This window comes from Streptomyces sp. NPDC050528 (assembly GCF_044457795.1).
In the GTDB taxonomy this organism is placed as follows: domain Bacteria; phylum Actinomycetota; class Actinomycetes; order Streptomycetales; family Streptomycetaceae; genus Streptomyces.
Window position 1 is genome coordinate 258926 of the sequence record NZ_JBITHH010000012.1, and the last position, 56292, is coordinate 315217.

52 protein-coding genes, 1 pseudogene and 2 riboswitches (2 of these 55 only partly in view) are annotated in these 56292 nt (G+C 69.7%); of the genes and pseudogenes, 28 read left to right on the forward strand and 25 right to left on the reverse strand.

The genetic code is table 11. From position 1 onward, the window contains the following. The 11 genes from ACIBK4_RS36430 to ACIBK4_RS36480 form a co-directional block, all read left to right on the forward strand. Positions 1 to 124 carry the 3' end of a hypothetical protein gene (locus ACIBK4_RS36430; protein ID WP_399001869.1) on the forward strand. Its footprint begins 908 nt before the window's first position, so only the last 124 of its 1032 coding nucleotides appear in the window; its start codon lies off the left edge, out of view; the stop codon is at positions 122 to 124. 54 nt (positions 125 to 178) lie between these two features. Next, positions 179 to 1447, forward strand: a complete 1269-nt coding sequence (locus tag ACIBK4_RS36435; RefSeq protein ID WP_399001871.1) for an FAD-dependent oxidoreductase — start codon at positions 179 to 181, stop codon at positions 1445 to 1447. Positions 1448 to 1579: 132 nt separating this feature from the next. Next, entirely contained in the window at positions 1580 to 2977 is a 1398-nt protein-coding gene (locus tag ACIBK4_RS36440; RefSeq protein WP_399001873.1) for an MFS transporter, read from the forward strand. Between the two features lie 41 nt (positions 2978 to 3018). Next, complete coding sequence (locus ACIBK4_RS36445) at positions 3019 to 3867, forward strand: FAD binding domain-containing protein (protein WP_399001875.1); 849 nt, start codon at positions 3019 to 3021, stop codon at positions 3865 to 3867. Beyond that, positions 3864 to 6266 carry a xanthine dehydrogenase family protein molybdopterin-binding subunit gene (locus tag ACIBK4_RS36450; RefSeq protein ID WP_399001877.1) on the forward strand — a complete coding sequence of 801 codons (2403 nt, stop codon included), beginning with the start codon at positions 3864 to 3866 and terminating at the stop codon, positions 6264 to 6266. Before ACIBK4_RS36445 ends, ACIBK4_RS36450 begins: the two co-directional genes overlap by 4 nt. Next, entirely contained in the window at positions 6263 to 6838 is a 576-nt protein-coding gene (locus ACIBK4_RS36455) for a (2Fe-2S)-binding protein (RefSeq protein ID WP_399001879.1), read from the forward strand. The genes ACIBK4_RS36450 and ACIBK4_RS36455 overlap by 4 nt, the downstream gene beginning before the upstream one ends. Before the next feature lie 4 nt (positions 6839 to 6842). Further along, on the forward strand, positions 6843 to 7535 hold the full coding sequence (locus tag ACIBK4_RS36460; protein ID WP_399001881.1) for an SRPBCC family protein: 693 nt from the start codon (positions 6843 to 6845) through the stop codon (positions 7533 to 7535). Then, on the forward strand, positions 7532 to 8194 hold the full coding sequence (locus ACIBK4_RS36465) for an isochorismatase family protein (protein WP_399001883.1): 663 nt from the start codon (positions 7532 to 7534) through the stop codon (positions 8192 to 8194). The genes ACIBK4_RS36460 and ACIBK4_RS36465 overlap by 4 nt, the downstream gene beginning before the upstream one ends. A gap of 39 nt (positions 8195 to 8233) precedes the next feature. After that, positions 8234 to 9088: an alpha/beta fold hydrolase gene (locus ACIBK4_RS36470; RefSeq protein ID WP_399001884.1), complete on the forward strand. Its 855-nt coding sequence runs from the start codon at positions 8234 to 8236 to the stop codon at positions 9086 to 9088. A 74-nt stretch (positions 9089 to 9162) separates the two neighbouring features. Further along, positions 9163 to 9642, forward strand: coding sequence for a MarR family transcriptional regulator (locus tag ACIBK4_RS36475; RefSeq protein ID WP_366431905.1), 480 nt, complete (start codon positions 9163 to 9165; stop codon positions 9640 to 9642). A gap of 55 nt (positions 9643 to 9697) precedes the next feature. Further along, on the forward strand, positions 9698 to 10510 hold the full coding sequence (locus ACIBK4_RS36480) for an Asp/Glu racemase (RefSeq protein ID WP_399001887.1): 813 nt from the start codon (positions 9698 to 9700) through the stop codon (positions 10508 to 10510). Here ACIBK4_RS36480 and ACIBK4_RS36485 read toward each other — a convergent pair. From ACIBK4_RS36485 to ACIBK4_RS36495, 3 genes are all read right to left on the reverse strand, one after another. Further along, positions 10434 to 16331 (reverse strand): amino acid adenylation domain-containing protein, encoded by a 5898-nt coding sequence (locus ACIBK4_RS36485; protein ID WP_399001889.1) that lies wholly within the window; start codon positions 16329 to 16331, stop codon positions 10434 to 10436. The two genes, ACIBK4_RS36480 and ACIBK4_RS36485, sit on opposite strands and share 77 nt — an antisense overlap. An 88-nt stretch (positions 16332 to 16419) precedes the next feature. Then, a complete protein-coding gene (locus tag ACIBK4_RS36490; protein WP_399001891.1) occupies positions 16420 to 16977 on the reverse strand; it encodes a hypothetical protein in 558 nt (185 codons plus the stop codon). Between the two features lie 70 nt (positions 16978 to 17047). Beyond that, the gene (locus ACIBK4_RS36495) at positions 17048 to 17608 is read right to left on the reverse strand and encodes a hypothetical protein (protein WP_399001893.1); all 561 of its coding nucleotides are present in this window, start codon (positions 17606 to 17608) and stop codon (positions 17048 to 17050) included. Positions 17609 to 17745: 137 nt separating this feature from the next. Between ACIBK4_RS36495 and ACIBK4_RS36500 the strand changes: the two genes are divergently transcribed. Next, positions 17746 to 18999 carry an acyltransferase family protein gene (locus tag ACIBK4_RS36500; protein ID WP_399001895.1) on the forward strand — a complete coding sequence of 418 codons (1254 nt, stop codon included), beginning with the start codon at positions 17746 to 17748 and terminating at the stop codon, positions 18997 to 18999. 36 nt (positions 19000 to 19035) lie between these two features. Here ACIBK4_RS36500 and ACIBK4_RS36505 read toward each other — a convergent pair whose 3' ends face one another. Then, on the reverse strand, positions 19036 to 20298 hold the full coding sequence (locus ACIBK4_RS36505) for an MFS transporter (RefSeq protein WP_399001897.1): 1263 nt from the start codon (positions 20296 to 20298) through the stop codon (positions 19036 to 19038). Between the two features lie 151 nt (positions 20299 to 20449). Beyond that, positions 20450 to 23086 (reverse strand): alpha-L-rhamnosidase C-terminal domain-containing protein, encoded by a 2637-nt coding sequence (locus tag ACIBK4_RS36510; RefSeq protein ID WP_399001899.1) that lies wholly within the window; start codon positions 23084 to 23086, stop codon positions 20450 to 20452. A gap of 224 nt (positions 23087 to 23310) precedes the next feature. On the opposite strand from ACIBK4_RS36510, the gene ACIBK4_RS36515 reads away from it, so the two are divergent. The 3 genes from ACIBK4_RS36515 (at position 23311) to ACIBK4_RS36525 (ending at position 26435) form a co-directional block, all read left to right on the forward strand. Next, on the forward strand, positions 23311 to 23853 hold the full coding sequence (locus tag ACIBK4_RS36515; RefSeq protein ID WP_399001901.1) for a hypothetical protein: 543 nt from the start codon (positions 23311 to 23313) through the stop codon (positions 23851 to 23853). A gap of 134 nt (positions 23854 to 23987) precedes the next feature. Continuing rightward, positions 23988 to 25733 (forward strand): sensor histidine kinase, encoded by a 1746-nt coding sequence (locus ACIBK4_RS36520; protein ID WP_399002198.1) that lies wholly within the window; start codon positions 23988 to 23990, stop codon positions 25731 to 25733. Positions 25734 to 25778: 45 nt separating this feature from the next. Beyond that, positions 25779 to 26435: a response regulator gene (locus ACIBK4_RS36525; protein ID WP_399001903.1), complete on the forward strand. Its 657-nt coding sequence runs from the start codon at positions 25779 to 25781 to the stop codon at positions 26433 to 26435. A 12-nt stretch (positions 26436 to 26447) separates the two neighbouring features. Here ACIBK4_RS36525 and ACIBK4_RS36530 read toward each other — a convergent pair. Then, positions 26448 to 26741, reverse strand: a pseudogene (locus ACIBK4_RS36530) (ester cyclase); the annotation flags it as partial. 111 nt (positions 26742 to 26852) lie between these two features. Here ACIBK4_RS36530 and ACIBK4_RS36535 point away from each other — a divergent pair. The 3 genes from ACIBK4_RS36535 to ACIBK4_RS36545 all read left to right on the forward strand — a co-directional run bounded on the left by ACIBK4_RS36535 (position 26853) and on the right by ACIBK4_RS36545 (position 29696). After that, positions 26853 to 27461, forward strand: a complete 609-nt coding sequence (locus ACIBK4_RS36535; protein ID WP_399001905.1) for a TetR/AcrR family transcriptional regulator — start codon at positions 26853 to 26855, stop codon at positions 27459 to 27461. Continuing rightward, complete coding sequence (locus ACIBK4_RS36540; RefSeq protein ID WP_399001907.1) at positions 27458 to 29080, forward strand: CocE/NonD family hydrolase; 1623 nt, start codon at positions 27458 to 27460, stop codon at positions 29078 to 29080. Before ACIBK4_RS36535 ends, ACIBK4_RS36540 begins: the two co-directional genes overlap by 4 nt. Positions 29081 to 29204: 124 nt before the next feature. Next, positions 29205 to 29696: a GNAT family N-acetyltransferase gene (locus ACIBK4_RS36545; RefSeq protein ID WP_399001909.1), complete on the forward strand. Its 492-nt coding sequence runs from the start codon at positions 29205 to 29207 to the stop codon at positions 29694 to 29696. Between the two features lie 106 nt (positions 29697 to 29802). Here the strand turns inward: ACIBK4_RS36545 and gap are convergent, their stop codons facing one another. From gap to ACIBK4_RS36565, 4 genes are all read right to left on the reverse strand, one after another. After that, on the reverse strand, positions 29803 to 30801 hold the full coding sequence (gap, locus tag ACIBK4_RS36550; RefSeq protein ID WP_399001911.1) for a type I glyceraldehyde-3-phosphate dehydrogenase: 999 nt from the start codon (positions 30799 to 30801) through the stop codon (positions 29803 to 29805). A 114-nt stretch (positions 30802 to 30915) separates the two neighbouring features. Then, positions 30916 to 31872, reverse strand: a complete 957-nt coding sequence (locus ACIBK4_RS36555) for a GlxA family transcriptional regulator (protein WP_399001913.1) — start codon at positions 31870 to 31872, stop codon at positions 30916 to 30918. Positions 31873 to 31920: 48 nt separating this feature from the next. After that, complete coding sequence (locus ACIBK4_RS36560; protein WP_033281017.1) at positions 31921 to 32298, reverse strand: hypothetical protein; 378 nt, start codon at positions 32296 to 32298, stop codon at positions 31921 to 31923. Further along, positions 32298 to 32534: a hypothetical protein gene (locus ACIBK4_RS36565; RefSeq protein ID WP_033281016.1), complete on the reverse strand. Its 237-nt coding sequence runs from the start codon at positions 32532 to 32534 to the stop codon at positions 32298 to 32300. The genes ACIBK4_RS36560 and ACIBK4_RS36565 overlap by 1 nt, the downstream gene beginning before the upstream one ends. Positions 32535 to 32674: 140 nt before the next feature. Between ACIBK4_RS36565 and ACIBK4_RS36570 the strand changes: the two genes are divergently transcribed. Together ACIBK4_RS36570 and ACIBK4_RS36575 are read left to right on the forward strand one after the other, a co-directional pair. Beyond that, complete coding sequence (locus ACIBK4_RS36570; protein ID WP_399001916.1) at positions 32675 to 33454, forward strand: SDR family NAD(P)-dependent oxidoreductase; 780 nt, start codon at positions 32675 to 32677, stop codon at positions 33452 to 33454. Positions 33455 to 33516: 62 nt separating this feature from the next. Beyond that, a protein-coding gene (locus ACIBK4_RS36575; protein ID WP_399001918.1) for an IS5 family transposase occupies positions 33517 to 34460 on the forward strand; the annotation gives its coding sequence in 2 pieces (ribosomal slippage) (positions 33517 to 33945 and positions 33948 to 34460; 942 coding nt in all). A gap of 39 nt (positions 34461 to 34499) precedes the next feature. On the opposite strand, the gene ACIBK4_RS36580 is transcribed toward ACIBK4_RS36575, so the two are convergent. From ACIBK4_RS36580 to ACIBK4_RS36590, 3 genes are read right to left on the reverse strand one after another with little or no spacing between them, the layout of a single operon-like run. Beyond that, complete coding sequence (locus ACIBK4_RS36580; protein ID WP_399001920.1) at positions 34500 to 35294, reverse strand: ABC transporter ATP-binding protein; 795 nt, start codon at positions 35292 to 35294, stop codon at positions 34500 to 34502. Then, complete coding sequence (locus tag ACIBK4_RS36585) at positions 35291 to 36304, reverse strand: FecCD family ABC transporter permease (RefSeq protein ID WP_399001922.1); 1014 nt, start codon at positions 36302 to 36304, stop codon at positions 35291 to 35293. The genes ACIBK4_RS36580 and ACIBK4_RS36585 overlap by 4 nt, the downstream gene beginning before the upstream one ends. Next, positions 36301 to 37362, reverse strand: coding sequence for an ABC transporter substrate-binding protein (locus tag ACIBK4_RS36590; protein WP_399001924.1), 1062 nt, complete (start codon positions 37360 to 37362; stop codon positions 36301 to 36303). The genes ACIBK4_RS36585 and ACIBK4_RS36590 overlap by 4 nt, the downstream gene beginning before the upstream one ends. Positions 37363 to 37415: 53 nt before the next feature. Continuing rightward, positions 37416 to 37629: riboswitch (cobalamin riboswitch) on the reverse strand. A gap of 172 nt (positions 37630 to 37801) precedes the next feature. Between ACIBK4_RS36590 and ACIBK4_RS36595 the strand changes: the two genes are divergently transcribed. Both ACIBK4_RS36595 and ACIBK4_RS36600 read left to right on the forward strand, forming a co-directional pair. Continuing rightward, positions 37802 to 38638, forward strand: coding sequence for a universal stress protein (locus ACIBK4_RS36595; RefSeq protein WP_399001926.1), 837 nt, complete (start codon positions 37802 to 37804; stop codon positions 38636 to 38638). A gap of 76 nt (positions 38639 to 38714) precedes the next feature. Further along, positions 38715 to 39518, forward strand: a complete 804-nt coding sequence (locus ACIBK4_RS36600) for an SAM-dependent methyltransferase (RefSeq protein ID WP_399001928.1) — start codon at positions 38715 to 38717, stop codon at positions 39516 to 39518. A 73-nt stretch (positions 39519 to 39591) separates the two neighbouring features. On the opposite strand, the gene ACIBK4_RS36605 is transcribed toward ACIBK4_RS36600, so the two are convergent. From ACIBK4_RS36605 to ACIBK4_RS36620, 4 genes are all read right to left on the reverse strand, one after another. Continuing rightward, entirely contained in the window at positions 39592 to 40458 is an 867-nt protein-coding gene (locus ACIBK4_RS36605) for a CbtA family protein (RefSeq protein WP_399001930.1), read from the reverse strand. Positions 40459 to 40494: 36 nt separating this feature from the next. Continuing rightward, a complete protein-coding gene (locus ACIBK4_RS36610) occupies positions 40495 to 40713 on the reverse strand; it encodes a CbtB domain-containing protein (protein ID WP_399001932.1) in 219 nt (72 codons plus the stop codon). Positions 40714 to 40770: 57 nt separating this feature from the next. Further along, positions 40771 to 40844: riboswitch (cobalamin riboswitch) on the reverse strand. 124 nt (positions 40845 to 40968) lie between these two features. Further along, entirely contained in the window at positions 40969 to 41313 is a 345-nt protein-coding gene (locus ACIBK4_RS36615) for a hypothetical protein (protein WP_399001934.1), read from the reverse strand. A 47-nt stretch (positions 41314 to 41360) separates the two neighbouring features. Further along, the gene (locus tag ACIBK4_RS36620) at positions 41361 to 41687 is read right to left on the reverse strand and encodes a plasmid stabilization protein (protein ID WP_399001936.1); all 327 of its coding nucleotides are present in this window, start codon (positions 41685 to 41687) and stop codon (positions 41361 to 41363) included. Between the two features lie 362 nt (positions 41688 to 42049). Here ACIBK4_RS36620 and ACIBK4_RS36625 point away from each other — a divergent pair, with 362 nt between their 5' ends. Further along, entirely contained in the window at positions 42050 to 43210 is a 1161-nt protein-coding gene (locus ACIBK4_RS36625) for a hypothetical protein (RefSeq protein WP_399001938.1), read from the forward strand. Positions 43211 to 43222: 12 nt separating this feature from the next. On the opposite strand, the gene ACIBK4_RS36630 is transcribed toward ACIBK4_RS36625, so the two are convergent. Together ACIBK4_RS36630 and ACIBK4_RS36635 are read right to left on the reverse strand one after the other, a co-directional pair. Further along, on the reverse strand, positions 43223 to 44050 hold the full coding sequence (locus tag ACIBK4_RS36630; RefSeq protein WP_399001940.1) for a hypothetical protein: 828 nt from the start codon (positions 44048 to 44050) through the stop codon (positions 43223 to 43225). A gap of 133 nt (positions 44051 to 44183) precedes the next feature. After that, on the reverse strand, positions 44184 to 45008 hold the full coding sequence (locus ACIBK4_RS36635) for a DUF427 domain-containing protein (RefSeq protein ID WP_399001942.1): 825 nt from the start codon (positions 45006 to 45008) through the stop codon (positions 44184 to 44186). Between the two features lie 611 nt (positions 45009 to 45619). Here ACIBK4_RS36635 and ACIBK4_RS36640 point away from each other — a divergent pair. Together ACIBK4_RS36640 and ACIBK4_RS36645 are read left to right on the forward strand one after the other, a co-directional pair. Further along, on the forward strand, positions 45620 to 46111 hold the full coding sequence (locus ACIBK4_RS36640) for a sigma factor-like helix-turn-helix DNA-binding protein (protein WP_399001944.1): 492 nt from the start codon (positions 45620 to 45622) through the stop codon (positions 46109 to 46111). 164 nt (positions 46112 to 46275) lie between these two features. Then, complete coding sequence (locus ACIBK4_RS36645; RefSeq protein ID WP_399001946.1) at positions 46276 to 47082, forward strand: SAM-dependent methyltransferase; 807 nt, start codon at positions 46276 to 46278, stop codon at positions 47080 to 47082. 69 nt (positions 47083 to 47151) lie between these two features. On the opposite strand, the gene ACIBK4_RS36650 is transcribed toward ACIBK4_RS36645, so the two are convergent. Beyond that, the gene (locus ACIBK4_RS36650; protein ID WP_399001948.1) at positions 47152 to 48123 is read right to left on the reverse strand and encodes a helix-turn-helix domain-containing protein; all 972 of its coding nucleotides are present in this window, start codon (positions 48121 to 48123) and stop codon (positions 47152 to 47154) included. Between the two features lie 83 nt (positions 48124 to 48206). Then, positions 48207 to 48554 (reverse strand): DUF397 domain-containing protein, encoded by a 348-nt coding sequence (locus ACIBK4_RS36655; protein WP_399001950.1) that lies wholly within the window; start codon positions 48552 to 48554, stop codon positions 48207 to 48209. A gap of 236 nt (positions 48555 to 48790) precedes the next feature. Between ACIBK4_RS36655 and ACIBK4_RS36660 the strand changes: the two genes are divergently transcribed. Continuing rightward, positions 48791 to 49618, forward strand: coding sequence for a DUF1684 domain-containing protein (locus ACIBK4_RS36660; protein ID WP_399001952.1), 828 nt, complete (start codon positions 48791 to 48793; stop codon positions 49616 to 49618). 207 nt (positions 49619 to 49825) lie between these two features. Continuing rightward, positions 49826 to 50806: an ArsR/SmtB family transcription factor gene (locus ACIBK4_RS36665; RefSeq protein ID WP_399001954.1), complete on the forward strand. Its 981-nt coding sequence runs from the start codon at positions 49826 to 49828 to the stop codon at positions 50804 to 50806. Positions 50807 to 50984: 178 nt separating this feature from the next. Here ACIBK4_RS36665 and ACIBK4_RS36670 read toward each other — a convergent pair whose 3' ends face one another. Together ACIBK4_RS36670 and ACIBK4_RS36675 are read right to left on the reverse strand one after the other, a co-directional pair. Next, complete coding sequence (locus tag ACIBK4_RS36670; RefSeq protein ID WP_399001956.1) at positions 50985 to 52370, reverse strand: NtaA/DmoA family FMN-dependent monooxygenase; 1386 nt, start codon at positions 52368 to 52370, stop codon at positions 50985 to 50987. Next, positions 52367 to 53467: an LLM class flavin-dependent oxidoreductase gene (locus tag ACIBK4_RS36675; protein WP_399001958.1), complete on the reverse strand. Its 1101-nt coding sequence runs from the start codon at positions 53465 to 53467 to the stop codon at positions 52367 to 52369. Before ACIBK4_RS36675 ends, ACIBK4_RS36670 begins: the two co-directional genes overlap by 4 nt. Before the next feature lie 457 nt (positions 53468 to 53924). On the opposite strand from ACIBK4_RS36675, the gene ACIBK4_RS36680 reads away from it, so the two are divergent. Further along, positions 53925 to 54704 (forward strand): alpha/beta hydrolase, encoded by a 780-nt coding sequence (locus ACIBK4_RS36680; RefSeq protein ID WP_399001960.1) that lies wholly within the window; start codon positions 53925 to 53927, stop codon positions 54702 to 54704. Here the strand turns inward: ACIBK4_RS36680 and ACIBK4_RS36685 are convergent. Both ACIBK4_RS36685 and ACIBK4_RS36690 read right to left on the reverse strand, forming a co-directional pair. Then, complete coding sequence (locus ACIBK4_RS36685; protein ID WP_399001962.1) at positions 54694 to 55944, reverse strand: 4-hydroxybenzoate 3-monooxygenase; 1251 nt, start codon at positions 55942 to 55944, stop codon at positions 54694 to 54696. The genes ACIBK4_RS36680 and ACIBK4_RS36685 overlap by 11 nt on opposite strands. 46 nt (positions 55945 to 55990) lie before the next feature. After that, positions 55991 to 56292: the 3' portion of a hypothetical protein gene (locus ACIBK4_RS36690; protein WP_399001964.1), read on the reverse strand. Its footprint extends 121 nt past the window's final position; 302 of the gene's 423 nt are visible here — the last part of the coding sequence; its start codon lies beyond the right edge, outside the window — the gene reads right to left on this strand; the stop codon is at positions 55991 to 55993.

Sequence of the window (56292 nt, forward strand, 5' to 3'; positions counted from 1 at the left end):
GACGGGCCCGCACCCGGTCCTCGGCCGGGAGTCCTACGCCCACCTCGACATCGCGATGCGCGGCTGCACGGTCACGGTCGACGACGTCGAGGTCGTCACCGCCGGACAGCTCACCGACGGCTGACCGCGTCACCCCTCTCCCCGAACCACCCGTAACCGCACGCGAGTTGGAGGAAGTGTGGCGCCCAGCCAGTCGTACGAAGTCACCGTCGTCGGAGGAGGTCTCGGCGGGCTCACCACCGCGTTGGCACTGCGGCAGCGCGGTCTGCGGGTCACCGTCCTGGAGCAGGCGTCCGAGCTCGGCGAGGCCGGCGCGGGCATCCAGACGGCGCCCAACGCGAGCCGCGTCCTGATGGGGCTCGGGCTGCGCCCGCAGATGGAGGCCATCCACACCGAACCGCTCGACCAGGTGCGGCGGCGGTGGAAGGACGGCCGGATCGTCGGGCTGACCTCGCTGGGGCAGCGCTGCAAGGACCAGTTCAACGCCCCGTACTGGCACTACCACCGGGCCGATCTCCACCGCATCCTGCTGGACGCGTGCGTCGACCCCACCGGCCCCGGCCCCGTCGTGGACGTACACACCGCGAGCAAGGTCGTCGAACTGGACCGCACCGACCCCGACCGTCCCGTCGCCGTCACCGACGACGGTCGCCGCTACGCCGGTGACGTCCTCGTCGGCGCCGACGGCATCCGCTCGCGGACCCGCGATCTGATGGGCGCTCCCGACACCCTGCAGTTCTCCGGCGAGATGGCCTACCGGGCTTTGATCCCAGGGGAGTTGATCGCCGCCGACCCGGCGACGCGCTGGCTCGTGGACCGCTTCCAGAGCACCATCTGGTACGGCCCCGACCGGCACCTCGTGCACTACATGATCCGCGGCGGCGAGTACCTCAACATCGTGGCCTGCGTGCCCTGTACGGACGAGGTCGCCGAGAAGTGGAGCGTGTCCGCGACCGCGCAGGACCTCGTGGACGCCTTCCCCGGCTGGGACGACCGCGTACCGGCCATGCTGTCCAAGGCGAAGGAGGACGTCTCCGCCTTCGCCCTCCACCACCGGCGCCGCGACCCGGTGTGGACGGACGGCCGGGTCGCCCTCCTCGGCGACGCCTGCCACGCGATGCTCCCCTACCAGGCACAGGGCGCCTCGCAGGCCATGGAGGACGCGGCCGTACTGGCCGAGGAACTCGGCGCGGTCACCTCCGCCGGCGTCGAGGGGGCGCTGCGCCGCTACGTCGACCGGCGCGCCAAGCACGCCGGCATGGTCCAGGACGCGTCCCTGCGCAACAAGACCTTTTACCACCTGCCCGACGGCCCCCAACAGCGGGCCAGGGACGAGAAGTTGAAGAACTTCGACGGCGAGTCCGACCTCTCCTACGACTGGCTCTGGTCGGGCACACCGCTCAACGACCCGGATCTCGGCGCGTTCTCGTACCAGTTCGCGCGCTGAGCCCCCGCCCTTCTGAGCCGAGCCCCCTCCCTTCTGAAGAGTGCCCCATCCGGTCCGCACGCCGGAGCCCCGCGAAAAAGCGCGCCCGCAATCGTGCGGCACGTACCAGACACGAAACACCGTGGAGCGAACGTGAAAACAGGCGATCAGATAGTTCAGGAACTCCCCTGGAAATGGCCCGTCCAGGGAAAGATCTTCATCATCGGCGGCCTCGGCTACCTCTTCGACGCCTACGACATCGCCCTCAACGGCTTCCTGATGCCGCTGGTGGGCGCGCACTTCGACCTCTCCCTGAGCGATCGCGGCTACGTCGCCACCGCCAACCTCGTCGGCATGGCCGTGGGCGCCATCGTCTGGGGCTCGGTCGCGGACCGCATCGGCCGCAAGAAGGCCTTCAGCGTCACCCTGCTGATCTTCGCCCTGTTCTCCGTCCTCGGCGCGCTCTCGCCCACGTACCCCGTCTTCCTCGCGCTGCGCTTCCTCGCGGGCATCGGCCTCGGCGGCTGCATCCCCGTGGACTACGCGCTGGTCAGCGAGTTCTCGCCGCGCAAGTACCGGGGGCGGGTGCTGACCGGGCTCGACGTGTGGTGGCCGGTGGGCGTCACGCTGTGCGGGTTCGTGTCGACGGCCCTGCTGTCGGTCGACGGCAACTGGCGGTGGATGCTGACCACGATGGTCCTGCCCGCGCTGCTCCTGTTCTGGGCCCGACGAGGTATCCCGGAGTCGCCGATCTACCTGGCGAAGAAGGGCCGCGAGGCGGAGGCGAGGCAGGTCATCGACGACCTGGTCGCCCGCACCGGAGCGCCCACCGTGCTGTACACGATCCCGGAACCCGTCGCCGAGACCGGCCCGCGCGGAGTGGCGGCAGCGGCCGAACAGCTGCGCCGTGTATGGCAGTTCAGCCCGCGCATCACCTCGGCCGCGTGGCTCCTCTTCGCCACGATCATGCTGGTCTACTACGCGGCCCTGAGCTGGATGCCGACCATCCTCAAGGACGAGGGCCTCGGCGACACCGCGGCCTTCATGAAGACCACGTTGATGAGCGGGGTCGGCATCGTCGGTGTGCTGGCGTCCACGGCCCTCGTCGACATCGTCGGCCGCAAGTGGCTCATCGGGATCTCGGCACCGGTCGCCTCCGCCGCGCTCGTCGTGTTCGCGCTGGTGATGAAGATGCCGACGGGGTCCGTCGTAGCGATCGCCGTCTTCGGCTTCCTGATCCAGCTCACGATCCCCGCCCTCTACGCGTACGCCTCCGAGTTGTACCCCACCGAGTTGCGGGCCAGCGGCTTCGGCTGGGCCTCGTCGGTCAGCCGGGCGCTCACCGGTTTCGCCCCGATGCTGTTCGGCTCGCTGATGTGGCCCGCGTTGGGACTGGCAACGACCTTCGCAGTACTGGGAGTTGCGGTCCTGCTGGCCGTCGTGTGGATGGCGTTCGCCGCACCGGAGACGAAGGGCCGGGTCCTGGACGCCGACGAGGAGGAGCCGTCGGCCCTCCCCCGGCTGAGCGTCGCCGAACAGCCGGCGCTCTGAAGCACACCCCTCCCGGGCCGCCCGACAACTTACGGAGGATCATGAAGCCCGCCCCTTTCCAGTACCACCGGGCCCGCGATGTCGACGGCGCAGCAGGGCTGTTGGCCGAACTCGGCGACGACGCCAAGGTCATCGCCGGCGGCCAGAGCCTAGTGGCGATGATGAACTACCGGCTGGCCCGGCCGCGCCACCTCGTCGACATAGGCGGCCTGCGCGAACTGGACCGGATGCACCGGGACGCCGACGGCGGACTGCGCATCGGGGCGCTCACCACCCATCACACGGTGGAGGCGGACCCGGCCGGAGTGCTGGGGGCGGGCTTCGAGGTCCTGCGGAAGGCCATGACCTGGATCGGGCACCTCCCGATCCGCACCCGTGGCACGGTCGGCGGCAGCATGGCGCACGGCGACGCCACCGCCGAGTGGTGCCTGCTCGCGGTGACACTCGGCGCGGAGTTCGTGGCGCGCGGTCCGCAGGGTGAACGCACCATCCCGGCAAGGGACTTCTTCCACGGCTACTACACAACCGCCCTCGACCCGGACGAGATCCTCGTCGAGATCGTGTTCCCCCGTCCCGCACCGCACGCCGCACTCACCGAATTCGCCGAGCGTCGCGGGGACTTCGCCCTCGTGGCCGCCGCCGTCGACCTCGATGTGAAGAACGGCGAGGTACGCGGGGGCCGGGTGGCACTCGGCGGGGTGGCGTCGGCAGCCGTCCAAGTGCCGCAGGCCGAGGCCGTGTTGGCGGACGGCGGCTCCTTCGAGGCCTGCGCATCGGCTGCTGCGGAGGCCGTGGAGCCACCCGCCGACGCGTCCGGCAGCACGCATTACCGCAAGCAACTCGTACGGACCCTGGTCCGGCGCGCGTGCGAGGAGGCGGTGTCCCGATGAGCGGTTCCCTGACGCGCGAAGTCCCCTTGAACCAGAACAAGTTGGTGGGCAAGGCGGTTCGCCGTCGCGAGGATCCGCGCCTGCTCGCCGGGCGCGGCCGGTTCGTCGACGACATCGCGCTGCCCGGCATGCTGCACGCCCAGTTCGTACGCAGCACGGTCGCCCACGCCGAGCTGGCCTCGGTGGACGTGTCGACGGTGCGCGAAATCCCGGGCGTCGTCGCGGTGTTCACGGCCGAGGACCTGGAGCTCGGCGACATCGTCGCCCAACTGGGCCGCCCGCTCTCGGAGTTCGTCCCGACCGCGATGCCGGTACTGGCCCGCGACAAGGTCCGCTACGTCGGCGAACCGATCGCGATCGTCGTGGCCCGCGACGCCTACGCGGCGGAGGACGGCCTGGAGGCGGCGAAGGTCACGTACGCCACGCTGCCCCCGGTCATGTCCGAGGAGGCGGCGTTCGCGGCCGACGCCCCGCTCGTGCACGCCGAGGCCGCGGCCAACACCCTGGTGGACGTCTCCCTGTTCGCGACGGAGGGCATCGACGGGATCTTCGCGTCCGCGCCCTGTGTCGTCGAGGTCGACACCAAGACCGGACGGCAGAACGCGCTCCCCCTGGAGACCCGGGGCGCCGTGGCGCACTGGGACGACCGCGAGGAACAGCTCGTCGTGCACACCTGCACCCAAATCCCGCACCAGGTAAGGACGGTGGCCTCCCGCTGCCTCCGTCTCGACGAACGTGCCGTGCGGGTCGTGGTCCCCGACATGGGCGGCGGCTTCGGCCAGAAGTGCGTCGTCGGCCGCGAGGAGATCGCCGCAGCGGCGGCCGCCCTACGACTCCGCCGCCCGGTGAAGTGGATCGAGGACCGCAAGGACGCCCTGACCGCGTCGTTCCTCGCCCGCGAACAGCACTACCGGGCACGCGCGGCCTTCGACGCCGAGGGCAGGATCCTCGCGCTCGACACGGACGTGGTCTGCGACATGGGCGCGTACTCCTGCTACCCGTTCACGGCGGGCATCGAGCCGCTGATGGCGTCCGCCGAGATGCCCGGCGTCTACCAGCTCCCCGCATACCGGGTGCGGGGCCGGGCGGTCACCACCAACAAGGCGCCCACCGGGCCGTATCGCGGGGTGAGCCGGCCGCAGTACGTCATGGTCATGGAGCGGCTCTTCGAGCGTGCCGCACGCCAACTCGCCCTGGATCCGGTCGAGATCCGCCGCCGCAATGTCATCACCGACTTCCCCTACAAGGGCGTCAACAACATCACCTACGACCCGGGCTCCTACCTGGAGTCGCTCAACCTCTGCGAGCGGCTCGTCCGAGAAGAGGGCTGGTACGAGACGCAGGCAGCGGCGACGGCCGAGGGCCGGCACATCGGCATCGGCTACTCCTGTTTCAGCGAGCGCACCGGCTACGGCTCGGCGGCCTTCGCGCAGCGCAAGATGAAGGTGGTGCCCGGCTTCGACATCTCCGAGGTGCGGATGGACACCAGCGGCACGGTCACCTTCACCACCGGCACCATGAACCACGGCCAGAGCCACGAGACGACGATGGCCCAGATCGTCGCCGACGAACTCGGCCTGGACATCGCCAAGGTGAGGCTCCATCAGGGCGACACCGACCGCATCACCTACGGCTTCGGCACCTTCGCCAGCCGCTCCATCACCATCGGCGGCAGCGCGGTACGCCTGGCCGCCGCGAAGCTCGGCGACAAGCTGCGGGCAATCGCCGCGTCCCGTTGGGGAGTTACTCCCGACGAGGTGGAGCTGTCGGACGGCGCCGCCCGCCACCGTAACTCCAACGGTGCCCAAGACACCCTCACCTACGAGGAGATCGCCGACATCGCCTACCTCCAGGCCCACTTGCTGCCGAAGGACATCGAGCCGGGGCTGTCGGTCACCGCCACCTTCGACGTGTTCAACGACGGCACCTTCTCCAACGCCACCCATGCCTGCGTCGTCGAACTGCACGCCGGTACAGGGCAGGTGGAGATCCTGCGGTACGTGTGCGTCGAGGACTGCGGGGTCGCCATCAATCCGCAGGTCGTGGAGGGGCAGTGCCGGGGCGGTATCGCGCAGGGCATCGCGGGCGCGCTGTTCGAGCAGGTGACGTACGACGCCCAGGGGGAACCGTCGGCGACCGGCTTCATGGACTACAAGGTGCCGACCGCGCACGAGATCCCGGACGTGCTGATCCACCATCTGGAGACGCCCTGCGCGTTCACGGAGACCGGTGCGAAGGGTGCCGGCGAGGGCGGAACGATAGGGGCGCCCGCCGCCGTACTCAACGCCGTGAACGACGCCCTGCGCCCGACCGGTGTCGAACTCGACGACACACCGATCACCCCCGAGACCGTGCACCGCGCGCTGAACGGCGCCCCGAGCCTGGAGTTGTCCTCATGAACACCGACCCCGTGGCGACCCGTCCGGACCTCCAGCTCATCGCCCTCGATGTCAACGGCGAGCGGTACGACGTGATCACCGAGCCCCGCCGCACCCTCGTCGACGTACTGCGCCACGAACTGCGCCTGACCGGGACGCACGTCGGATGCGAGCACGGGATCTGCGGCGCCTGCACGGTCCTGGTCGACGAACGCCCCGTCCGCGCCTGCCTGATGTTCGCGGCGCAGGCCGAGGGGGCGCGGATCCGCACGGTCGAGTCATTGTCAGAGGACGGAGATGGCGGTGGCGGTGGCGGTGGCGGTGGCGGTGAACTCAGCGATCTGCAAAGGGCGTTCAGCGAACACCACGCGCTGCAGTGCGGCTTCTGCACACCCGGTTTCCTGATGCTTGCCGAAGGGTTCCTCGCCGAGCGGCCGGACGCGACGAAGGAGGAGATCCGCGAAGTGGTCGCCTCGAACCTGTGCCGGTGCACCGGCTACCAGACCATCGTCGAGGCGATCGACGCCTGCGCGACGACCCGGCGCCAGGCCTGCGCCAACACCTGCGACAGCCCCGCCGGCAAGGAGCACTGACCGCATGCAGCTCACCAACACCGTGCCGATCAAGGCCTCCCCCGACGACGTCTTCGCCCTGATGAACGACGTCGAACGCGTCGCCTCCTGCATGCCGGGCGCCGCGCTCGACGGGCAGGACGGCGACAGCTGGCGGGGCCGGGTGAAGATCCGGGTGGGTCCCATCAGCGCCTCGTACGCGGGTACCGTCCGTTTCCTGGAGATCGACGCCGAGCACCGGCGACTGCGGGTGCACGCGCGCGGTACGGACACCCACGGCAGCGGGGACGCGGAGGCCGAGGTCTCTCTCGACATCCTCGCGGCGCCCGAGGGTGCGCTGCTCCAGCTCTCCACGGACCTGGTGATCCGGGGCAAGATCGTCCAGTTCGGCAAGGGCGCGATCGTCACGGTGTCGGACCGGATCCTCCAGCAGTTCGCGCGGAACCTGGGGAGCCTGCTGGACCAGGACCGGGCCGTAGGAACCACTTCCGCGGTGACCCCGATCGCTCCTATGGCAGCCCCGACCACTCCCGTCGTGACGCAACCGGTCATCGCGCAGGACTCCGATCTCGACGGCCTGGCCCTGCTGTTGGGCCCGCGAGCCGCCAAGTACGGCCTGGTGGCAGGGGCGTTCGCCGTCGGTGTGCTGGAGGGCTGGCTGCTCGGCCGACTCGGCGCGCAGGCACGGGAGTTGCGCGCCCTTCGGAGGACGTCATGAGCGACGCTCAGTACGGGCAGGCGACGGAACAGACGTATCAGCGGGCCGGGTTCGGCGCGCCCGTGCGCCGTGGCATCCGTCCCGCGATCGTCGTGGTCGACCTCACGCGCGGCTTCACCGAACCGGACTTCCCTTCAGGGGCCGACCTCACCGAAGTCGTCGCGGCCACCGGCCAGTTGATCGCGGCGGCGCGTCCGGCCGACGTGCCGGTGGTGTTCACGGCGATCTCCTACACCCCGGCCGAGGCGGCGGGCGATGCCGTCACCTGGCTGCAGAAGGCACAGGGCATGCGGAGCCTGGTCGAGGGCGGCGAGGAGGTCGCGCTCGACCCTCGGCTGCCGCGCTCGCCGCAGGACCATCTGATCGTGAAGAAGGGCGCGTCGGCGTTCTTCGGTACCTCCCTCGCCGCCCTGCTGACCGGACTCGGCCGCGACACGGTCCTGGTGTGCGGCGCGACGACCAGCGGTTGCGTACGGGCCACCGCCGTGGACGCCGTGCAGTCCGGTTTCCCGGTGCTGGTGCCGAGGGAGTGCGTCGGCGACCGCGCGCAGGGTCCGCACGAGGCGAACCTCTTCGACATCCAGGCCAAGTACGGCGACGTGATCGACCTCAAGGACGCCGTCGGCTATCTCGACACACTGCCCAGGACCGCCCCGTAACCCCAACTGCCCGGCACGCTCGGCACCTTGGAGAACCCCATGCCCCCACCCCCACCCACCCGCCTGCTGCCACAGTCCGCGCTGGCCGATCTCGCGGACGTCCCCGCCACCAGCCGCTGGGTCCGCTCGGGCGGCACCCGCCTGCACGTCCTGGACTACGGCGGTGACGGCGTCCCGCTGCTCGTGCTGCCGGGCATCACCAGCCCGGCCGTGGCGATGGACTTCGTGGCGCGTGAACTGACGCCTCTCGTCCGGCCGTTGGTGGTCGACGTCCGTGGGCGTGGGCTGTCGGACGGCGGCGGATCGTACGGGCTGGAGGAGTACGCCGAGGACACCGAGGCCGTCGTCGAGGGGCTCGGCCTGCACCGGCCGGTCCTCCTCGGGCACTCGATGGGCGCGCGGATCGCGGCCGTGACCGCCGTACGGGCCAAGGTGGCACTGCGGGGCACCGTGCTGGGCGACCCGCCGATGAGCGGCCCGGGACGCGGGCCGTATCCCACGCCCCTGGACGCCTTCCTCGACCAACTGGCCCAGGCGCGGCGCGGTACCGACGCGGACGAGGTGTCCCGGTCCTGGCCGCGCTGGCCGCGCCGCGAACAGGAGCTGCGGGCCCGGTGGTTGGCGAGTTGCGACACGGAGGCCGTCACCGCCACGCACCGCGGTTTCGAGAGCGAGGACTTCTTCGACTGGTGGCCGTCCGTTCCCGGGCCCACGGCACTCCTGTACGGCGCCGACAGTCCCGTCGTCACCGCGGAGGGCGCGGCGGAGGCGGCCCGGCTGCTCCCGTCGGCCGTGCTGGCCGAGATCCCGGACGCCGGCCACATGCTGTTCTGGGACAACCCGTCCGCCGCGCTCGTGGCCCTGCGCCGGGTCCTGCGCCCAATGCTGGTGTGACGCCGCCGCGCGAGTCGCCGGAGATCACCGGTCCGGCTGACGACTCGATCAAGTGCCGTGCTTAAGTGGGCTCCATGGGTGACGAAACCGCAACCCCGACGTCCACGCCCGGCCCGCCTCCGGCGCTCACCGCCGCGCCCGGCTACCAGGTCCGCCGCCTGTACCAGGCGTATCTCGCGGTCTGGATCCGTGCCGTGGACCCGACACTCACGGGCCCGCAGTTCGCGGTGCTCCAGGCCGTGGAGGCGGCGCCGGGCAGCGACCAACGCTCGATGGCGTCCGCGGTCTCGCTGGACACGTCGACGATGGCGGACGTGGCCCGGCGGCTGGAGAACCGGGGTCTGATCGTGCGCAGGACCGCCGCGGACGACGGCCGCCGCAAGCTCCTCCACCTCACGGAGGAGGGTGAGCGGACCCTCCACGAGGCGAACCTCCGCGCCCGTCGGCTCGACGAGCGCCTTCTCGCGCCGTTCGGACCCGAGCGGCGCGAGGACATCATGCATCTGTTCACGTCCCTCGCCGATCATTGGGAGGGACTGGCCGAGGACTCCTGACCGCCGAGGCGGCGGTCGGCGGATCCCCGGTCACCGACCACACCCGGAGGATCCCGTGCCCGATCACCGCATCGGCATGATCGTGCCCAGCTCGAACCTGACCATGGAGACGGAGCTGCCGCGCATGATGCGGCAGCGCGAGTCCCTGATCCCGGAGGACCGGTTCGTCTTCCACAGCAGCCGTATGCGCATGCAGCATGTGACACCCGAGCAGTTGCGGGCCATGAACGCGCAGACGGGGCGCGCGGCGCTGGAGCTCGCCGACGCCCGGCCCGACGTGGTCGTCACAGCCTGCCTCGTGGCGATCATGGCGCAGGGGCCGGGACATCACTGCACCGCAGAGGACGAGATCACTGGTGTGCTGCGCGCCGAGGGCTCCCAGGCCCCGGTGGCGTCGAGCGCGGGCGCCCTCCTCGACGGCATCGCGGCCCTGGGCGCCCGCCGGGTCGCGATCGTCACGCCGTACCTGAAGCCGCTCACCCAGTTGGTCGCGGACTATATCGAGGACGCGGGCGTCGAGGTGGTGGACGCGCTGAGCCTGGAGGTGCCGGACAACCTGGCCGTCGCCCACCTCGACCCCGCCGACCTGCGCGACCACTGGCGGCGCCTGGACCTGTCCCGGGCCGACGCGCTCGTCCTGTCCGCGTGTGTCCAGATGCCCTCACTGCCGTCGATCCAGCCGGTGGAGGATGCGTGCGGGCTGCCGGTGCTCTCGGCGGCGACCGCCACGGCGTACCGCATCCTCGTCGAGCTGGGGCTGCCCACGGTCGTTCCCGGCGCCGGCAGGCTGCTCAGTGGTGAGGTGGGGGCCGATGGGCGGCGAGGGGAAGACCCGGAGCCGCCGCGACGGACGACAGGACGTCGGTGAACTGTTCGCACATCTCACGGACTTCAGCCTCACGGAGTTGCTTCGGCTGATAGCGCACCACCATCGTGTAAGGCGATCCCGGATAGATCATGGGATTCAAGGAGACGCCCTCCCCCATGCTCCTGAAGTCGATTCCTGACACTCGGATTACCGGACGGTCACTGAATTTTTCGCGATCCAGCGGATAGTTCTGATTCAGGAACATGACATCCGGCAGCCTTTCCATGCCGCTGATCTCCAGGACGTCCCTCAACGGCAGGTGCCGATGTGCCAGCAGATCGGCCTGCTGGTCCCGAAGACGTTTCAGCTCGTCGATGAAGGGCTTGTCGCCGTCGAGTCGGATCCGCAGAAGGGTGGAGTTCGCCAGCGCGCCGACCATGCGTTCCACGCCCGCGATCTCGGGAGGACGTCCCCCTGTGGAGCTGAGGAGGACGAGATCGCTCTCTCCCGTCAGTCGGCCGAGCACCGCGGCCCAGGCTCCTTGGAAGACTGTTCCCAGGGTCATGCGGTGACGGCCGGCGATTTCGGCCAGCGCCGTTGTCAGTTCTAGGGGCAGTTCCAGCGTGATTTCCTCAAGGGGCGCGCGAGCACCGACGAGGGGCCTGGCGAGGACGGTCGGATGTGCGTGGGCAAGGGCTGTCGCCCAAGCGTTCCTGGCCGCTTCCTCGTCCTGTGCGGTGAGCCATTCGACATAGCTTCGGTACGACGGAACGGGCGCGAGGAATTCATCGTTTCCGTCGGTCTCGTACAACTCCAGAAGCTCTTCGAGCAGCACGGGGAAGGACCAGCCGTCCAGCACGCGGTGGTCGTTCGTCATGACGAGGCGGTGCTCGGCCTGTCCGAGCCGGACGAGGGTGAACCGGAACAGCGGAGGACGGGCCAGGTCGAACGGCTGCTGCCAGTCCTCTTCGCGCACTTTCAGGATCTGTGTGTCCCGGTCGATCGGCCCGAGGGCGGAGAGGTCCGTGAACCGCCATGCCGGAGACGCGTCGGCGACGACGAAGTGCACGAAGCCGTTCTCTCCCCTGCCCCACATCCCGCCCCGCAGCGCGCCGTGCCGACGGGTGAGCGAGGCGATCGCCGTCCGCAGCCTCTCCGGCTCAAGCGGTCCCGCAAGATGAACGACCCACTGAACGGGACGTGGCAGCGGCTCGGTTCCCTTGAATCCGGCCGTCTGGTCCGGGGACGGCGGGAAGACGTCCTCAAGCGAGGGATGGGCCTCTTCCAGAACCTCGATCTCCGTCTGACTCAGAGCCACCAGCGGCAGATCGGTCGGCGTCCTGCCTCCGGTGCCGGGATGGCTCATGTGGCCGACGATGCCGCGGACGGCGGTCTCCCAGAGATCGGCGAGCAGGCGGACCTCGCTCTCGTCCAACTGGCCCGGCGACCACAGCCAGTTGGCGGTCAGTCGCGGGCCCTCGGGGAGGTCGTAGGCGCAGACGTTGATCTCCAGCCCGTGTCTGACGGGCATGTGCGGGTCGTAGCCGGGGACGAGACCTTCGGATGTGGGGACCACGGCCCAGTCGGCGTCCTGGTCGGCGGGCGTCCGGCCGAGGTAGTTGAAGAGGACCTGCGGCTGCGGGAAGTCCGAAAGGGCGGTGGCGGTACCGGAGTTGAGGTGGCGAAGCCGTCCGTAGTCGGCGCTGATCCCTCTGACGGTACGCAGTCGCTCCTTGGTGCGCTTCACCTCCGCGGTGAGTCCGGCGGCTGCGTCCACCACCTCGGACCAGTCCAGCGTGCCCAGTTGGAGGCTGACGGGGAACTCGTGCGTGAACCAGCCGACGGTTCCCGAGATGTCCGGCGCCCCGGCGTCGTTCGACGTGGTGGTGCGTCCGTGGCGTTCGAGCATGAGCAGAACGCTGTCGTCCGCGGCCACCGGATTGTGCGGCCGGCGGAGGGCCCGCAGACGCCCGATCGCCAGGGCCAGCGCGGTCAGGAGGACGTCTTCCGTGGTCGCGTGAAAGGCCGCCGGAATGCTGGTGAGCAGCGGGGCGGTCGTCTCGGGAGGCAGGTCGATCGTCAGGTTGCGCAGTGCCGCCACGGTCTCGTTCGGCACGTCGTCGCCCGCATGGTCCCCGAACAGGCCGTTGGGGCGGCGGAGTTGGTGCTCCCAGGTGGCGAGCGAACGCTCGGCGGCGAGGGCGGCATCGGTGGTCTCCCGGATCGCCCATTGCCGGAACGAGCCGTGCACGCGGGCGAGTTCGACCGGTAGCCCGGCGTCGACCGACGCACACGCTTGCGCGAGATCGGCGAGGATCACCCGCCAGGACACGGCGTCCACCACCAGATGGTGGAGCACGAGAAGAAGCCTGCCGCGTCGTTCGGGACCGGCGTCGAACCAGACGGCCTTGAACACCGTCCCGTCCTCAGGCCGGAGCCGGCCGGCCTGCGCGTGCCGCTGCTCGGTCAGGACGTCGTCCCATGCCTTGCCGTCCAACTCCCCGACGGACACGCGCGTGAGGCAGCCGTCGACGCGCACCGAACCCGGTTCGGACACGACCTGCCGGAGCCGCCCGTCCTCGCGCCACGCGCGGAGCCTGAGCATGTCGTGATGGTCCAGTACGGCCTGGAGCGCGTTCTTCACCGTGTCCTGGCCGAGGCCCAACGGAGTACGCAAGACGGCGAATTGATGGAACGCGTCGAAGCTGTCGGCCGTCTGCTCCAGCATCGCGACGATCGGCGTGACCGCGACTTCTCCCCACCCGAGCCCGGGCGCCTCATCAGCCCGGTGTTGCGATACGTGCCGTGCGACGGCGGCCAAGGTCCTGACGGTGCCCTCGGAGAACACGTCCTGCACGGACAGCGCCCACCCCTGTTCCCTCGCCCGGGTCACCAGCCTGATGGCGAGGATGCTGTCGCCGCCGCGTTCGAAGAAGTTGTCGTCGATACCGATGTCGTCCAGGCCGAGCACACTCGCGACCAGACCGTGAAGCGCATGCTCAACTGCCGTACGCGGAACGCGCTTTGGACCCCGCGAGGAGAAGTCGGGAGCGGGAAGCGCACTGTGGTCCACTTTCCCGTTCACCTTCAACGGGATTGCGTCGACGGTCAGTACGGTCGGCGCCATGTACGAAGGGAGACGGGACGCCACGAACTCCCGCAGATCGGCGTCCGTGAGGGAACTCTCCGGGTCCGAACGCACCACATGGGCGATCAGTCGCTCGTGGCCCGCCCGGTCCGTGTGCACGGTCGCGACGGCCGCCCGCACGTCGTCGTGCGCGAGCAACACCGCCTCCACGGCGCCCAGTTCGATACGGAATCCATGAATCTTGACCTGACCGTCCGCGCGGCCCAGGTATTCGAGAACTCCGTCGGGCCGATAACGGGCGATGTCTCCCGTCCGGTACATGCGCTCGTCCGGCGATGTGCCGTAGGGATCAGCGACGAACTGCTCCGCCGTGAGATCCGGCCGGTTCAGATAGCCCGACGCCAGCTGCGCGCCCGCCAGATACAGGTCACCGGGATACCCGGGCGGAACCGGCATACGGCTGTCGTTCAGCACATACGTCCGCGTATTGAACACCGGCCGTCCAATGGGTACGTCCGTCCCCTCGACTTCCTCCGGCCGGCTCTCCCAGGCGGTGACATCGATCGACGCCTCGGTGGGACCGTACAGATTGTGCAGCCGTACGGTCGGAAGTGTCCGGTGGAACCGCTCGGCCAACGCGCCGCTGAGCCGTTCCCCGCTGCTCAATACCCGCAGGAGACCCCAACAGGAGGCCGCGGACGGCTCGTTGAGGAACTCCGCGAGAAGTGACGGCACGAAATGCGCGGTGGTCACCCCCGTACGACGGATCAGCTCACTCAGATACGCGGGATCACGCTGTCCACCGGGCTCGGCGATCACCACGGCCGCCCCGACGGTCAACGGCCACCAGATCTCCCACAGAGCGACATCGAAACTGATCGACGTCTTGTGAAGAACACGGTCACCGCTCTCCAACGCGTACTGCGCCTGCGTCCAGTGGAGCCGATTGACGATCCCCCGCTGCGGGACCACAACTCCCTTGGGCTGACCGGTCGATCCGGAGGTGTAGATGACGTAGGCCGGCGTTTCCCCCACGGCCGTATCCGCACAGGCGGCCTCGCGTGCACCGGCCTTGACCTCACCCACGGCACCGAGCGAGTCGACGACGACATGCCGGGTGTCCGGAGGAAGAACGGAGGCATGCGCCGCGTCCGTGATCACCAGTCCAGGCCCGGCGTCGGACAGAATGCGCCCGACATGAGCATCGGGAAATTCCGTGTCGACGGGCAGGAAGGCCGCACCGGTCTTCGCGACCGCGACCATCGCCGCAACGAGACCCACCGAGCGAGGCAGTAGCAGCGCGACACACTGTCCAGGACCGGCACCATGATCTGCCAGAACACGGGCGATTCCACCGGCAGTTGCATCGAGCACGGCATAGGAAACCGTCTCGTCCCCATGAACAGCCGCTGCCGCATCCGGTGTCGCGGCGACCTGCGCCGCGAACATTCCGGCGAGGGTCGTGTCCGGCACGGGAACCGCGGTGTCATTCCACTCAACGAGGATCTTCTCCCGCTCGGCGGGATACAGAACATCGATATCGCCTACGACAATGTCGGGATTCTCCGTGACGAGGTCGAGGATGTGGCGCAACCGCCGATGATGCCCGGTCACCTCGTCCTCGGAGTACCGATCGCTGTTGCCTATGGCGTCCATGACGAGCCCGTGTCCGTCGGCGGGGTCGTAGATCAAGAGGGTGAGGTCGTCGCAGGGTCCGGTGTTGATGTAACGCTGGATGAGTTTGTGACCGCCGAGTTCGAACCCGTTGGGGAACGTCAGCACGTTGATTTCGGGGCCGAAGAGTTTCTGGTCGCCGCGCAGTCGAAGATCTCGACGCAGGTCCTGGAAACGGTAACGCTGGTGACGACGACCGTCCCGCATCTCCTTCAACACCTGTTTGACCACTTCGGCGAAACTCATGTCCCGGTCGACGGTCAGCCGCAACGGAACGGAATTGGTCATCATGGAGGGCGTCTTCTTGGCCGCCGGAGTCACCCGTTCGGAAACGGGAATTCCCAGAACGATGTCGGACTCGCCGGTCACCCGATTCAGATAGACGGCCACCGCCGCGGCGATCACGACGGGCAGAGCGGCACGCGTCGCGGTGCGCAACGCGTCGCGCTGTTCCGAGGGAATCCGCCCCGAGCAGACGACCTGGTGCTCCTCACCCTGCCGTGGCCCGAGCGAGAGGGACGGCGGGGTTCCCGCTCCGTCCAGTCGTTCCGTCCAGTACCGGCGGTCTTCGTCGTACTCAGCCGAGCCGCGATAGGCGGACTCCTCGTCAACCAACTCCCGCACCGACCCGAGAGACCGCACCTCGGGGCGCTTTCCGTCCAACAGCGCTTGATACACCTCCGTCGTGCGCTGATTGAACAGAGTCTCTCCGTAGCCGTCCAAAGCGATATGGCTCGCGCACGAAGAGACGATGAAGCGGTCGTGCGCCAGCTTGAGAAGGCAGTGGCGGGTCATCGAGCCGACGGCCAGGTCGAACACCTTGACCCGATCCGCTTCGATCCACGCGTCCGCACTTTCCCGGGGATCAGGCGCATCGCTGAAGTCGACGAACTCCATGGGAGGCGGCGGCAACGACCCGACCCTTTGCGCCGGCACCCCCTCCTCCTCCACACACCGCAGCCGCACGGCCTCCACTTCGAGCGACACATGACGGAACGTCGCCCGCAGAATGTCCGGGTCCACGGGACCCAGAACCTCACACGTCTGACTCATGTTGAAGCGGGGCGAATGCGGTTCGAGGAGGGTGCCGTACCAGACCCCGAGCTGGGCCCCCAACATGGCGAATGAACTTTTTGTGTACGGCACGTGCAGAGCTCATTTCACTGGACCGGAGTCGTAATGAGCAATGAAAGCAGGCGGCGGTGCCCTATGTTCTCGGCGGGTTGCGAGGCTTGCGCGCTCTGCCCCAGCTGCCGTGCGGCCGGTTCCGCGACTGGGCCGACGCCGACGCGTCGAACTGGACCTTGTCGGTCACTGCTCGTGGTTCAGGTACGAGCACGGTCGCAGTCGACGTCCACGGCACCGCCGAGGCCCAGCCGACCAGGGGCATGGTCTCGTCGTAGTGCGGGGCGAACTCCGCGACGGTGATGCTGGGCATCCGATGGTTCAGGCCGCGGACGTGCTCGACGAACGCCTCGGGCAGCGAGACGTGATGTGTCTCCAGGTAGTGCGGGAAGTCCTGCCGCCACAGCCACGCCCCGTCGGTCACCAGGGAGGAGCATCCCGCTGAATTCCGGTGAGGGGCACCCGTGATGACGTCGTGCCCGGCTTCCATGACGTCGATCAGGACGTGCCCGGCGTCCAGATAGGCCACCAGATCCGCCTCGTCCGGCTCGCCGACGGGCCGGACGGCATCGTGTATCGACCCGTTCGTCCGACCGGAGCGGTCGTCGAACTCGTCGTAGAAGCCCAGCAGTCCCAACACCGCGTCTCCTTCCGCGAGTCACGCGATGATCGCAGGTCACAGCCTAGACAGGATCCGGTCCCCACCGAGTTCAGAGGGGTGCCATCTCCAGTTCCCCGAAGACCCGCAGGCCGACCTGTGCCGCCAGCCAAGGAGCCCGTTCGGCCTCGACCTGCTTCACGTGGACGTACAGCGTGTGGTCCGGCGCGGGCTCGTCGAGGTCGAGGTCGCGCGCGTTCACGCACACCGTCACGTAGGCGCCTCTGGTGCCACCGACCCCGAGGCCCGCCTCCGGAGCCTCGGGCCAGCCTCGGAAGTCCCAGCGCACCATGGCCGGAACGTTCCCCGTCGCGGCCAAGAAGCCCGCTACGGCTTCCGGTGCCATGCACCATCTGCGCATGAAGATCGGGAGGCACTCCGACGGAGTGTCACCATCGGCCGAGGAGCCGTTCCGGTCGCCTCCGTAGGACCACCACTCGGCTTTCGGCATCACCTCGCTCAACCGCTCCAGCTCGCGGGGCGTGGAGACCCGCGCCTCGAAGTCGACTTCGAGTTCCGTCGTGTCGGCGAGATCGAGCAGTCGCCCGGCGGCTCGCAGTACCTCGGCGAGATCCGTCGTCCTCAGCACTGCCTGCGCGTACGAGTTGCTCATGCCGCGCAGTCTGCCAAGCCGGTCACCCCGCCGACCACCGATTACCCACCGGACTCCGGCGTCCGAAAAGCGACACCGGCCTGTGGGGAACCTGAGAATTTGTGTGATCCCGGCAGGCCTGGGCAGACGCGGCCGTTATGAGCACCCTGCAGCAGAGCACCGTAGACGAGGCCACGGAGCAGAGCCCTGATGTGCGGGCGGCGGCGCCGCTCGTGCCCGCGTCCGCGGATCGGGGCAGAGGTGGTGGGCGGGGCTTTTCGTCGGCGCTGCGGGGTGGTGGGCGGGTCGCGGGGCTGGACGGACTGCGGACGGTCGCGGTGGTGCTGGTGATCGTCTACCACCTGGAGCCGGACCTGGTGCCGGGCGGCTCGGTGGGTGTGGACGTGTTCTTCACGATCAGCGGGTTCGTCATCACGCGGCTGCTGGTCGGCGAGTACGCCCGTACCGGAGGCATCGGCCTGTGGTCGTTCTACCGGCGACGGTGGCTGCGGCTGATGCCCGCCCTGCTGGTGATGTGCGCGGTGACCGCGCTGCTCTCCGTGACGTTCGCCCTGCCGTTGTTCCGCGGGGCATGGGTGGCCGCCGCCCTGGCCGCGGGGTCGGTGGTCAATCTCGTTCGGGCCGGGAACGACGGGGCGTACTCCGATCTCACCGCGCCGCTGAGCCACACCTGGTCCCTGGGCGTGGAGGAGCAGTTCTACTTCGCCTGGCCGCTCCTGCTGCTCGTACTCCTACGGCACGCGACGGCACGCGCAGTGTTGGCCTGCGTCGCCGTGCTGTGCGTCCTGCCGGTGCTGTGGCGGACGGTGCTCTGGGATCCGTCGGCCGCGCACCGCATCTACAACGGCCCCGACACCCGGGCCGACCAACTCCTCATCGGCGCCCTGCTCGCCCTCGTCCTGGCCCGGCTGCGCGCCGACGACCCCCGGCTGGCGGCGCTGCGCCGATGGGCGGGCCGGCTCGTCTGGCCCGCGCTCGCGCTGCTGGGGCTGATCGCCTGGCAGATCCCGATCACCGAGGTGAGCGACTGGAACCCCGTCTGGTACACGGTCGGTTTCCTGGTCGCCGCCCTGCTCACGGCCTGTGTCGTGGCCGCGCTGGCTCTGTGCCCCCGTGCGTGGCCGACCCGCCTCCTGTCGCTGTCCACGCCGGTCTGGATCGGCCGCAACCTCAGCTACGGGATGTACCTGTGGCACTACCCCGTCATCCGGCTCCTCCACGACCTCGGCGTACGCGGCGACGCCCTCCTCCAGACCGGCCTCGCGGCCACATTCGCCGCGGCCCTCGCCTCGTACGCCCTCGTCGAACGACCTCTGCTACGACGCGACCGGCCCCGCATGCGCCCACTGGAGCCGGTTGTCGCCACGGAACTGCGGTCGCCGATCCGGTGACCGACGACCGCCTGCCCTCCGCACGCGCCGCCGGCGCTACACCGGATCCGCCGCCGCAGGGCTCGGCGTCTGCGTCCCCGTGCTGCCGAACCTGATTCCCTTGGCCTCCTTGCCCACCGCGCTCAGCACAATCACCAGGACCAGAGCGGGAGTTACGGTCCACGCCATCGCCGTCGGATAGCCGTGGTGCTCGGCGATGGCCTCCTGGATCGGCAGGTTGAGGGCCGCGATCAGGTTGCCCAGTTGGTAGGTCACGCCGGGATAGAAGCCCCGGATCGTGTCCGGGCTCATCTCGGTGAGGTGCGCGGGGATGACGCCCCAGGCGCCCTGGACGCACAGCTGCATCAGGAAGGACGAGAGCATCAACCAGCCCACGGCGGTGGACAGGACGAAGAACGGAACCACGACCAGGCCCGCCGCCGCCGCGATCATGATCGTGCGACGGCGTCCGAGCCGTTCGGAGTAGGCCCCGAGGACCATCCCGCCGATGATGGCGCCGATGTTGTAGACCACGGCGATGGCGATCGCGGTGTCCGGGGACAGGCCCAGGCCCTTCTTGACGAAGGTCGGGTAGATGTCCTGGGTGCCGTGCGACATCCAGTTGAAGGCGGTCATCAGCGCGACCAGATACACGAACCGCCGTAGGACAGCGGGGTTCTTGAACACCTGATAGGCGGGCGTGCGGTTGAGCTTGACGCTCTTCTCCCACACCTCGCTCTCCTCCACCCGGGCGCGCACCCACAGCGAGACCAGGGCGGGCACCAGGCTGAAGGCGAACAACCCCCGCCAGCCGAAGGCGGGTTCGATGACGAAGAACGCCACCGCGGCGAGCAGATAGCCGAGCGAGTAGCCGCTCTGCAGCAGGCCCGACCAGAAGCCGCGCCGCTCGGCCGGGATCTTCTCCATGGCGAGCGCCGCGCCCAGGCCCCACTCGCCGCCCATGCCGATGCCGTACAGCAGACGAAGTACCAGCAGCACGGCGTAGTTCGGGGCGAAGGCGCAGGCGAAGCCGATGACCGAGTAGAAGGCCACGTCGACCATGAGCGGGGTGCGACGGCCCTTGCGGTCCGCCCACAGGCCGAAGAGGAGGGCGCCGACCGGTCGCATCACCAGGGTGGCCGTGGTGAGGAAGGCCATGTCGGTGAGGGAGACGTTGAAGTCGTCGGCGATCTCGCTGTAGACGAGTACGACGAGGAAGTAGTCGAAGGCGTCCATCGCCCAGCCCAAGTAGGCGGCGACGAAGGCGTTGCGCTGGTCCTTGGTGAGTCCCGCGGCCTGTTCCCGGACGGTGTTCAGCATCCCGACCCTCCCTTGGTCCGCAGGTCAGGGTAGGTCGGTGTGGTGCAGCGGACAACGCAAGGACCGGCAAAACACCCGCCACAATTAGCCAAAGGGAACGCCGTGACGCGCTTGCGCAAAGCGAACGCGTCACGGCGTCAAGCGGACAAAGTCAGTTGCCGCGCCGCTCGCTGACGAAACTGTGGTCGCCCGGGCCCAGGTTCGACACGGTGACCGTTCCGTCGACGACGGTGACGTCACGGCTGGACGCCCGCCGCCCGTCCCACAGCGTCCGCCCACCGACGCTCACGCGCAGACCCCGCGCGTCACCGGGGAGAACGACCGAGCCCTGGGTGTGCCGGGGCACATGAACGGTGAGCCGGAAGACACGTGCGCTGTTCTCCCACTCGACGCCCAACGGGCCGTGCGGGGTGGGGAGTTGACCCGTCGCCCAGTCGACGCCGGCGGGCTGCGGGCGTACCTCCCAGGTGGCGAACCCGGGTGAGATCGGGCGGGCGCCGAGCAGGTTGTTGGTCAGCGCCGGCAGGACACCGGTGGACCAGCCGTGGGCCATGCTCGTGTAGGCGTCCTCGTACAGCGAACCGTTGGGGCCGATGCCCTCCCAGTGGGTGATGCCGGGGTCGTTCTTGTCCATCCAGCCGTACATACGCCGGATCTGGTCCAACGCGGACTCGGCCCGACCACTGAGGAAACGCGCCTCTATCTCCGGGTACGAGGTGAAGGCGTAGACCCGCTGCGACGCCTGGTCGAAGAGCGTGTCGTTGTCCATGAAGGCGTTCCCGTACGGCCGTTGCGTCGTCGCGTCGAGATGCGCGAGGGCCGAGGTGGCGCGGGCCGCGTCGGCGATGCCGGTGACGACGGCGAGGGAGTTTCCGTCCTGGGCGTGCCGTACCGCGCCCGTCGAGGAGTCCAGGTAGGCGCCGGCATCGGCGTCCCACAGAAGGGAGTTGACGGCCTGGGCAACGTTGTCGGCCCGTGTGCTCCAGCGCGCGGCGTCGGCCTTCTGCCCGAGCAGGGCGGCCAACTGGGCCGCGTTCCGGAGGGCTTGGACGTAGAGCGCGTTGTAGTAGGTGACGCGGCCCGTGCGGCCCAGGAAGGCGTAGTCGCCGTAACCGCCGGTGCCGTTGAGGCCCTTGCTCAGCAGGCCGGCGTCGTCCGTGACGCTCGGGTACCAAGTATCCAGCACCTTCAGCAGGTTGGGGTAGTAGCGCGTGGCGTACTGCCGGTCCCCGGTGTGGAGGACGTAGTCCCAGCTGCACGTGACCCAGTACAGCGGGTAGTCGAAGAGCGGGAGGGTGTAGTTGCCGATGGACGCGGGCGGGATCCAGCCGTCGGCGCGTTGGTGGTCGGCGAGGTCGGCCAGGACGTTGCGGGCGGCCGCCGCTGCGTCGTCGTGGGTGAGGTAGAGGGTGCGCGCGGAGACGGCGAGGTCGCCGACGTACGGGTCGCGGTCGCGCTTGGCGCCGTCCTGGAGGACCAACTTCCCCTCCAGCGTGGCACTCCACGCGTTGCGGGGGTCGACGTCGTCCTGGCGGAAGGTGTCGGTGACGAGTTCGTTGGTGTAGGCGGCGCCGTACCAGTAACGATTCAACTCGTCGTCGGAGCACAGGAACCAGCCCCGGTAGGTGCTCGGCGTACCCACGTACGCGGTGAACTGGAGGGCCACGGAGTCGATTTCGACCGTGCCCCAGGGCTGGGCCGCGGGGCTGTCCGAGGCGAGCGCGTCGAGGCTGATCTTGAGGTAGCGGAATCCGTGCAGGCCGTCCGCGAAGACCTTGTCGCCGGCCTGGAAGCCTTTGTGGTCGGTCCAGTTGGCACCCTTCGCGGGTACGGCGAACTGGTCGGTGCCCCCTCCGGCGCCGCCCGCCTGGTCGGCGCGGGTGAAGTCCGAGCGGTCGGTGAGGAATTGGCGGGTCTCCGAGAACGCGACGCGTACGCCTGGGGAGTTGGTGGAGGCCGAGGTGAACTTGATCTGCGGGTATCCGACCACGACCTTGCCGAAGTCCACGGTGACGGTCGGTATGGGGATCGGCTCGACCGGTGCGGGCCAGACCTCGTTGATCCGGGTGAAGTTGCCGTGCGAGGTGTCCTGCGCGTGGGTCACCGTGATGCGGACGCGGTCGGTGCTGATCTTCTCCGTGAACGGAACGGCCTTCTGCACCGCGTCGTTGCCGGTGACCGTGGCGGCCGTGTGCCAGTCGCCGTCGGTCCACACGTCGACGGTGTAGTCGGTCGGCACGCCGTCGCTGTTGGAGATCACCGTGATGCCCTGCAAGGACGTGACCTGCGGCGCGGTGATGGTCAGGACGTCGGGGAAGACGCCCAGGGTGTCGTCGTTCCAGAACGTGTCCGGGTTTCCGTCGATCGCGTTGGTGGCGTCGTAGGTGCGCGGCTGGCCGTCGTTGCCGTTGTTGCCCGCGTGGGCCGAGGAGGCCTCGGCGGTGGTGCCGGCAGGCCAGGCCGGCGCGGCCGCGGGCTGCGGGCGCCGCAGGACGGATCTGGCTCCGCCGGGCTTGAGCAGCGCGTCGGGGTTCTTCACGTCTCCGGTCGACGTGGTGATCCGCACCGGGCGGACCGTGCGCGAGGACGGGCCCTGCACGTAGCGGTGCCAACTGCCCGAGCGGCGCGAGGAGTTGCCGGCGAGGGAAGCGGAGGCATCCGCTGCGGGGAGCGCCTCCGCCGAGGGGAGTCCGGTGGAGAGGGACACCGCGGTGAGTCCGACGGTGCTCGCCGCTGCCAGAGCTGTGCGACGGGAAATGCCTTTGTCCGGTGTGCTGTTCGACGCCATGCGGTCCCCTTGAGCGGCGGTGGATTGAATCGTTTCACTCGGCAGCTGCGTGGTGACGCTATCTCGAACACCGGATGCCCGTACAGCGGTGGGACAGAAGTAATTCCCGAGGCGTTCCGTCCGGAATGAGGTGCCGCGCGGCGGGCGGAGGACCGGACAGGACCCTGATCGGTCGCTCATCGGACGCTGACAGGATCTTCATACGTGGACGGCACGTTGACGGCATGTCCTCCTCCCTCCCTTCCCTCCGGCGCGGCGTCACCGCTCCCCTGCTGACCGTCGTCGCCTCGGGCGCGACGCTCGTGCTGCTCGCGGCCTGTGGTGGCGGTGGCGGCACCCATGACGAAGGGGTCGCCTCCCTCGACACCCCCTCCGTGCGTGCCGCGACCACCGCCGACCCCGACGCCGGGCATGTCCGGATCCGGCTCGACGACAGCCAGGAAGACGTCAACAGGCTCTGGGACGCCTGGACACACTGCCTGACCGAACATGGAGTGCCGAAGGGCCGGAAGGCTCGGGTCAACAGCCCCGCGCTCAAGGCCTGCGACGCGAAGTACCCGCTGCAGCCGGTGGAGATGGACCCGGCGAAGAACCCGCGCTACAGCGACGGCGTACGCGCCATGGTGCGGTGCATGAACAGCCACGACATCAAGAGCGTTGTCTCCGACGGGAATTGGGCCATGGTCAGCGGGGACAGCATGAGTCTGCCCAACTACGACAAGTACAAGGTCCAGTGCCAGGTCAAGTCCTTCAAGAACGGCGGCTGACGGGCGAGGGAACAGTGCGGGGACGAGCCCGCGCGGGACGGCGACCGTACGACTTTGGTCGTTCGTGGATGCGACGAACGGATGCTGTGCGCGCGGGCATTGCTGCATACCGTTGGCGCGTGAACGCGAAGACGATGGCCCTCGATGTCCGGAGCCGGCTGGGCGCGGCAGGTATGTGGTCCCGGCGGCAGATCGTCGGCGAGACGGTGCTGGCCGTCGTCCTGGCCCTGGCCATGGCCATGACCCAGGTGAGCGAGGGCGCTCTGCGGATGGTCACCGTCGGGATCGTCGCCGCGGTGCTCACCCTGCTGCGGCGGGCGTTCCCCGCCGGCACCCTGCTCGCCACCGGCGCGATCTCCGGTGTGCTCGGTGGTCTCGGCCTCGTGCTGATCGTGGTGAGCTGGTCGGCGGGCGCGCGGATCGAGGCACCGCGTCGGGCGCTCGCGTTCTTCACGGCCACCTACGTCGTCTACGTCGGGCTGTCCGTCCCGAGTCCGTCGCAGCCGTTGTCCGCCGCACAGACGCTGGTGTTCACCACGCTCGCGTTCCTGGCGACGGGGGTCGTGCCCGGCCTGGCCAGTCGCAACCGTGCCCAACGCCGCACGCTGCTGCGGGCGTTGCACGAGCACAACGCCCAACTCCTGCGTGAGCGCGAGATGATCGCGTCCCACTCACGCCTGCGCGAACGCCAGCGCATAGCGCAGGACATGCACGACAGCCTCGGCCACCAACTGGCGCTGATCGCCGTGCACACGGGCGCGTTGGAGGTCGACCGCGAACTGACGGGCGGGCAACGGGAGGTGGTCGGCGTCCTGCGGGAGGCGTCCGTGTCCGCGATGCACGAACTGCGCGAGGCGGTCGGCATCCTGCGCGACGGCACCCCCGATCAACTGCGCGACACCGAGGGCGAGTTGGAGCCCCAGGCCCGGGGTGTGGCGGGGATCGACGGCCTGGTGGAGGCATCCCGGGGCGCGGGGACTGTCGTAGCGCTGCGGCGTACGGGCCGGCCACGTCCGCTGGCTCCCGCGGCCGATCACGCGGCGTTCCGGATCGTGCAGGAGGCGCTGACCAACGCCCTGAAGCACGCGCAGGGTGCGGCGATCGCCGTCGAACTCCGTTACGAGCCGGACTCCTTGGTCGTCGAGATCGCCAACGGGCCGATACCCGCGCTGACTTCGGCCGTACGACGGACCGTGGTGAGCGGCGGGCAGGGGCTGACGGGGTTGCAGGAACGGGCCCGGCTGGTCGGCGGCATGGTGCACGCGGGGCCCGGGGCGGACGGCGGGTTCCGTGTCGCGGGCGTGCTGCCCTACGGCCCCGGGTCGCCGCGCGCCTCGGAGAGCGGCCGGCGGCCGGTGGACCCGGGGTCCGACGGAGCGACCTTCGTCGCTGCGGCGAACGACTTCCGGGGGCAGAGCGAGGGGGCGGGTCCCGGCGACGGTGGTGCGGACATCGACTGGTCCGGTGCGCCGGACAGGCAGAAGGAGTTCGACATCGCCATGGGACGCAAGAAGAAGGGCTTCATGATCGGATGCGGCAGCGCGGTGCTGGCCTTCCTGGTGCTCGGGGTGCTCGCCGTCGTGCTGATCGTCAACCTGGTGGGGAAGGAGGGCGACAAGATCATGCTCGATCCGAAGGTCTACGAGTCGGTGAAGGTCGGGGATTCCGAGAAGGCCGTACGGGACAAATTGCCGCACGGAAAGGCGTACCTGGGCCCGGCCCTGAACGACCAGGCGCCCGCGAAGCCGCGGGGGGCGAACTGCTCGTCGTATCTCTCCAAGAAGGACTGGCCGGCCGACGGCGGGCACATGCCCGCCTTCCGCTTCTGCTTCAAGGACGGCAAACTGATCGAGAAGCGGACCTTCGTGACCAAGTCGTAGTCTTGGGCCGCACGTTGTCCCCGTCGCACGTCCCGCAGGAGAGTCGTGATCAGAGTCCTCGTCGCGGATGACGAACCCCTCATCCGGGCGGGCATCAGGATGATTCTCACCTCCGCCGACGACATCGATGTCGCGGCGGAGGCGGCCAACGGCCGTGAGGCGGTCGATCTGGTCCGCGCCCATGCCGTCGACGTGGCCCTGCTCGACATCCAGATGCCCGTGCTGGACGGCCTGTCCGCACTGGCGGAGCTGCGGCGGGTGGCACCGGCCGTGCGTCCGCTGATCCTGACGACGTTCGGCGAGCGGGAGAACGTCCTGCGGGCGCTGAGCCAGGGAGGCGCCGGGTTCCTGCTGAAGGACTCGGCGCCGGCCGAACTGATCCAGGCGGTACGGGCGGCCGCGGCCGGGGACGCGTATCTGTCACCGGCCGCCACGCGTCACGTGGTCGACCAACTCGCCTCGGGCCGGGCGGCGGCTCGGGGCGAAGAGGCGCGCCGGCGCCTGGAGTCACTCAGCACGCGGGAACTCGAAGTGCTCGCGCTGCTCGGCGAGGGCCTGTCGAACGCCGACGCGGGCGAGCGGATCCATGTGAGCGAGGCGACGGTGAAGACGTACGTCAGCCGGATCCTGACAAAGCTGCGGTGCGAGAACCGGGTGCAGGCGGCGCTGTTGGCACGGGACGCGGGGTTGGGTCCGAGCTGATCCGCGGGCGCGTCAGCCGCCGGGCCCGGCTCCCAACTGCTCCATGAGGGAGTAGAGGTTGGCGACGCCCCAGTGTTCGGTGATCCTCCCGCCGACCACGCGCATCGCGTCGACGGTCTCGAACTCGATCGCCCTGCCGGTGGGGGCGATTCCGAAGAACTCGCCCTCGTGCGTGCCGTGGTAGGTCTTGTACGTGGTCACGAGGTTGTCCTCGGCCGCCTGCCAGTGGATCACCGCGTGGAAGTCGGGGAACGCGGCCTGCAGCACCTTGTACAGCTCCAGGGCACCCGCTTTGTCGGGGGTACGGCCCGGCTGCGGGGGCCGAGGTTATCGGCCGGAGGGCTCGGTGATCGGGATTGGCTGATCCGAAGTAAATGCACACTTGTGCAGTTATTCCCATCTGTATAACGTGGCCGCATGCAGCTCGAACCGATCCAGGAATCCGGCACCCAGGACAGAAGGGTCCGGCGCTCCCGCGCGGCCCTGATGGCGGCGGCGGTGCGCCTCGTGTCCGAGCGCGGTACCACGGACATCCCGGTCACCGATCTCGCCGAGGCGGCGGACGTCAGCCGCCGACTCGTCTATCTGCAGTTCGGCGACCGCGACACCCTGCTGACGGAGGCCGCGATCGATCTGGTGAGACGGGATCTGCTCCCCCGGGTCGGCGACGGTGACGACACCTCCGAGGGGGTGGCGGCGCTGGCCCGGCACTTCGCGGCACACCGCGCCTTCTACCGCCCGATGCTGACCGGCTCCTGCGCCTTCGCCATGACGAGCACGCTGAACAAACTCTTCGGCTCCCTCAACAGGCCCGCCGTCCGGACGCTGTTCGGCGAGCTGGACCGGCCGACGGCGGACGACCTGTCGGAGTTCATCGCGGGCGGCGCGGCCACCCTCGTCAACAACTGGGTGATCGACGGCACGCACCCCCTCGACCCCGAGGAACTCACGAACCGTCTGCTCCGCCTCGCGTCCACCCTCACCGCCGGCCGCCACGGCCCGGCAGACGGAGACCACGCCCGATGAACCTCCGCAGTCATCTCGTCCAGCGCCTGCTGCACCTGCCCCCGCCCGCGACCAGAGACCTCACCGTCGAGCCCGATCTACGGGTGCCGATGCGCGACGGAGCCGTCCTTCTCGCCGACCGCTGGACCCCGAGATCCGGCTCAGCCGACCTGCCGACCGCTCTCATCCGCATCCCGTACGGCAGGACGGGCCTGATCGCCTCGCAACTGGCCAGGCCACTGGCGGAACGCGGATTCCAGGTGCTGATCCAGAGCACCCGCGGCACCTTCGGCTCCGGCGGCACCTTCGACCCGCTGCGCCGCGAACGCGAGGACGGTCTCGACACTCTGGAGTGGCTCGTCGAACAGCCCTGGTGCGGCGAGGCGGTCGTGCTCTACGGCGGCAGCTACCTGGGGTTCGCCCAGTGGGCGATGGCCGGTCAACTTCCGCCGCAGGTCAAAGCGTTGATCCCCTCGGTCTCCGAATCCGCGTTCACGCTGGAGTTCCTCCGCGAGGAGTCGTTCAACCTGGAGGCGACCCTCGGCTGGGGCCTCCAGGTCGCGGGCCAGGAACGGCGAGGCGCGATGCTCCGCCAGGCGCTGCGGATCCGGAGGGAACGGCGCGCGTGGTACACGCTGCCGCTGAACGAGGCCGACACCGCCGCCATCGGCCGCCGCTCCGACTACTTCCAGAACACCCTCGACCACGACGCCGACTCACCGTTCTGGTCCGTCCTCGACCACAGCTCCCGGGTCGCCGACCTCACCGTGCCGGTCAGCACGGTCGGCGGCTGGTACGACATCTTCCTGCCCGGCCAACTCCGCGACTTCCAGGCGCTGCAGGGGGCGGGACGGGAGGCGCGGCTCACCGTCGGGCCGTGGGCGCACATCTCCATGGGCGTCGGCGTCACGGCGACCGCCGAGGCCCTCGACTTCGGTCTGGCCCACGCCCGCGGCGAGAGGCCGTCCGACCGAGCCCCGGTGCGCCTGTTCGTGACGGGCGCGGAGACCTGGCGCGACGTCCCGTCCTGGCCCCCGCCGGGCTACGCCCCACAGCGCCTCCATCTCCACCCCGCCGGCGCCCTGTCCGCCGACCCGCCGCCCGAGTCCGCCCCGGACACCTACCGCTACGACCCGGCCGACCCCACCCCTGCCGTCGGCGGCGTCCGCATGGCCGTCGGCGTGAAGTCGGGCCGCGTCGACAACACCGCGCTGGAATCCCGCGCGGACGTCCTCACCTACACAACTCCCGTGCTGGACAAGGGCGTCGAGGTCATCGGCGAGGTGAGCGCCGAGATTTGGTTCCGCTCCAGCCTGCCGTACGCCGATGTGTTCGTCCGTCTCTGTGACGTGGACGAGAAGGGGAAGTCGACGAACGTCTGCGACGGTCTGGTCGGCCTCACCGGCGCCGACAACACGACCTGCGCGAGGGTTCAACTCTGGCCGACGGCCCACCACTTCGAGCGCGGTCACCGCATCCGGGTCCAGATCTCCAGCGGCGCCTTCCCCCGCTACAACCGCAACCTCGGCACCGGCGAACCCCGGGCAACGGCCACCACGCTCCGCGCCGCCGACCAACAGGTGCTCCACACCCCGGCTCACCCGTCCGCGGTGATCCTGCCGATCGGGCGACCGAACTGACCGAGCCTGGTGGGCTGTTGGCATACTCAGGACCTCGCCGACATGGGCGTGCCCGAGACCTGGGACCCGGACGGCACCTGGTTCCTCGTCGGAAGGTCATCAACTCCCCGAACAGGTAAGGAACATGCCCGAACTGCAGCCACTCCGCGCCGACCACGCCCCGGCGGTCCTGGCCTTCGAGATGGCGAACCGCGCCTACTTCACCGCCACGATCTCCGACCGCGGTGACGCCTACTTCGAGGAGTTCACCGCGCGGCACGACGCCCTGCTGGCCGAGCAGAAGGGGGGCGTCTGCGCCTTCTACGTGCTCGTCGACGAGGACGGCTCGGTCCTGGGCAGGTTCAACCTGATCGACATAACCGAGGAGCACAGCGCCACACTCGGCTATCGGGTCGCGCAACACGCAACGGGTCGCGGTGTGGCCACCGCGGCCGTCCAGGAACTCTGCCGACTCGCGGCCTCACGACACGGCCTGCACACGATCAGAGCGGCCACCTCCCACGAGAACATCGCCTCCCAAAAGGTGCTGACCAAGGCCGGTTTCACCCCGGTCGGCCCCGCCGACCCGTCCGACATCGGCGGCAAGCAAGGCACTTGGTACCAGCGCGACGTCTGAGCGGAGAGCGATCACCCCACCAGGGCAAGAAGCGGCACCGCAGACCTCTCCCCGCCGAGCCCAAGGTGACGGGCTCGGCGGGGAACGATGCCCACGGCTCGCCCGGTCAGCCCGCGGCGAGGAGTTCGAGCGTGTCGATCACCCGGTTCGAGAAACCCCACTCGTTGTCGTACCAGGCGACGACCTTCACATGGCGGCCGTCGACGCGGGTGAGGGCGGAGTCGAAGATCGACGACGCCGGGTTGCCGACGATGTCGGCGGAGACGAGCGCGTCGTCGGAGTATTCGAGGACGCCGGCAAGGGGGCCCTCGGCCGCGGTGCGGTAGGCGGCGAGCACGTCCTCGCGGGTCACGTCGCGGGAGACGGTGGTGTTGAGTTCGACGATCGAGCCCACCGGTACGGGCACGCGGATCGAGTCGCCCGACAACTTGCCGTCCAGGTTGGGCAGTACGTGACCGATCGCCTTGGCGGCGCCCGTCGTGGTCGGCACGATGTTGACCGCGGCGGCCCGGGCGCGCCGGGGGTCGCGGTGCGGCCCGTCCTGGAGGTTCTGCTCCTGCGTGTAGGCGTGCACTGTCGTCATGAACCCGTGCTCGATACCGGCGAGTTCGTCGAGCACCGCGGCGAGGGGTGCCAGCGCGTTGGTCGTGCAGGAGGCGTTGGAGACGATCGTGTGCGTGGCCGGGTCGTAGGCGTCGGTGTTCACCCCGTACGCGAGGGTGACGTCGGCGCCGTCGGAGGGCGCGCTGACGAGGACCTTCCGCGCGCCCGCGTCGAGGTGGGCGCGGGCGGCCTTGGCGGAGGTGAAACGGCCCGTGGCCTCCAGCACGAGGTCCACACCGAGCTCGGCCCACGGCAGGTCCGCCGGTTCGCGCTCGGCGAGGACCTTGATGCGCCGGCTGTCGACGACGAGGGTGTCCCCGTCGACGGTCACCGGGCGGCCGAGCCGGCCGGACGTCGTGTCGAAGGCGAGCAGCCGCGCGAGCGTCGCGGGCTCCGTCAGGTCGTTGACGGCGACGACCTCCAAGGTGCTGTCGCGTTCGAGCAGGGCGCGCAGCACATTGCGTCCGATGCGGCCGAATCCGTTGATGGCAATGCGAGTCATGAGTGATGTCCCTTCGGTATGCCACCAGGCTCGCTCGTGGCATACGGCGCGGACAGTGGCGCGATCGCCATGGTTCAAAAGGATCCCGCCACAGCGGGCGGACCGGCCCCGGGGCTACTCGCCCTGGGCGAAGGTGCGCCGGTATTCGCTCGGCGTCGTACCGAGGAGACGGTGGAAGTGCAGCCGGAGGTTCGCGCCGGTGCCGAGACCGACGTCGGCGGCGATCTGCTCGACGCTGCGCTCGGACCGTTCGAGCAGTTCGCGGGCCATGTCGATGCGGGCGCGCATGACCCACTGCATCGGCGTGTAGCCGGTCTCGTCGACGAAGCGCCGCGAAAAAGTGCGCGGTGAGACGGCTGCCTGCCGGGCGAGCGTCTCCAGGGTGAGGGGCTCGCCGAGCCGGTGCAGCGCCCACTCGCGGGTGGCGGCGAACCGTTCACCGAGCGGCTCGGGCACACTGCGCGGCACGTACTGCGCCTGACCGCCGCTGCGGTAGGGGGCCGCGACCAGGCGCCGGGCCGCGTGGTTGGAGGCGGCCACTCCCAGGTCGCCGCGCAGGATGTGCAGGCACAGGTCGATGCCGGAGGCGGCGCCGGCCGACGTCAGGACACTGCCCTCGTCGACGAACAGGACGTTCTCGTCCACCCGCACGAGTGGGTACTTCGCCGCGAGCGCCCGCGTGTAGTGCCAGTGCGTCGTGGCCCGTTTGCCGTCGAGCAGCCCCGTGGCGGCGAGCGCGAAGGCGCCGGTCGAGATCGCGGCGAGCCGCGCGCCCCGCCCGTGCGCGGCGATCAACGCGTCGCGCACGGCCGCCGGCGGATCCTCCCGGTCCGGAAAGCGGTACCCGGGAAGGAACACGATGTCGGCCCAGGTCAGCGCGTCGAGACCATCGGCAACGTGGTACGAAAGGCCGTCACCGCCGGTCACCAGCCCGGGCGCCGCACCGCACAGCCGCACCTCGTACGGCATGCTCGCCCGCGTCGTGAACACCTGCGCGGGGATGCCGACGTCCAGCGGCTTGGCGCCTTCGAGGACGAGGACGGCGACGCGACGCAGACGGGCGGTGGACACGGGGACAGCCTACGCAGGTGACCGATCGCGGTGACGGCCCGCCGCAGGTCAGACCTTCCAGGAGCGCAACTGGTCGGCGACGGCGAGGACCCCGACCCGCGTGTCACGGATCTTGCGCACGAGGTCGGAGAGGGCGCCGTAGGGCGGATCGATCCCCTCGCCGGACTGCCCCATGTACTGGGCGGCGACGAACGCGGCGTAGAGGCTGTTGCGGTGCGGCAGCGGCTCCAGGCGCACGATGGTGTGCATGAGCGCGGCAGCCCGCCACGCGGCGTCCGGATCTGCCGCGGCGAGGGTCGGCAGCTTGGTCTTGTGCCGCGATACGGCGGCCACGAGCGCGGAGTAGTCGGAGACCGACATGTCCTCGCGGCCGAGGGCAGCCTCCTGGACGTCGAGCAGCCAGGACACGTCGATGTACAGATGCATCAGGCGGCCGCGGCCCCGTCACGCTCGGCGGGCGGCACCTCGTCGGGGAAGGCGTCGTCGAACTCCCCGCGCAGCCGCTCGGCCCACACGGACGCGCCCGCGACGAACTGACCGCGCTGCATCTCGCGGACGCCGAGGTCGTGCAGATACTGCTTGAGGCTCTTCCCCTCGGCCGCGGCGGCCGCGCGTACTCCCTCAAGTTCCTCTTCGGTGAAGGACACATTCAGCGATGGCATGCTGCGATGGTACCTAGTTGGTGCCGCCGGTGCGAGGGGCGTGCCGTCAGTGCCGGTACGGCAGGGCGCGCGGGGTCGGCCGCCCGCGTCCCAGGGGGGTACCGGGGTGTCCGCCCGAGCCCGGCGCCTAGGCTGCGGGAATGATCTCCAGCGACTACCTCTCCGAACTGTTCTCCCTGGACGGCCGGGTCGCCGTCGTGACCGGCGGCAGTTCCGGCATCGGCCGCGCCGCCGCCGGGGCGCTCGCGCGGGCGGGGGCCGAAGTGGTCGTAGTGGCACGCAAGGAGCCGGAACTGACCGCCACGGTCGACGAGTTGGCGGCGGAGGGCTGCCGGGCGGCCTGGGTGCGCGCCGATCTGGGAACCCGGGACGGCGTCCGGGCGGCGGCGGAAGCGGCAGCGGAGGTGTTCGGGGAACCGGACATCCTCGTGAACAGCGCCGGCATCAACCTGCGCCCGCCGATGGGCGAGTTGAGCGAGGAGGTGTGGGACACCACGATGGCCCTGAACCTGGAGGCCCCCTACCTCCTGGGCCAGCGCTTCGGCCCCGGCATGGCCGAACGGGGCTTCGGCCGGATCATCCACATCACCTCCCAGCAGGCCCACCGGGCGTCCCTGCAGAGCGGCGCCTACGGCGTGTCCAAGGGGGCGTTGGAATCCTTGGCCCGCTCGCAGGCCGAGGCGTGGTCGCCGCACGGCGTCACCTGCAACACCCTCGTGCCGGGTTTCGTGATGACACCGCTCAACGAACGACTGTCGTCCGACCCGGAGAAGGTGGCGGCCCTGGCCGCGCGAACTCTGGTCGACCGCAACGGACTTGCCGAGGACTTCGCGGGCGCGACGGTCTTCCTGGCGAGTCGCGCCTCCGCCTATGTCACCGGGCAGTCGGTGTTCGTCGACGGCGGGTTCTCCGCGCACTAGGCCGTTTCTGATGGCTCTTGGTGGGCTGGTGGATCTCGTGGGTTGCCGGGCAGGACGCCCGTATGGTGCGGCGACACGAACTTACTGACGCGCAGTGGAAGAGGATCGAGCCGCTTCGGCCCGGCAACGGCAGGCCAGGAGGGCAGTGGGCGGATCACCGCAGGGTGATCAACGGGGTGCTGTTCCGGGCCCGGACCGGGGTGCCCTGGCCTGATCTTCCGGAACGCTACGGTCCCTGGCAGACCGTCTACGAGCGGCATCGTCGCTGGTCGGCCGACGGCACCTGGAAGGCCGTCCTTCAGGAGCTGCAGATCGAGGCGGAAGCCGGCGATCCGGACGGGGCACTCGCCCGCCAGGCGGACCGGCAGGAGTGGGCCGTGAATATCGACTCGACCTCCTGCCGGGCGCATCAGCACGCGGCCGGGGCGCCTCACAGGCCTCCGGGTGACTACCCGCAAAAGGGGGCGGGGCCCGTGAGGAGGCCGATGGGCGGGAGGCGCTGGGGCGCTCGCGGGGCGGGCTGACCAGCAAGGTCCATCTGCTGTCCGACGACCGTGCCCGCCCGCTGCACTGGCTGACCTCCCCTGGCCAGCGGGGCGACAGCCCGATGTTCGCACCGGTCCTGGACGGCTTGCGCATCCACCGCCGCGGCGCGGGCCGTCCGCGCAGCCGGCCGGACCGGGTGCGCAGCGACAAGGCGTACTCCAGCCGCGACAACCGCGCCTACCTGCGGCGGCGCGGCATCAAGGCGACCATCGCGCAGCCCGACGACCAACGGGCCCACCGCACACGCCGCGGACGCAACGGAGGCAGGCCCCCGGCCTTCGACAAAGGCCAGTACCGCCGCCGCAACGCGGTCGAACGCTGCGTGAACAAGTGGAAGCAGTTCCGCGCCGTGGCCACCCGATACGACAAGCGCGACTACATCTTCAACGGCACCCTCACCGTCACCGCGATCACCATCTGGCTCCGCGACACCGTCCAAGAGCCATCAGAAACGACCTAACCCAACACCGGCTGTCCGTCCGCACGTTGAAGCCCACCCTCACGCCACCCCGCTCCCCCGCCGCAGAAAACGGATCACCGGATGCCCAGGGTCGTGGCCGACCTCGGCGCGGACGCCGTAGACGTCCTTGATGAGGGCCGGGGTGAGGACCTCGGTCGGGGTGCCCTCGGCCACCGTGCGGCCGGTGTCGAGGACGAGGAGGCGGTCGCAGTACATCGCGGCGAGGTTGAGGTCGTGCAGGGCGATCACGGTGGTGACCGGCAGGTCGGCGATCAGGTCGAGGAGGTCCAACTGGTGCTGGATGTCGAGGTGGTTGGTCGGCTCGTCGAGGAGGAGTTCGCGGGGTTCCTGGGCCAACGCGCGGGCGATCTGGGCGCGTTGGCGTTCCCCGCCGGAGAGGGTGTGCCAGGACTGGGCGGCGCGGTCGGTGAGGCCGGCGCGTTCCAGCGCCTCGGTGACCGCGCGGGCGTCGTCGGCCGACGCCGGTGACCAGGCGCGGCGGTGCGGGATGCGGCCGAGGGCGACGACCTCGCGGACGGTCAACTCGGTCTGGGTGTGGGCGTGTTGCTCGACGGTGGCGATACGGCGGGCGGTGGCGCGGCGCCCGACTTCGGGGAGCGGGCGCCCGTCCAGCGTGACGACTCCGGTGGAGGTGGGGAGGACACCGGCCAGTAGGCGCAACAGGGTTGATTTGCCCGACCCGTTGGGGCCGAGGAGGCCGACGGTCTCTCCGGGTCGCAGGACGAGCGTGACGCCGTCGACGATGAGTCGGCCGTCGGTGCGGCGGGCTACCCGGTCCGCGTGCAGGCCGGTGTCCGGCGCGGGGGTGTTCATGTCTTCCTCCGGCCTCGGTGCAGCACAACTACGAACGCCGGTACGCCGATCAGTGACGTCACCACCCCCACCGGTACCTCCTGGGGATCGACGACGGTACGGGCGAGGGTGTCCACCCACACCAGGAAAACGGCCCCGGTCAGCGCGGTGACCGGCAGCAGTCGTACATGCCCGGAACCCGTCAGCGCCCGGGTGACGTGCGGCAGGACCAGCCCCACGAAGCCGATCGCCCCGGCGCAGCTGACCAGCACGGCGGTGAGGAGGGCCGTAGCGCAGAGGAGGATCAGTCGGGCGCGGGCGACGTTCACGCCGAGGCCCGCCGCCGCCTCCTCGCCGAAGGCGAACGCGTCCAACGTGGTGGCGTGGCCGAGGCATACGACGAGGACGGCGGCCAACGCGCCCGCGCACAGCGCCACTTGACCCCAGTCGGCGCCCGACAACGAGCCGAGGAGCCAGAACAGCACGCCCTTGGTCGTCTCGGCGTCGGCCGACGTCAGCACCGTGAACGACGTGAGCGCGGAGAAGAGTTGCATGGCCGCCACGCCGGACAGCACCACCCGGTCCATGCTCGCGCCGAGGCTGTGGCTGAGCAGCATCACCAGCCCGAAGGAGAGCAGGGCACCGACAAACGCGCCCGCCGACAACGACACGGCCCCGCCGCCCACCCCGAGCACCACGACGGCGACCGCCCCCGTGGACGCCCCGGAGGAGACGCCGAGCACGAACGGATCGGCGAGCGGGTTGCGCAGCAGAGACTGCATGACCGCGCCGCACAGCGCGAGCCCGGCGCCGCAGACGGCGGCGAGCAGCGTGCGGGGCATGCGCAGGTCCCAGACGATGCCGTCCCGCAGCGGGGCGAGGGTGCTCTCGTCACCGCCGAGATGGGAGGCGACGGAAGCCCATGCGTCGGCGGTGGAGATATCGGCGGGTCCGATGGTCACGGCGACGGCCACGGAGAGGAACAGCGCCACCAGCCCGCCGCCCGTCAACAGCAGCGTGCGGAGGGTCACTTGGCGAGCCCGAAGTCGCGCAGGCCGGCGGCGACCTGCTCGATCCCTTCGACGGTGCGGATGGAGGGGTTCATCGCCTGGCCGCTGAGCAGGATGTACCGCTTCTTCTTGACGGCGGTGAGGTTGCGGGTGGCGGCGTTGGTCTCCAGGAAGCGGATCTTCGCCTGGGCGGTCTCGGCGGTCTGCGACTTGCGGGTCAGATCACCGAGGACGATGACATCGGGGTCACGGTCGGCGACGGTCTCCCAGTTGATCTGGGGCCACTCGTCGTGGGTGTCGGAGAAGGCGTTCTCGGCGCCGACGGCGCGCGTGATGGCACCGGGGGCGCCGCAGCAGCCGGCCAGGTAGGGCGACTGGGAGTTGGCGAACCAGTACATGAGGGAGGTGCCGGAGGCGTCGAGGCCGGCGGTGGCCGCGCGCACCCGCTGCTTCAGTTGGGCCACGAGTGTGTCGCCGCGCGCCTTCACGCCCATCGCGCGGGACAGGTCGTCTATCTCGCCGTAGACGGTGTCGAGTGTGAGCGGGGTGCTGCGCGAACCGTCGCCGCCGCTGTCGTTGTCCTTGCCCGCGCAGTCGGACGGGGAGACGTACGTCGGCACGCCCAGCTTCTCGAACTGTTCGCGGGTGGCGACCCCGCCCTTGCCGAGCGTCGAGACGAAGGAGGCGGTGACGAAGTCGGGTTCGGCGTCGAGGACCTTCTCGAAGGAGGGCGCGTTGTCAGCGAGGCGCGGCACGCCCGCGTTGGCCTTCTCCAGGCCCTTGAGCACCGGGTCGGTCCAGGTGGCGGTGCCGGCGATGCGGTCGGCGAGGCCGAGGGAGAGCAGGATCTCCGTGGTGCCCTGGTTGAGGGAGACGACCCGCTTGGGGGCCGACTTCAACGTGACCTTGCGCCCGCAGTCGGTGAGAGTGACCGGGAAGCCCGCGGCGGACTTCTCCGTCTCGCCGTCGGCACGGTCGCCGTCGGAACCCCCGCACGCGGTGAGCAGCAGGGCGGGCGCGACGAGGAGGGCCGCGGTACGGCGGCGCAGCGGGACGGGGGCAATACGGATCACGGGCATGCCTTGCCTGTCGGGGCTCGAACGCGGAGCCTTGCCTACGAACTCCCCCTCGCCGAGGGCGAGAAGGCGCCAGCAGGTCTTCGGACTCGGGTTCGTCCGGACGGGGCGCCTTCCCGGCGCGTCGCACACCGGCTCCTTCGGCCGGCCCGCGTCGCCCCAGTGGCGTCGAGTGCCCCGCCCGTCCCCCTCACCGCTGCGCGTCAGTTCCGGATTTCCACCGGATTCCCTGGCCTCGGTTGTGGCACGACTGGCGGGCACAACGTATCAAGATCGGCGGTCCGCTCCCGCCGCGGGGTACGGCACGAAGGTGCTCCTGAGCCACTGCCGCTCTGTACCGGTACCGCTGGATTTTCCTCCGGTTCCGTCCAACCCCTGTGCGGCACGCCCCGCACGGCGGATCGTGGAGGCCTCCACTGGCCCGCACGGAGGTCCAACGACCATGTCCCAACCGATCGTTGTCGGTGTCGACGGATCCGCGGACAGTCGCGCAGCGGCCGACTGGGCGGCGACGGAAGCCGAGTTGCGCGGACTCCCCCTCCGGGTCGTACACGTCTCGACACTCCCTGACGAGCAACTCCTCACCACCTGGCCCTACTTCCGCGAGCCGTCCCCCGACGCCCTCGTCACGTCACTCGCGAAGGACCACTCCGAACTCCGGGCCGAGGTGGTCACCCTCACCGGAGAGGTCGTGCCGACGCTGCTCCCCTTGACCGCCGAGGCCGACTGCACGGTCCTCGGGCTGCGGGGTTCGGGCGGTTTCGCGGGCCTTGCCCTCGGTTCCGTGGCGCACGGAGTCGCCGAGCGCTCCGAAGGGCCGGTTGTGTTGGTGCCGGGCGGATACAGTCGCCGCGGACGGTCGCCGTACGGTGTGACGCTGGGCCTCGATGACCGCGAACCGCCAAGCAGCGTCGTCGAGTTCGCCTTCGACACCGCCCGCCGACACGGCACCGGCCTGCACGTCGTCCACGCCTGGCGGCTGCCCTCGCCCGTCGAGCGCTGGATGCCGTACGCGCTGCCGGAGGAGGACCGGGGTCGCTGGGAGGACCAGGAGACGCAGCGCTTCTCGGACGCGCTGCGGCCCTGGCGGGAGAAGTATCCGCACGTGGATGTCTACGAGGATCTCCGTCTGCAGAGTCCGGCGGCCGCCCTGGTCCAGGCGTCGGCCTCGGCGGAGTTGCTGGTGATCGGCCGCGCGGGCCGGACACTCGGGCCCGCTCTGCACGCCGTACTGGAACACACCGCGTGCCCGGTGGCCGTGGTCCCGCACCGCACCTGAGAACAGCTCCGCCCGTTACACTCTCGGGCTCGAACTCACCTCGCTACAAAGGCCGTTGGGCAACAGGAGAACCGAAGTGACGGATGCGGGATTCAGCGCGGACGACGTGGACACCGGCAAACCCCAGTCGGCCCGCATGTACGACTACTTCCTCGGCGGCAAGGACAACTACCCCGTCGACTGGGAAGCCGCCGAGAAGGTCATCTCCCTGTTCCCCGCCGTCAAGGAGATGGCGCGGGTGAACCGAGACTTCATGCACCGGGCCTCACGGCTGTTGGCGGAGCGGGGCATCAGCCAGTTCCTGGACATCGGCACCGGAATACCCACCCGGCCGAACCTGCACCAGGTGGTCCAGGCGATCAACCCCCGTGCCCGCGTGGTCTACGCGGACAACGACCCGATAGTCCTCCGGCATGCCGAGGCGCTTCTACACAGCACGCCGGAGGGCAGTACCGCCTACATCCAGGCCGATGTGCGCGAGCCGGAGAAGATCCTCGCGGCGGCCAAGGAGCGGCTGGACTTCGAGCAGCCCATCGCCCTGTCCCTGGTGGCCCTGCTGCACCTGGTCGCCGATGAGGACGAACCCCGTCGCATCGTGGGCGAACTACTCAACTCCCTGACGTCCGGGAGCTATCTGGCCCTGTCCCACGCGACGGGCGACTTCGACCCCGAGACCTGGGAGCGCGTCGTCGAGGTCTACCGCAAGGGCGGTACACCCGCCCAAGTGCGGTCACGCGCCGAATTCACCAGTTTCTTCGAGGGACTTGAGCTGGTCGCCCCCGGCATCGATTTCGCCGCCGGCTGGCACCCCGAGCCCGGAGCACAACCCGGCCAAGCCGACCGGATCCCGCTGTACGTCGGAGTCGCCCGCAAACCGTGAGGCCCAACTCACGGACCGAGCGCGGTGATCGCATCGATCACCGCGCTCGCCGTGGAAGAAGCCCAGGAGTCCGTTACGCCGGGACGGGGTCCGGTTCCTGGGAGGGCGCCGTGGCGTCCGGGCGCGCCGGGTCGAGGAGGCGTTCGGCGAGGGGGGCGAAGATCAGGCCGAGGGCCGTCCAGAGGATGAGCTGCGCGGCGACCGAGTAGAAGCGGAAGTTGAAGAGCACGTCGGCGGGGAAGCCCGGGTAGACGATGGTGCCCTTGGAGTCCTTCAGCGGGAGTGGGGTCTCGGTGGCCTGGTTGCCGAAGTTGGCCTTGTTGTACGAGAGATGGCCCAGCTGCGGCAGGAGCAGCATGACGATCCCGATCGCGACGACGAACGCGGCGCCGGCGAGGAGGGTCGCGTTCCAGTTCCCGAAGCGTGCCTGGAGGTGCTTGCCGAGGTAGACGGCTCCGGCGAGGAAGGCGACCGAGCACACGACCATGATCAGGTACAGGGCGCCGCGCTGCTGGATGGTCTCTTCGTGGCCGATCGCGGGCGGGTTGGCGGGGTACTTCAGGAACGGCACCAGGTACATGCCGAGGAAGCCGCCGCCGGCGACGAGGAGCGCCAGGTTGCGCGGCCGCAGACCACCGGTGCGGCCCAGACAGACGCCGTAGGCGACGGCGAACAGGGCGCCCATCGCCATGCCGAAAAGGATCATGCCGGCGCCTATGCCGACGTTGGCCTGGATGGTGCGGCTGAACAGTTCGTGTTCGTGGCCCTCGACGGGGAGGCCGGCCGCCTTGTCCAGGGCGCTTTGGGCGGCGTCACGGCCGCTCTCGTAGTCGATGGCCTTCGCGATCTGTGGCTCGGCGAAGATGCGCGCGAACAGGAACGCGAGCAAGCCCGCGACTGCGCCGGCGAGTATGCCGCGCAGTATGAGCTTCTTTTCCATGTCGAGTTGTCCGTACTTCCGGGTGCCGGCGGAGGGTCAGTGGCAGGGGAAACCGAGGAAGTGACGCGCGTCGTGGACGAACTCGTGGACGTGCATGTCGTTGCCGAACACCGACACGGCACCCTGGTCGACACCGATGAAGTAGTAGACGGCCAGGGCGATCAGCGCGGTGCCGACCAGCCAGACGATCGACTTCGAGACCGGCAGGACAACCGGCGTGGACACCGGACGGGTGGTGGAAATGCTGCTGCTCAAGGTGAGCCCTCCTTCGGGATCGTGCGTCCCTTGCGTGTACGGGCGAGTGAAGGTTCAGTGTCTGACTCGCCCTCCGCCTTCCGGCGGCGGGCTCACAGTGGCGCGACCGTGCTGGAATTCCACCAGCTTCCTTATGCCATCACTACAGGGGGAGAGTACGGCGCGGCTCTCCGGGGCGTCAATCAGGCCCGTTGCCCCTACTGCTCCTGACAGGACCGTCCCCGCGCGGGGAGTTGCCCGGCAGCGCCCCTCTCGTCACCGCTTCGACGTGAGCCTCAGGTCGACCTCCTGTTCCTGGTCTCCGGATGCCGTGCCCTGCTCGTCCACGGCGAAGGCGACGCTCAGCGCCTCACGAAGCTGGCCCACCGCGACGTAGCCGCCCTGGAGTGTGGCGTCGACCGAGCCCTCCAGCGGAATGGGGTCGGTCGGGATCCATTCCTGCGTCGGTTCGAACTCCGCGGTCCATACGGCGGCGCGGTCGCCGGGCTGGTCCTGGGGCACGTCGTCGGAGGGGCGGTCGGTGGGGAACGCCGTCCGCAGGACACCGAAGACGGTGGTGGCGTCCTCCTTGGACGCTCCGGTGAGGGACACGGTGGCCATCGGGATCACTCTCCTTGGGTTCTTCGAGTAGGGCGGCGGCCGGGCGTTCAGTAGCCGAGGGCTTTCGCCAGTTGCTGCTTGTTCATCGACGAACGGCCGTCGATACGGCGCTTCTTGGCCTCGGCGTACAGCTGGTCCTTCGTCGGTCCCTGCGCCCCGCGGTGGGAACGCTCGCCGCCGCGCTGCGGGGCGGATTTCGGGTCCCGGGTGGACGTTTTGCTCGCCGTCGCGGACTCACCGGCGCGGGCGCGCTCCTTGTTCACGGTGCGTGCGGCGATCTCCTTGGCCCGCCCCTCGGAGACACCGCGCTTCTCGGCACTTTCCTTGATGTGCTCGTACTGACGCTCGCGCTTCGCGCTGGAACCTCGCGGCACGACGCTCACCTTCCTTTTCACGACTTTTCACGCGGGTGCGGCCCGGCTCGGCCGTACCCGACCCGTTTTCCGACGATTCCCCAGGTACCCGTCGTCCGGCGCTTCTCACGCCGCCCCCGGAACGCGCCGATCCCCTCCGCGCTGATCCCATCTGATGCGTGCCCGGCGCGCCGTGCGAGCAGACGGCCACCGAACGGATGAGCCGCCAGGGCCCTCATGACGGCCGGGCGGCGGGCCGGGGTCACACGGGTGGCGTACTCGCGTGGCGTGGTGGCGGGCCGCCGCCTAGTAATGGACTGGATCAGCTTGTTCATCGCGCATCGGGGGGCGATAGCAGCATCACCCTCTTCATGGAGCCGAGCATGACCATCCGCTCTTTCTCGCCCAGCCCGGACCAACCCGACATACCTCACGGCGCTGCGGCCCACGCGTTCGCGCCCTCCGACGGTGGGCATGCCGACGGAACGCCGCCGACGTCACGTCCGACGCAAGAGGGTTCCGCCCAGACCGGCCCCGAGAGCGAGAACGTCGACCCGATGCACCGCCTGGTGCATGCCGCCGTCGCCGATCGGCCGCTCGACGAGGTCCTCCAGCTCATCACGTTGCTGGAGCAGTCACCGAAGTACGCGCAGGCCACCGTCGACGCCCTGCGGGCCGTCGGTGAGGGCCGGTCCGTGGAGGACGTCACGCGTCTGGTGACGCTGCTGACGCAGCCACCGCGCAACCCCGACTCCGCCGACGAGGCGATCCGCGCGGCCGCCGAGAACCGGCCCGTCGAGGACGTCACCCGGCTCATGGCCCTGCTGCAACAGGCTCCGGTGGAGCCGCACTGCGGCGAGGAGGCGGTACGGGCCGCGGCCGGACGGCCCGTCGAGGAACTCGTCCAGTTGATCGGCCGCCTGGCCGAGGAGCAGGACGCGTCCGCCCCAGCACCGGGACCGGCGGCCGAGAGGTCTACGGCTCCGCTGTACGACGCGCCCGGACAGACCCCGGCGGTCACCCACGAGCCGGAACCCGCGGGTGACCGTCCGGCCGCTCGTCAGCGCCGCGCACGACGTCCCCGTACGACGACCCGCCGCACCGCTCCCCCGGTCTGGCCGAGGCTGATCGCGGCGGCGGCGCTCATCCTGTGCGGGCTGTCGTACTTCCCGCTGCACCGTGACGGTGCTTCCCCCACGGCCTACGGGTTCGCGCTCGGTGTCTCGATCCTGTGCGTGCTGCTGGCACCGGCGCTGGTCCTCCAGGGCGGTCTGTTCGTGCTGGCCGTGTCCGTGGTGGTGCCGGCCGCGCTGGCCGCCCTTCAGTTGTTCGACGGGCGGTTCCATTCCTCACGCCTCTCGCAGGCTCTGCGGATCACGGCCGCGCCGTCCTGGTTCGCGGGGCTGATCGCCGTCCTCGCCGCACTGGCGGCGCTCACGGCACTGCTCGCGCTGCTCGCCTCGCGGAGGTTCGGCCGCCGGCTGGACCTGCCCGGTCCGCCCGATCACCGGGAGCTGGCCGACGCGAACCGGATGCCTCAGTAGGGTCGGCCCCGCTCAATTCGCGGTGGCGTCGGCGCTGTTGACGACGTCACCGCTCGCGGACGGCACGCTCGACGCCGAGGCCGCGGGGCTGGAAGCGGCGCTGTGGCTGGGTTCGGCACTGGAGCCGGCGCTGTTCTCCGGCTTCGTGCTCGCGGACGGCGAGGCGGTGCCGCCCGAGTACGACCCCGCGCTGCTGGACGTGAGCGGCGTGGGCGTCGGGCTGTGAACGGGAGTGCTCTTTCCGGCCGAACCGCCGCCCAACGACGTTCCGTTGCCGGATTCGTTCCTGACCGCGGCCGCTATCGGCTTGCCCAGGATGAGCTCCCCCGCGGTCACCGTGACCATCGCCAGGGCGAACACCAGGCCTGTCGCCAGCGCGTACTTCTTCCAGCCGATGGACCTCCAGAAGGACCCGGACGTGGAGCGGTAGGTGGTCACCGACGCGTCGTCGGCGGAGGCGTCGCCGGGATCGTCGGAAGGGGCGTCGGACGATGACGCGGCACCGGCCGACGTGCCGTCCCGTAACGCGAACGCCGCCCGGGCGTCGGCGCGTTGGACCGCCCGCTCCTCACTCGGCGTCAGCGCCATCGCCACCGACGGCACCCTTCTGCGGATCCCCTCCCCCGTCCGTCGGAAGGCGTGCTGGAAGACCGCCGCGCCGGTGGTGGCGCTGGCGCTGACCACGGCGGCGCCGATGATCGTCCCGGCCACCCCCAACAGGGACGCGAGGACTGCGCCCACCACGGTGGCAAGGGCACTCGCCACCACCTGCACAGCGGTCAGATCGAGCACCTTGCGCTTCGGCTCCTGCTTCTTCTCATCCTTTTTGTGACTCTCCATCAATGTCCTTCAATATCCTTTGACAGTTCCGGAGCACGACAGCCATCGAAGAGGCATGTGCAAGGTGTCGACTGCCCTGTTGTCGGTGTTTCACCTCAACTGGAAGCAACAGGGCTGGACTTCACCGGTGCCGTCACTCCGACGACTGCCCCGAGAGCGCCTCGGTGAACGGCGTGACCGGGCGCTCCAGGGTCTCGCCGTCCACGACGATGTCGACCGCCTCGTTGTAGAAGGCGAGCAGATCCTTTACGGCGCCGACCGCGGGCAGCGGTTCCGGATAGCTCCAGACGATGTTCGGCGGGACACCGGGAACGCCGACCTCGCTCCGCCACGACCAGTACGTGGCGGTGCCCTTGTAGGGGCAGCCTGTGCTGTGGTCGGTCGGTTCGAACAGGTCGAGGCGGACGTCCTCGCGCGGGATGTAGTACCGGGTCGGCAGACCGGTCTCGAAGAGCAGCACCGGGCGGTGGGTGTCGGCGACGGCGGTGCCGTCGATCTCGACCCTGACGTGACGGCTGCTGGGGATGGCGTCGACTCGTTTGTGCGGGTCGCGGGGGTGGATGAAGATCTCTTCCTCCTCCTCGTACCAGTGGTCCAGGCCCCGCCCGACCCGCCGGAACCACTCGAAGGCGATGTATCCGGCCAGATCGTCGGCCGGGTAGGTCCAGGCCGCGTTCTCCACCGACTCCCCTTCGATTTCGAGGTCGTAGAAGATCCGTGAGCCGGTGTGCACGCCGGTCGGCGGGTTCTTCGCCGGGCGGAGCAGGTCCTCGCGGATCTCGTCGTGGGGGAAGGCGTACGTCGGTACCGGTACGGCCGGCTCCCACACGAGGACGGGGTGCCTGCTGTCCACGACGGTGGTGTCGCCCTTGCGGCCGCGTACCCAGCGGGGGCTCGGCTCCCAGAGGAGGCCTTCGGGGGTGGTCCTGACGTCTCGTGCGGTGGGGAAGGTGCTCATCCGTCGCTCCGTGATCCGTAGGGGGTGGGGCGGGCCGGGAGGCCGCTGCCGCCGGCCGTTACCTGCCAGTGTCCGCCGGTCGGCTCGGAACCACCCGGCCAGGCCGATCGAAAATGACCGAAGAGGAGGTGAGTCGCTTCTTTCGCCGACGAACGGGATCGAATCGCGACGGAATCAGACCTTCACTGACCGCGATGTTAAGTGCGCAAAAATGACTTTGCATGGAGGGCCGGGACAGCTCAACCGACCCGCTCCGCGCGGTAGTTTCGTTTCGGGCCCACTTGTGGCCCGCCCGGGAAAGTGCTCAATCACATTCCCGGGGACGAAGCAGATCGACAAGGAAACAGACAAATGCGCGAGCCGATTCGTCGAGGGCGCCTACAGCTTCCCTCCGGGCGATTTCACGGTACCAGCCCCAATATCGTTCCCGTGGGGTCTCATGGCGACCCGGAATGTCACGCGGCAGGGTAACTCGGCCCGATATTACGGGTCTTACGGCCTCGCGCTCCCGCCCGGCGCGAGACCCCTTCCCTTGCCGCACCGAACGCGCGGCATTGAGCACAGGGATCGACGCCACGGTCCCGCGCCCCCGAGGAGCACCTCATTCCTCCGTGCCACCGAACCATTCCCCTATCGGCCACCCCACGTCATCGGCGGTTGATCCGGTGATCGCGGACCTCGGATTCGCGGCCTTCGCCGAACGAAACCGCCCCCGTTATACGCGCTACGCCAAGGCCCGGCTGTCCTCAGTGGCCCGTTCCACGGCTGTCGTGGAAGCCACGCTGGTGTCCGCCCACGACAACTGGCAGTGGCTGATGAGCCAGCCCTGCCCCGCCGCCGAGGTCTGGGAGGAGCTCCGCCGTCAGGTCGACCGGCGGGGCGAGCGTGCCGTAGCGCAGGACCCGGTCCTGGCCGTGCTGTACCGGCGGCTCCCCGACGCGGCCGCGGACAGTGTGGTGTTGTGCCGTCGGCTGGGCTTCCCGCTCGCCGAGGCGGCCGAGCTGATGGGCGTCGAGCCGTCCGCGGTCGAAGCGGCCCTCGCCGCCGCGCGGCGCGCCCTCCCCCAACTCGTCGTTGTCGAGGCGCCCTTGAGGCATCGCTGACCCTCCGGCGTACGCGGTCTCCTCGCGGATGCTCCGATCCGCCACCTTTCGCCAACCTGCGCCACGGTTCACCCGAACCAGCGGTGGTGCGGCCGCGTGCCGCCCTCCTAGGATGGGCAACTCCACTTCGGATGGGGCGGATTCGGCGAGGGGACGGGCCGTTGGTGGAGCGCAATCATGTCGATCTGTCGTTGCCCAGTGCGGCGCGGATGTACGACTGGCTGCTGGGCGGCAGCAACAACTTCGAAGCGGACCGCAGCGCCTGCGAGTTGTTGCTGGAGGTGGCACCCACCTCGCGCGAGATCGCGCTGAACAACCGGTGGTTCCTCCAACGCGTGGTCCGCGTGCTGGCCGAGCAGCACAACATAAAGCAGTTCATCGATTTCGGCTCGGGCCTTCCGACCCAGCGCAATGTGCACCAGATCGCGCAGGAGGTCGACCCGGAGTCGCATGTCGTCTATATCGACAACGATCCCGTCGTCCTGTCGCTGGGCCAGTCCCTGCTCGACGAGAACGACAACACGGCAATCCTGTCGGTCGACATGACGGACACCGACACCATCTTCAACCACCCGGACTTCACCCGGCTCATCGACTTCAGGGAGCCGGCGGCGGCCCTGTTCATCTCCGTACTGCACTGTCTGCCGGACAGCGCCGGGCCAAAGGCCCTGGTGGAACGGGTCGTTGACAAGCTCGTCCCGGGCAGCTTCGTCGTCGTGTGCCAGCTCGTGAGCGACGATCCCAAGGTCCGCGACGCCGTCACCGAGCTCATGCGGGTCCAGACCGGCGGCAATTGGGGCCGGGTCCGGGAGAAGGCGGACGTCGATGACATCTTCGACAGGCTCGTCGTGGAAGAACCGGGACTCGTCGACGTGACCGACTGGCGGCCCGACTCGGAACTCCAGCAGCGCCAACGCAGCATCGAGTGGACGGAGTACGGCGGGCTGGGGAAAGTGCCACCCCGGGAATAGCCGGGAATTGCGAATTGCAATGGGCCCGACCCGGCGGCCCGGCTACAGCAACAGCAACAGCAACAGCGCCTAGGAGTACCGCTCGACGGCCTCGTCCAGCATGCGTCGGCTTTCCATGGGTGAGGCACATGCCTCGCCCTGGATGCGCAGCAGGAGTTGGAGGTGCCGCTCGAAGTCGTTCTCCTTCGTCGGCCAGGGCTTCGCCCGCTCCGCGGCGCTCAGCGCGGGCTTGTTGTAGTAGTCGGCCTTGCGGTAACCCTCGACGTAGACGAGGTCAGGAAGCCCGCCGCGACCGAACTGGAGGTGGGCCATGCCACCCGCCATCGACGCCTCGTTGCCCGCGATCATCCGGTCGAGGAGGACGAACCGGATGGTGATGTGCGGGAGTTGGGCCATCTCCCGGAGGTGGAGCATCTGGCCGCGCATCACGTCGTCCGAGCCGGCCCGGCGCAGCAGGACGGACTCGTCCATGAGGAACACGCAGCGCGGCGGCTCGGCCTGGCCGAACACCCGGTCCTGACGCTCCCTGCGCATGGCGATCCGTAACTCCATCTCGGGACCGTCCCACTCCGTGAGGTGCAGGCCGGTGCGGAGGATGCAGCTCGCGTATTCCGGAGTCTGGAGCAGTCCCGACACCAGGCGTACGTCGTACGTGGTGAGGCCGATGGCGACGGATTCGAGGCCGAGGAGCCGTCGCAGGTAGTCGGGGGTGCAGTCGTCGAATCTGTTCTGGAACCATTCCGGTTCCTGGGCGCGGCAGAACAGCATCGACAATTTGTCGCGTGTCGGTCCGTCGAGTTTCAGATATGCCATCACGGCTTCCACCGTGCGCCGCTCGGGCGTGGAATCGGCATTCTCCAGGCGGCTGATGGTGGAGTTCGAAACGTGGGTGGCCTTCGCCAGTCCCGTCTGCGTGAGACCGAACTCTTCGCGCACATCCTTGACGGCCAGGCCGAGCATGATGTTGGCCGCCGTCTTTGTCGTATCCGGCCCGGCGGTATGCCGGGCCAGACGATTGATCGGAATCGGATCCGGGGACACGCCTTCTCCTTCAACGGGCAGTCACCTTGCCATGATGACACGCCCGGGCCGGAGGCGTTGCCCGAACTTATGTACTCCGACGCCTAGTTGGGACTGCCGAAGGCGTCGAACTCTCCCCTCTTCGCACCGTCGAGGAAAGCGTCCATCTCCTCGGCGGTAAAGATCAGCGCGGGACCTGCGGGATCGGTCGAGTTGCGTACGGCGACGCCGCCCCGGGGCAGCGCGGCCAGTTCGACACACATGCCGTTCGCTTCGGACTTACGGCTTTTCACCCACGTTCCCTGGATGAGGTGGGCGGCCATTCCGTTTGTGAAGTTCTGCATCAGAGACGATCCCTCTCCGTTCGACAAGCCAATTTTTCCGACCTTTTCCGTCGCGGCCTCGCAACCGCACAGGTGGAAGCCCCATGAAATCCCGTCATGCAATTTCATGGCTCGGCGTGGAAGAAATGCTAGCGGCTGGAAATCGAACAATGCCGTCCCACGTACGGGTGGATGGTGGCCCGCCGGGTGGTACGGGCGCCGATGGGGCGCGCGGGGGTCTGTTCGTGGTCCCAGCTGACATGAAGCTGTCACACATGGGCCGGAATCCCCCGCCGGGGGCCCGGGGTTGGCACTGGTACGACCCGCTTCGAGGCCGGGCCTCGCGCGACGATGGAGGGACGACCATGACCGTTGACCTGACGACGACGGATCTCCAGACCTTCACCCAGGACTGGCTGGAGTGGTACCGCGGGCAGGAGGAACGGCTCGCCGCTCCGCACGGGTTCCTGGCGATCACCGGGCTGCACTGGCTGGACGACCGGCCGCAGCGGTTCCCGGACGCGCCGGGCGCCTGGTGGACCGACGCCGACGGGGTCGCCGTAGCCCTCGACGAGGGAGAGGAACTCGTCGTGGACGGAAAGCCGGTGCGGGGCGAGTACCGCTTCGGTGTGCTGCCCGAGCGGGGCGGGGTCAACGCGGTCTGGGGCGATGCCGTGATCGAGGTGGCCAAGCGCGGCGGGAACGACATCGTGCGGCCCCGGCATCCGGACGCGCCGTTGCGCACGGCCTTCGCCGGTACGCCCGCCTACGCGCCGGATCCGCGCTGGGTGGTCCAGGGGCGGTACACGGCCTTCGACACGCCGCGTCCGACGACCGTGGGTGCCGCGGTCGAGGGGCTGGAGCACGTGTACGACGCGCCGGGCCGGGTCGAGTTCGAGCTGGACGGGCGGCCGCTGGCCCTGACCGCGTTCCCGGGACGTGGGCCGGGCGGACTGCTGGTGCTCTTCACGGACGCCACCTCCGGGGTGACCACGTACGCCGCGAACCGGGCCCTGGCGCTGGCCCCGCCGGCCGCCGACGGCACGGTCGTCCTGGACTTCAACCGTGCGACGAACCTGCCGTGCGCCTACACCGACCTGGCCACCTGCCCGCTGCCGCCGGCCGAGAACCGGCTTCCCGTGTCCGTCGAGGCCGGGCAGAAGACACCCCGTGAGCGGGGCGGAGCGGTCTGATCGTCGCCCCGGCTGCGTCCATGGGTCCACCGGGCCGCAGCCGGGCTCGTCGAACCCGGCTGCCCGCCGAGCCGCGGTACGACCATCCGTTTCTCCCGTCGACAACCATGCGCACCCCTGAGTCGTCCCCATTAATGGCACGCCGGTTACCCACAGCCGTACCCCCCACCGACGCTGCGCACGGACGACGCGCAGGAATGAGGCCGCATGCTCCGTATCCACTTCACCTCGCAGGACCTGCAGAGCGTCCGGGTGGCCCGCCAGCCGCACGCTCTCTGGGAACTCGTGTGTGGTGTCTGCCGGTTGGACGCACGGCAAGGGGCGCTGGAGTTCGGGCACTGGCGCCGGTCGGTGCAGGAGGGGCTGGCCAAGGATCCGCGGGCCAGGCGGGCCCTGTCGCCCTTGCAGACTCTGATTCCTCCCGTCGGCTACATCCCCGACTTCCTCACGCCGTCGGTCACGGGCGACGGTCTGGCCGGCGGTCTCGACGAGGTGCGGGCCACCTCCCGCACCCGGCTGACCCGTGAGCTGAGCCGGCTCGCCGAGTCGCGTCCGCTGCCGCCCTGGGTGTCCACCCTCGACAGGCCGGGCGTCAAAGCCCTGGGGGCGTTGACGCGTGCCCTGGAACTGTCCTGCAAGACGCTGCTCGAACCGTACTGGCCCCGCATCCAGACGGCCGTCGGCAACGATGTGGAGCTGCGGTCACGCGCGCTCCTCGACGGCGGCACCTCCGGACTGCTCAACGCGCTGCGCCCGCACGCCCGTTGGCACGCCCCGGTCCTTGAGGTGGACTATCCCGTCGACCGCGAGCTGCACCTGGAGGGGCGCGGCCTGCTGCTCATCCCGTCGTACTTCTGCTGGCGCAGGCCCACCGCCCTCGCGGATCCCACGCTCGGGCCGGTGCTCGTCTACCCGGTCGCCAAGCAGCCGCTGGAGATCGTGCGGGCGAACAAGGGCGGCCTGGAGCGGCTGCTGGGCCGTACCCGGACGGTCGTGCTGGCGGATCTGGCCAGCCATGGAGCGCGTACGACGTCCGAGGTGGCGTCGGCGGCCAACATCGCTCTGCCCAGCGCCAGTTACCAGCTCGGGGTACTGCGCGACGGAGGTCTGATCGCCAGCCAGCGGGAGGGCCAGTTCGTCCGGCACTCGGCAACTCCGCTGGGCCTGCGCCTGCTTGACGAGCGGTGACCGCGCACACCTCGGCCGGTGTCACTTCGAACGGTTTCGAATTCATTGCCTCGGCGTGACCCGTACGGCCATGGTTTGTGTCGATCGCGCACGACCACCGGAGAGACCCGTGCGAACTCGGACACGGCGGCCACCGTACACAGGGGGACGGTGGCCGCCGTGTCCGCGGTGTCGGGGGTCAGCCCGTCGTGGTGCGGTGGGTGAGGGGGTCGCGCAGGTCCAGGTGTTCGCGCAGGGTCGTGCCGGTGTAGTCGGTGCGGTAGACGCCGCGTTCCTGGAGGGCGGGGACGAGCAGGTCGACGATGTCGTCGAGGCCGTCGGGGATCAGGTACGGCGTGACGTTGAAGCCGTCGACGGCGCCGTGCCGGACGAAGTGGGCGAACTTGTCCGCAAGGCCCGCCGGGGTGCCGACGTGGCCGCGCTGGGGGCCGAGCGCGATGACGGTCTCGCGCAGGGACCAGCGGTTCGCGTCGGCCTTCTCCCGCCATTCGGCGACGACTTGACGGGGGTCGGCGATCCGCCGTGCGCCGAAGGAGCCGTCGTTCTCGGCGACGACCGGGTCCTCCTTGGGCAGCGGCCCGTCGGCGTCGCGGCCGGAGAGGTCGATGCCCCACAGGAGCCCGGCGATGCCCAACGCCGTTGCGGGGGTGACCTGTTGGAGGCGGATCCAGCGCTTCTTCTCCAGGGCCTCCTCCTCCGTGGCGCCGATGATGATCTCGGTGCCGGGGAGGATGCGCAGGTCGTCCTCGGGGCGGCCGACGGCCCGCAGTCGGCGCCGCAGATCGTCGGCGAAGGCGAGCGCGTCGTCGAAGTCGTTGCCGTGCGCGGAGAAGATGACGTCGGCGTTGCGGGCGGCGAAGTCCCGGCCCTCGCCGGAGTCCCCGGCCTGGAAGATCACCGGGTGTCCCTGGACGCTGCGCGGCAGAGTGGGCGCGAGGTCGACGTCGAACTGCGGTCCCTGGTGGCGGACTTGGCGTACGGCGCCGGGTGCCGCCCAGGCCGAGACGTGGGCCGAGCCGGACACGGCCGCGTCCTGCCAGCTGTCCCAGATCGCGCGGGCGACGGTGAGGAACTCCTCGGCGCGCCGGTAGCGGTCGGCGTGGTCGAGGTAGCCGCCGCGCCGGAAGTTGGCGCCGGTCCAGGCGTTGTCGGTGGTCACCACGTTCCAGCCGGCACGACCTTCGGAGAGCAGGTCGAGGCCCGACAGGCGGCGCGCGAGGTCGGCGGGTTCGTTGAAGGTGGTATTGGAGGTGCTCACCAGGCCGATGCGGTCCGTTACGGCCGCCAGCGCGGCGAGTTGGGTGATGGCGTCCGGCCGCCCGGCGACGTCGAGGTCGTGGATCCGGCCGTCGACCTCGCGCAGCCGCAGCCCCTCCCCCAGGAAGAACGCGTCGAACAGGCCCCGTTCCGCGGTCTGCGCGACGCGCCGGAAGCTGGCGGGATCGATCTGCGAACCGCTCGCCGGATCCGACCAGACCGTCCAGTGGTTGACGCCCTGGAAGAAGACACCGAAGTGGAGTTGGGCGTCGGGACGAGGGACGTCGAGGGGGTCGGTGCGGGTCATCGGACGTCCTCCTGGGCGGCCACGGCGGCGTAGCGGTTGGCGGGCCGGTCGAGGCCCAGGTGGGTACGCAAGGACGCGCCGGGCAACGGCCGTACGGCATACCGCCGTTCGAAGAGATGCGGCAGGACGAGCCGGGACAGCTCGGGGAGGTCCTCGTCCAACACCAGTGGATGCAGGCGCACTCCGTCCACCACTTCCCTCAACTCCCGCAACAGCGCGGCGAGTCCGGCGGCGGAGCCGATGTGGCGCAGGCGTCCTCGGTCGCTCCAACTCCCGTGCTGCTCAAGGTCGGACACGCGTTCCTCTGCTGTGGCGTAGGCGGTGTCGAGGGCGACTTCGACTTCGGCGAAGGTACGCGGTGTTCCGGCGGCGGACGCGCTCGCGGTGACGGCTGGGAGATCACGGCCCGTGACGAGGGCGACGTCGAGTCGGTCGCCGGGGACACGCTCCGGGCTGCCGAGGACGACGAGTTGGCCCTGCGGTGGGCGCGGCACGATCGCCGGGCCCTTCACCGTGTAGGTGTCGCCGGTGAAGTCGACGTAGTGCAGGCGCTCGCGGTCGAGGTAGCGGCTGGTGGCGACGGAGCGGATGACCGCGTCGTCCTCCCAGGAGTCCCACAGTGCGCGGACGACCTCGACACCGTCACGCGACTCGCGGGCGCGGGCCGCCGCCCCGTCGACGAGCGGACGCCCCCAGACCGTGGCCGCCTCGGGCCGCGTCTCCTCGCCCACCACCCATCCGGCGCGCCCGACCGAGATGTGGTCCAGGGAAGCCAACTGGCTGGAGACATGGAAGGGTTCGGCGTACGTGAGCGGCACGACCGGCGCGACGCCGACGACGCTCGTCGACGCGGCGATGAACGCGGCCCGCTCCACCGCGCCGATCCGGCCGACCACATCGGATCCGGCGCCGGGCGGGAGTACGCCGTCGTCCAGGGTGAGCAGAGTGAACCCGGCGTTCTCCGCGGCGGCGGCGACACGGGCCACCCGGCGCGGGCTCAGCAGCTGGTCGGGCGAGTGGGCGGCGCGGCGCCAGGCCGCGGGATGGGCACCGTCGCCGTCGATTTCGAGGGCGAGCCGCAGGGCGGGGCCGGACATGGGGTTCCTTCCGAGAACACGTCGAGACGGCCGGCCCAAGGGGCCGACTTGGGTCAGGGGCGTGCGGAAGGACAGACGGCGGAGGCGGTACGGCAGTAGTCGACATGCCGGCGGATGATCAGCCACGCGCCCGGGACGGCACCGTGGGGTGCGGCGTCGCGTACGCGCATCGGGGCCTCCACCCGTCCGGGATCGATCGCCTCAACCTTGGGCGTCGGCCCAGGAAGATGTCAAGAACATTAGATGTACGCGCATGCAGCAGTGGCGCGACAAATAAAGCGTTGGCCGCGCCGACGACCGGCCTGCTAACTTGCCGTAGGCCGTGACGACGTACGAGGAGGTGAGACCCATGAACTCGGTTTTCAGTTGGGTGCTCCCCCTCTTTTCCACGGTTGGGCCAGCGGCATAGGTGTCGCCGGGAGCGCCTCACGACAAGGCGATCCCGAAAGGCATCATCATGGAACTCTCTTATCACTCAGTGCAGTTCACCGCGGAGACAGCGTCGAACGGTGTCCTGGTCCGCGACTTCACCGTCGGCGAGCTGACCGGCGCGCTCTGGTCCCCCGCCGCCTCCCCCTCCGTACGCGCTCCCCTGGTCCTGATGGGCCACGGCGGCGGCACCGACAGCAAGGCACCGGCCATGGCGGGCCGCGCCGACCGGCTCGTGAACGGCTGCGGCTTCCACGTCGCCACCCTCGACGCCCCCGGCCACGGCAACCGGCCGCGCACCGCGCACGACGAGCGCGAAATCGCCCTGATGCAACGGAAGATGGCGTCCGGCGAACCGGTCGGCGAGATCGTCGTCCGCTACAACGCCCACCTCGCGGAGCGTGCCGTACCGGAGTGGCTGGCGACCCTCGACGCCCTCCAGCAACTCCCGGAGATCGGCACCGAGGGACCCGTCGGCTACTACGGCCTCAACATGGGCACCGCGATCGGCATCCCGCTGACCGCCGTCGAACCCCGCATCACCGCCGCGGTGTTGGGCCTGTTCTGGTACGACGACGCCCTCGCCGAGACGGCGCGGCGGATCACCGTTCCGATCGAGTTCGCGCTCCAGTGGGACGACGAGCACATCCCGCGCCCGTCCGGTCTCGCGCTGTTCGACGCCTTCGCCTCGCAGGAGAAGTCGTTGCACGTCAACTCGGGCAAGCACAAAGAGCTGCCCAGGTTCGAGGCGGACAGCGCGGCCCACTTCTTCGCCCGGCACCTGACCGTCAACGGCCTTACGGAGTAACGCCTCGACGCGGCTGCGGCCCGGCACCCTCTCCGAAATCCATGCCCGTCATGAGCTCGGAGAAGGCGCCGGCCGCGCCGGGGGACGTGAAGAGCCGGTCGAGTCGGGCGCGGGCCAAACTCCGGTGGAAAGGACCGGAGTTGGTGGCATCGCCGGCGTCATGGAGCATGCGGGTCATCCAGTGCGAGAACTCCTGGTCGCTCCAGACACGGCGCAGGCACCGTTCCGAATACGTGCGCAGGGCGGTGTCGTCCTGGTCGTGCCCGGCGTCCCGTACGGCTCGGGCGAAGAGGTCGGCGTCGTAGAGAGCGAGGTTCATCCCCTTGCCGCCCATCGGCGACACGATGTGGGCCGCGTCGCCGACGAGGAAGAGGCGGCCGTACTGCATCGGGTCGTGGACCAGGCTGCGGAGGCGGAAGATCTCGCGGTCGGTGATCGGGCCGGAGACGAGGGCCGGGTCGCCGAGCCGGGTGCGCAGCGCGTCCCAGACGCGGGCGTCGGACCAGGCGCCGGGGACGTCGTCGGGCGGGCACTGGAGGTAGTAGCGGCTGGTGTACGGGCCACGCGGGAAGTGCGCGGCGAAGCCCTGCGGGCTGACGGCCAGGAGCGGGTGGGCCGGGGGCGGCGCGTCGGCCATGACCGTGAGCCATCCGATCCCGTGATCGAAGGCGTACGGCGTGAGGGCTCCGTCGGGGACGGCGCTGCGGCTGATGCCGTGGTCGCCGTCGCAGCCCGCGACGAAGGAGCAGGTGATCGTGCGGAGCTCGCCGTCCGTCGTGCGGTAGCGGACGGTGGGGTGGTCGCCGGTGAGGTCGTGCAGGGAGACGTCGGCGGCCTCGAAGCGCAGGTCGCCGCCGTCCTCCGAGTACGCGGCGATGAGTTTCTGGACCAGCATCTGCTGGGGGCAGAGGCGGGCGGTGGGGCCCTCGGAGCCGTCGTAGTCGTTCACCAGGTGGGTCTCGCCGTCGACCCGGAGTTCCAGGATGCCGTCGTGCGGGATGCCGCCCAGGACGCGGTCGGCCAGGCCCCAGGAGTCGAACATGCGGACGGCACGGGTCTCGACGATGCCGGCCCGCTGGCGTTGTTCCACGTAGGCGCGGGTCTGCCGTTCCAGGACGACGCAGTCGATCCCGCTGCGCCGCAGCAGGTTGGCGACGGTGAGTCCGGCCGGGCCCGCGCCGATCACCACCACGGTCGTGGATTCCGGAGAGTCGCTCAACTCCCGCACACTGTCGGCCACTTGACCACCTCCGGAATCACCCTACCGACGCCGACCGGCCGGCCGGTCACTTCACCTCGATCGTCACCTTCCAGGTCTCGACGAGCAGGGGGCAGAGGCTGCCGGGGTCGGGGAGGCAGCGGCGTTGCGCGGTGACGGTGGCGGTGCCGGGGGATGCCGCGTGGAAGACGGCCGTGGCGTCACCGGACGGGTACGTGGCGTCGGAAGCGTGCCCCAGCACCGCGGAGTCGGCGGACTGCGGAGCGGTCCAGGTGTAGGTGAATCCGCGCTCGCGGGTGTGGGTGAGCCGGATCTCGACATCGCCACCCGAACTCGCGGGCACAGTCCGGCCGTTGTCCGCGTTGGTGA

Coding starts and splice junctions, on each gene's coding strand:
- ACIBK4_RS36445 (WP_399001875.1), top strand. CDS start 3,019: ATGAAGCCCGCCCCTTTCCAGTACCACCGGGCCCGCGATGTCGACGGC.
- ACIBK4_RS36450 (WP_399001877.1), top strand. CDS start 3,864: ATGAGCGGTTCCCTGACGCGCGAAGTCCCCTTGAACCAGAACAAGTTG.
- ACIBK4_RS36455 (WP_399001879.1), top strand. CDS start 6,263: ATGAACACCGACCCCGTGGCGACCCGTCCGGACCTCCAGCTCATCGCC.
- ACIBK4_RS36460 (WP_399001881.1), top strand. CDS start 6,843: ATGCAGCTCACCAACACCGTGCCGATCAAGGCCTCCCCCGACGACGTC.
- ACIBK4_RS36465 (WP_399001883.1), top strand. CDS start 7,532: ATGAGCGACGCTCAGTACGGGCAGGCGACGGAACAGACGTATCAGCGG.
- ACIBK4_RS36470 (WP_399001884.1), top strand. CDS start 8,234: ATGCCCCCACCCCCACCCACCCGCCTGCTGCCACAGTCCGCGCTGGCC.
- ACIBK4_RS36475 (WP_366431905.1), top strand. CDS start 9,163: ATGGGTGACGAAACCGCAACCCCGACGTCCACGCCCGGCCCGCCTCCG.
- ACIBK4_RS36485 (WP_399001889.1), bottom strand. CDS start 16,331: ATGTTGGGGGCCCAGCTCGGGGTCTGGTACGGCACCCTCCTCGAACCG.
- ACIBK4_RS36495 (WP_399001893.1), bottom strand. CDS start 17,608: ATGAGCAACTCGTACGCGCAGGCAGTGCTGAGGACGACGGATCTCGCC.
- ACIBK4_RS36500 (WP_399001895.1), top strand. CDS start 17,746: ATGAGCACCCTGCAGCAGAGCACCGTAGACGAGGCCACGGAGCAGAGC.
- ACIBK4_RS36505 (WP_399001897.1), bottom strand. CDS start 20,298: ATGCTGAACACCGTCCGGGAACAGGCCGCGGGACTCACCAAGGACCAG.
- ACIBK4_RS36510 (WP_399001899.1), bottom strand. CDS start 23,086: ATGGCGTCGAACAGCACACCGGACAAAGGCATTTCCCGTCGCACAGCT.
- ACIBK4_RS36515 (WP_399001901.1), top strand. CDS start 23,311: ATGTCCTCCTCCCTCCCTTCCCTCCGGCGCGGCGTCACCGCTCCCCTG.
- ACIBK4_RS36520 (WP_399002198.1), top strand. CDS start 23,988: ATGGCCCTCGATGTCCGGAGCCGGCTGGGCGCGGCAGGTATGTGGTCC.
- ACIBK4_RS36535 (WP_399001905.1), top strand. CDS start 26,853: ATGCAGCTCGAACCGATCCAGGAATCCGGCACCCAGGACAGAAGGGTC.
- ACIBK4_RS36540 (WP_399001907.1), top strand. CDS start 27,458: ATGAACCTCCGCAGTCATCTCGTCCAGCGCCTGCTGCACCTGCCCCCG.
- ACIBK4_RS36545 (WP_399001909.1), top strand. CDS start 29,205: ATGCCCGAACTGCAGCCACTCCGCGCCGACCACGCCCCGGCGGTCCTG.
- gap (WP_399001911.1), bottom strand. CDS start 30,801: ATGACTCGCATTGCCATCAACGGATTCGGCCGCATCGGACGCAATGTG.
- ACIBK4_RS36560 (WP_033281017.1), bottom strand. CDS start 32,298: ATGCATCTGTACATCGACGTGTCCTGGCTGCTCGACGTCCAGGAGGCT.
- ACIBK4_RS36565 (WP_033281016.1), bottom strand. CDS start 32,534: ATGCCATCGCTGAATGTGTCCTTCACCGAAGAGGAACTTGAGGGAGTA.
- ACIBK4_RS36570 (WP_399001916.1), top strand. CDS start 32,675: ATGATCTCCAGCGACTACCTCTCCGAACTGTTCTCCCTGGACGGCCGG.
- ACIBK4_RS36580 (WP_399001920.1), bottom strand. CDS start 35,294: ATGAACACCCCCGCGCCGGACACCGGCCTGCACGCGGACCGGGTAGCC.
- ACIBK4_RS36590 (WP_399001924.1), bottom strand. CDS start 37,362: ATGCCCGTGATCCGTATTGCCCCCGTCCCGCTGCGCCGCCGTACCGCG.
- ACIBK4_RS36595 (WP_399001926.1), top strand. CDS start 37,802: ATGTCCCAACCGATCGTTGTCGGTGTCGACGGATCCGCGGACAGTCGC.
- ACIBK4_RS36605 (WP_399001930.1), bottom strand. CDS start 40,458: ATGGAAAAGAAGCTCATACTGCGCGGCATACTCGCCGGCGCAGTCGCG.
- ACIBK4_RS36615 (WP_399001934.1), bottom strand. CDS start 41,313: ATGGCCACCGTGTCCCTCACCGGAGCGTCCAAGGAGGACGCCACCACC.
- ACIBK4_RS36625 (WP_399001938.1), top strand. CDS start 42,050: ATGACCATCCGCTCTTTCTCGCCCAGCCCGGACCAACCCGACATACCT.
- ACIBK4_RS36630 (WP_399001940.1), bottom strand. CDS start 44,050: ATGGAGAGTCACAAAAAGGATGAGAAGAAGCAGGAGCCGAAGCGCAAG.
- ACIBK4_RS36635 (WP_399001942.1), bottom strand. CDS start 45,008: ATGAGCACCTTCCCCACCGCACGAGACGTCAGGACCACCCCCGAAGGC.
- ACIBK4_RS36655 (WP_399001950.1), bottom strand. CDS start 48,554: ATGAAATTGCATGACGGGATTTCATGGGGCTTCCACCTGTGCGGTTGC.
- ACIBK4_RS36660 (WP_399001952.1), top strand. CDS start 48,791: ATGACCGTTGACCTGACGACGACGGATCTCCAGACCTTCACCCAGGAC.
- ACIBK4_RS36665 (WP_399001954.1), top strand. CDS start 49,826: ATGCTCCGTATCCACTTCACCTCGCAGGACCTGCAGAGCGTCCGGGTG.
- ACIBK4_RS36670 (WP_399001956.1), bottom strand. CDS start 52,370: ATGACCCGCACCGACCCCCTCGACGTCCCTCGTCCCGACGCCCAACTC.
- ACIBK4_RS36675 (WP_399001958.1), bottom strand. CDS start 53,467: ATGTCCGGCCCCGCCCTGCGGCTCGCCCTCGAAATCGACGGCGACGGT.
- ACIBK4_RS36680 (WP_399001960.1), top strand. CDS start 53,925: ATGGAACTCTCTTATCACTCAGTGCAGTTCACCGCGGAGACAGCGTCG.